The organism is Nonomuraea sp. MG754425 (assembly GCF_021699195.1).
In the GTDB taxonomy this organism is placed as follows: Bacteria; Actinomycetota; Actinomycetes; order Streptosporangiales; family Streptosporangiaceae; genus Nonomuraea.
Genome location: NZ_SSXE01000007.1, coordinates 54834 through 95709 on the forward strand (window position 1 = coordinate 54834; position 40876 = coordinate 95709).

43 protein-coding genes, 1 tRNA gene and 2 pseudogenes (1 of these 46 running past the window's edge) are annotated in these 40876 nt (G+C 67.3%); 31 read left to right on the forward strand and 15 right to left on the reverse strand.

Features of this window, described 5'->3' with window-relative positions; genetic code table 11:
* Positions 1-2392 carry the 5' portion of an FxSxx-COOH system tetratricopeptide repeat protein gene (fxsT, locus tag FAF44_RS04220; protein ID WP_308193278.1) on the reverse strand. Its footprint begins 131 nt before the window's first position, so 2392 of the gene's 2523 nt are visible here — the first part of the coding sequence; the start codon lies at positions 2390-2392; the stop codon falls past the left edge of the window.
* A gap of 147 nt (positions 2393-2539) precedes the next feature.
* Here fxsT and fxsA point away from each other — a divergent pair, with 147 nt between their 5' ends.
* The 5 genes from fxsA to FAF44_RS04245 all read left to right on the forward strand — a co-directional run bounded on the left by fxsA (position 2540) and on the right by FAF44_RS04245 (position 7851).
* The gene (gene fxsA, locus FAF44_RS04225; protein WP_237101654.1) at positions 2540-2704 is read left to right on the forward strand and encodes an FxSxx-COOH cyclophane-containing RiPP peptide; all 165 of its coding nucleotides are present in this window, start codon (positions 2540-2542) and stop codon (positions 2702-2704) included.
* A 269-nt stretch (positions 2705-2973) separates the two neighbouring features.
* Positions 2974-3678 carry an SIR2 family protein gene (locus FAF44_RS04230; RefSeq protein ID WP_237101655.1) on the forward strand — a complete coding sequence of 235 codons (705 nt, stop codon included), beginning with the start codon at positions 2974-2976 and terminating at the stop codon, positions 3676-3678.
* 10 nt (positions 3679-3688) lie between these two features.
* Positions 3689-5326 (forward strand): ATP-binding protein, encoded by a 1638-nt coding sequence (locus FAF44_RS04235; protein WP_237101656.1) that lies wholly within the window; start codon positions 3689-3691, stop codon positions 5324-5326.
* Positions 5327-5332: 6 nt separating this feature from the next.
* Positions 5333-6571, forward strand: a complete 1239-nt coding sequence (locus FAF44_RS04240; protein ID WP_237101657.1) for an FxsB family cyclophane-forming radical SAM/SPASM peptide maturase — start codon at positions 5333-5335, stop codon at positions 6569-6571.
* The gene (locus FAF44_RS04245; RefSeq protein WP_237101658.1) at positions 6568-7851 is read left to right on the forward strand and encodes an HEXXH motif domain-containing protein; all 1284 of its coding nucleotides are present in this window, start codon (positions 6568-6570) and stop codon (positions 7849-7851) included. Before FAF44_RS04240 ends, FAF44_RS04245 begins: the two co-directional genes overlap by 4 nt.
* Before the next feature lie 10 nt (positions 7852-7861).
* On the opposite strand, the gene FAF44_RS04250 is transcribed toward FAF44_RS04245, so the two are convergent.
* Entirely contained in the window at positions 7862-8521 is a 660-nt protein-coding gene (locus FAF44_RS04250) for an HNH endonuclease family protein (protein WP_237101659.1), read from the reverse strand.
* A gap of 130 nt (positions 8522-8651) precedes the next feature.
* On the opposite strand from FAF44_RS04250, the gene FAF44_RS04255 reads away from it, so the two are divergent.
* Positions 8652-9677: an ATP-binding cassette domain-containing protein gene (locus tag FAF44_RS04255; RefSeq protein WP_237101660.1), complete on the forward strand. Its 1026-nt coding sequence runs from the start codon at positions 8652-8654 to the stop codon at positions 9675-9677.
* Entirely contained in the window at positions 9674-10510 is an 837-nt protein-coding gene (locus tag FAF44_RS04260; protein ID WP_237101661.1) for an ABC transporter permease, read from the forward strand. Before FAF44_RS04255 ends, FAF44_RS04260 begins: the two co-directional genes overlap by 4 nt.
* 1677 nt (positions 10511-12187) lie before the next feature.
* On the opposite strand, the pseudogene FAF44_RS04265 reads toward FAF44_RS04260, so the two are convergent.
* Both FAF44_RS04265 and FAF44_RS04270 read right to left on the reverse strand, forming a co-directional pair.
* A pseudogene (locus FAF44_RS04265) lies at positions 12188-13651 on the reverse strand (BTAD domain-containing putative transcriptional regulator); the annotation flags it as partial.
* Positions 13652-13737: 86 nt separating this feature from the next.
* The gene (locus FAF44_RS04270; protein ID WP_237101662.1) at positions 13738-13986 is read right to left on the reverse strand and encodes a hypothetical protein; all 249 of its coding nucleotides are present in this window, start codon (positions 13984-13986) and stop codon (positions 13738-13740) included.
* 323 nt (positions 13987-14309) lie between these two features.
* On the opposite strand from FAF44_RS04270, the gene FAF44_RS04275 reads away from it, so the two are divergent.
* Positions 14310-14483: a hypothetical protein gene (locus FAF44_RS04275; RefSeq protein ID WP_237101663.1), complete on the forward strand. Its 174-nt coding sequence runs from the start codon at positions 14310-14312 to the stop codon at positions 14481-14483.
* A 29-nt stretch (positions 14484-14512) separates the two neighbouring features.
* On the opposite strand, the gene FAF44_RS04280 is transcribed toward FAF44_RS04275, so the two are convergent.
* On the reverse strand, positions 14513-15505 hold the full coding sequence (locus FAF44_RS04280; RefSeq protein ID WP_237101664.1) for an aldo/keto reductase: 993 nt from the start codon (positions 15503-15505) through the stop codon (positions 14513-14515).
* Positions 15506-15765: 260 nt separating this feature from the next.
* Between FAF44_RS04280 and FAF44_RS04285 the strand changes: the two genes are divergently transcribed.
* Entirely contained in the window at positions 15766-16188 is a 423-nt protein-coding gene (locus tag FAF44_RS04285) for a MerR family transcriptional regulator (RefSeq protein WP_237101665.1), read from the forward strand.
* A gap of 189 nt (positions 16189-16377) precedes the next feature.
* Here FAF44_RS04285 and FAF44_RS04290 read toward each other — a convergent pair whose 3' ends face one another.
* Positions 16378-16737 carry a septum formation family protein gene (locus tag FAF44_RS04290; RefSeq protein WP_237101666.1) on the reverse strand — a complete coding sequence of 120 codons (360 nt, stop codon included), beginning with the start codon at positions 16735-16737 and terminating at the stop codon, positions 16378-16380.
* Positions 16738-17190: 453 nt separating this feature from the next.
* Here FAF44_RS04290 and FAF44_RS04295 point away from each other — a divergent pair.
* Positions 17191-17616 (forward strand): annotated as a pseudogene (locus FAF44_RS04295) (ribonuclease III family protein); the annotation flags it as partial.
* Between the two features lie 620 nt (positions 17617-18236).
* Complete coding sequence (locus FAF44_RS04300; protein ID WP_237101667.1) at positions 18237-18821, forward strand: hypothetical protein; 585 nt, start codon at positions 18237-18239, stop codon at positions 18819-18821.
* Between the two features lie 66 nt (positions 18822-18887).
* On the opposite strand, the gene FAF44_RS54405 is transcribed toward FAF44_RS04300, so the two are convergent.
* From FAF44_RS54405 to FAF44_RS04310, 3 genes are all read right to left on the reverse strand, one after another.
* The gene (locus FAF44_RS54405) at positions 18888-19010 is read right to left on the reverse strand and encodes a hypothetical protein (protein ID WP_272894036.1); all 123 of its coding nucleotides are present in this window, start codon (positions 19008-19010) and stop codon (positions 18888-18890) included.
* Positions 19011-19342: 332 nt separating this feature from the next.
* Positions 19343-19618 carry a hypothetical protein gene (locus tag FAF44_RS04305; protein WP_237101668.1) on the reverse strand — a complete coding sequence of 92 codons (276 nt, stop codon included), beginning with the start codon at positions 19616-19618 and terminating at the stop codon, positions 19343-19345.
* A 51-nt stretch (positions 19619-19669) separates the two neighbouring features.
* Positions 19670-19897, reverse strand: a complete 228-nt coding sequence (locus tag FAF44_RS04310) for a hypothetical protein (RefSeq protein ID WP_237101669.1) — start codon at positions 19895-19897, stop codon at positions 19670-19672.
* Between the two features lie 151 nt (positions 19898-20048).
* On the opposite strand from FAF44_RS04310, the gene FAF44_RS04315 reads away from it, so the two are divergent.
* Entirely contained in the window at positions 20049-21164 is a 1116-nt protein-coding gene (locus tag FAF44_RS04315; RefSeq protein WP_237101670.1) for a hypothetical protein, read from the forward strand.
* A 313-nt stretch (positions 21165-21477) separates the two neighbouring features.
* Here the strand turns inward: FAF44_RS04315 and FAF44_RS04320 are convergent, their stop codons facing one another.
* Positions 21478-22089: a hypothetical protein gene (locus FAF44_RS04320; RefSeq protein ID WP_237101671.1), complete on the reverse strand. Its 612-nt coding sequence runs from the start codon at positions 22087-22089 to the stop codon at positions 21478-21480.
* A gap of 110 nt (positions 22090-22199) precedes the next feature.
* Here FAF44_RS04320 and FAF44_RS04325 point away from each other — a divergent pair, with 110 nt between their 5' ends.
* The 6 genes from FAF44_RS04325 to FAF44_RS04350 all read left to right on the forward strand — a co-directional run bounded on the left by FAF44_RS04325 (position 22200) and on the right by FAF44_RS04350 (position 29858).
* Positions 22200-22625, forward strand: a complete 426-nt coding sequence (locus FAF44_RS04325) for a tyrosine-type recombinase/integrase (RefSeq protein ID WP_237101672.1) — start codon at positions 22200-22202, stop codon at positions 22623-22625.
* Positions 22626-23035: 410 nt separating this feature from the next.
* Positions 23036-23440: a hypothetical protein gene (locus FAF44_RS04330; RefSeq protein WP_237101673.1), complete on the forward strand. Its 405-nt coding sequence runs from the start codon at positions 23036-23038 to the stop codon at positions 23438-23440.
* Positions 23441-23543: 103 nt separating this feature from the next.
* Positions 23544-23774 carry a hypothetical protein gene (locus FAF44_RS04335; RefSeq protein WP_237101674.1) on the forward strand — a complete coding sequence of 77 codons (231 nt, stop codon included), beginning with the start codon at positions 23544-23546 and terminating at the stop codon, positions 23772-23774.
* A 389-nt stretch (positions 23775-24163) separates the two neighbouring features.
* Positions 24164-24820: a hypothetical protein gene (locus FAF44_RS04340; protein WP_237101675.1), complete on the forward strand. Its 657-nt coding sequence runs from the start codon at positions 24164-24166 to the stop codon at positions 24818-24820.
* 1812 nt (positions 24821-26632) lie between these two features.
* Positions 26633-27760, forward strand: coding sequence for a reverse transcriptase domain-containing protein (locus tag FAF44_RS04345; protein ID WP_237101676.1), 1128 nt, complete (start codon positions 26633-26635; stop codon positions 27758-27760).
* Positions 27761-28403: 643 nt separating this feature from the next.
* Positions 28404-29858, forward strand: coding sequence for an ATP-dependent endonuclease (locus FAF44_RS04350; RefSeq protein WP_237101677.1), 1455 nt, complete (start codon positions 28404-28406; stop codon positions 29856-29858).
* A gap of 394 nt (positions 29859-30252) precedes the next feature.
* Here FAF44_RS04350 and FAF44_RS04355 read toward each other — a convergent pair whose 3' ends face one another.
* Positions 30253-30981: a helix-turn-helix domain-containing protein gene (locus FAF44_RS04355; RefSeq protein ID WP_237101678.1), complete on the reverse strand. Its 729-nt coding sequence runs from the start codon at positions 30979-30981 to the stop codon at positions 30253-30255.
* Between the two features lie 152 nt (positions 30982-31133).
* Here FAF44_RS04355 and FAF44_RS04360 point away from each other — a divergent pair, with 152 nt between their 5' ends.
* The 3 genes from FAF44_RS04360 to FAF44_RS04370 are packed head-to-tail and all read left to right on the forward strand — an operon-like array spanning position 31134 to position 32591.
* On the forward strand, positions 31134-31487 hold the full coding sequence (locus FAF44_RS04360) for a hypothetical protein (protein WP_237101679.1): 354 nt from the start codon (positions 31134-31136) through the stop codon (positions 31485-31487).
* A 4-nt stretch (positions 31488-31491) separates the two neighbouring features.
* A complete protein-coding gene (locus FAF44_RS04365; RefSeq protein WP_308193279.1) occupies positions 31492-31989 on the forward strand; it encodes a GntR family transcriptional regulator in 498 nt (165 codons plus the stop codon).
* A 35-nt stretch (positions 31990-32024) separates the two neighbouring features.
* Positions 32025-32591 carry an HD domain-containing protein gene (locus FAF44_RS04370; RefSeq protein ID WP_237101681.1) on the forward strand — a complete coding sequence of 189 codons (567 nt, stop codon included), beginning with the start codon at positions 32025-32027 and terminating at the stop codon, positions 32589-32591.
* Here the strand turns inward: FAF44_RS04370 and FAF44_RS04375 are convergent.
* The gene (locus FAF44_RS04375; RefSeq protein WP_237101682.1) at positions 32559-33035 is read right to left on the reverse strand and encodes an NUDIX hydrolase; all 477 of its coding nucleotides are present in this window, start codon (positions 33033-33035) and stop codon (positions 32559-32561) included. The genes FAF44_RS04370 and FAF44_RS04375 overlap by 33 nt on opposite strands.
* 3 nt (positions 33036-33038) lie before the next feature.
* Positions 33039-33779, reverse strand: a complete 741-nt coding sequence (locus FAF44_RS04380; protein ID WP_237101683.1) for a helix-turn-helix transcriptional regulator — start codon at positions 33777-33779, stop codon at positions 33039-33041.
* Positions 33780-33931: 152 nt separating this feature from the next.
* Here FAF44_RS04380 and FAF44_RS04385 point away from each other — a divergent pair, with 152 nt between their 5' ends.
* Positions 33932-34147: a hypothetical protein gene (locus tag FAF44_RS04385; RefSeq protein ID WP_237101684.1), complete on the forward strand. Its 216-nt coding sequence runs from the start codon at positions 33932-33934 to the stop codon at positions 34145-34147.
* Positions 34144-34335: a hypothetical protein gene (locus FAF44_RS04390; protein ID WP_237101685.1), complete on the forward strand. Its 192-nt coding sequence runs from the start codon at positions 34144-34146 to the stop codon at positions 34333-34335. The genes FAF44_RS04385 and FAF44_RS04390 overlap by 4 nt, the downstream gene beginning before the upstream one ends.
* On the opposite strand, the gene FAF44_RS04395 is transcribed toward FAF44_RS04390, so the two are convergent.
* Positions 34295-34660, reverse strand: coding sequence for a winged helix-turn-helix domain-containing protein (locus FAF44_RS04395; RefSeq protein ID WP_237101686.1), 366 nt, complete (start codon positions 34658-34660; stop codon positions 34295-34297). The genes FAF44_RS04390 and FAF44_RS04395 overlap by 41 nt on opposite strands.
* A 110-nt stretch (positions 34661-34770) precedes the next feature.
* On the opposite strand from FAF44_RS04395, the gene FAF44_RS04400 reads away from it, so the two are divergent.
* The 8 genes from FAF44_RS04400 to FAF44_RS04435 all read left to right on the forward strand — a co-directional run bounded on the left by FAF44_RS04400 (position 34771) and on the right by FAF44_RS04435 (position 40568).
* The gene (locus FAF44_RS04400; RefSeq protein ID WP_237101687.1) at positions 34771-35100 is read left to right on the forward strand and encodes a hypothetical protein; all 330 of its coding nucleotides are present in this window, start codon (positions 34771-34773) and stop codon (positions 35098-35100) included.
* Positions 35093-36412, forward strand: a complete 1320-nt coding sequence (locus FAF44_RS04405; protein WP_237101688.1) for an FtsK/SpoIIIE domain-containing protein — start codon at positions 35093-35095, stop codon at positions 36410-36412. Before FAF44_RS04400 ends, FAF44_RS04405 begins: the two co-directional genes overlap by 8 nt.
* A 19-nt stretch (positions 36413-36431) precedes the next feature.
* The gene (locus FAF44_RS04410; RefSeq protein WP_237101689.1) at positions 36432-37049 is read left to right on the forward strand and encodes a DUF2637 domain-containing protein; all 618 of its coding nucleotides are present in this window, start codon (positions 36432-36434) and stop codon (positions 37047-37049) included.
* 15 nt (positions 37050-37064) lie between these two features.
* Positions 37065-37394 (forward strand): hypothetical protein, encoded by a 330-nt coding sequence (locus FAF44_RS04415; protein WP_237101690.1) that lies wholly within the window; start codon positions 37065-37067, stop codon positions 37392-37394.
* Between the two features lie 15 nt (positions 37395-37409).
* Entirely contained in the window at positions 37410-37571 is a 162-nt protein-coding gene (locus FAF44_RS04420) for a hypothetical protein (RefSeq protein ID WP_237101691.1), read from the forward strand.
* 209 nt (positions 37572-37780) lie between these two features.
* Positions 37781-39172: a replication initiator gene (locus FAF44_RS04425; RefSeq protein WP_308193280.1), complete on the forward strand. Its 1392-nt coding sequence runs from the start codon at positions 37781-37783 to the stop codon at positions 39170-39172.
* Positions 39169-39354: a helix-turn-helix domain-containing protein gene (locus tag FAF44_RS04430; protein ID WP_237101692.1), complete on the forward strand. Its 186-nt coding sequence runs from the start codon at positions 39169-39171 to the stop codon at positions 39352-39354. Before FAF44_RS04425 ends, FAF44_RS04430 begins: the two co-directional genes overlap by 4 nt.
* The gene (locus FAF44_RS04435) at positions 39351-40568 is read left to right on the forward strand and encodes a site-specific integrase (protein ID WP_237101693.1); all 1218 of its coding nucleotides are present in this window, start codon (positions 39351-39353) and stop codon (positions 40566-40568) included. The genes FAF44_RS04430 and FAF44_RS04435 overlap by 4 nt, the downstream gene beginning before the upstream one ends.
* A 104-nt stretch (positions 40569-40672) precedes the next feature.
* Here FAF44_RS04435 and FAF44_RS04440 read toward each other — a convergent pair.
* Positions 40673-40745 (reverse strand) — tRNA-Arg (locus FAF44_RS04440).
* Positions 40746-40876 lie beyond the last annotated feature (131 nt).

Consider the following 40876-nt stretch of genomic DNA (forward strand, 5'->3'; position numbering starts at 1 on the left):
TCCGCTCGCCGAGCTTCGTCAGGTCGACCACCAGGTTCGCGGCCGCCGCGAGGGTCAGGGGGTGATCCTCGCCCAGCAGCAGGCGCAGGCGGGTCAGCGTGTCCTCGCCCAGCCGCCGGGCCTGCTCGTGCTCGCCCGTCTCGGCCAGGTCGCTGGCGAGGTTGATCGCGCAGGTGAGGGTGAAGTGGTGGTCGCGGGTCAGCCGGCGGTCGAGCCCTTCGAGTGCCCTGCCGTCGAGGGCGACCGCTTCCTCGGCCCGGCTGTTGACGCGTAGCAGCAGGGCGAGGTTGGTGTCGCAGCCGTACTTGAAGGGGTGGTCGGCGCCGTACATCGTCCGGAACTGGGGGGTCAGCTCTTCGATCAGCCGCAGCGCCTCGACCGTGTCGCCGGAGGCCCGTTGCGCGTTGGCCAGGCACAGGCCGGCGGCCAGGGTGTCGGGGTGGTGCATGCCGACGGTGCGCACCTGCTGCTCGTGGAGGCGCTGCGCCAGGTCCAGGGCCTCCTCGATCTTGGCGTCGCGGCGCTTGGCGATGGACAGGTCCTTGGCGACCCGCAGCGTCCAGGGGTGCTCGACGCCGAGTTGCTCGACGCCGAACTCGTAGGCGTCCTCGCCGATGTCGCACGCCTCGCGGTACTTGCCGCTCAGCCGCATGACGCGGGCCAGGCCGTTCCAGGACGACAGCACGTTCATGCTGCTGGCCCCCGAGCCGGGCCGCCGCTGCAGGCGGAAGGTCTCCGACTGCAGGGCGAGCGCCTTGGCGTAGTCGCCGGTCAGCAGGTGGTCGAGGGCCAGGTTGTTCATGGCGCGCAGGGTGCGGCGGTGCTCGGTGCCGAAGACGGCCTCGTGCCGGGTCACCGAGTCGAGGTCGTGGTGCAGCGCCGCCGAGAAGTCGCCGCTGAAGCGCAGGTCGGCGCCGTGGCTGTTGAGCAGCAGCAGCGTCTCCTCGTGGTTGTCGCCGAGCACCTCGCGCATCCGGGCCAGCAGGTGCTGGTTCAGTTCGAACGACTCGGTGAGCTTGCCCAACTCGCGGATGATGATGGCCAGGTGCCGCTGCGCGGACAGCACGTTCTGGTCTTCGCCGCCGCTCTGCCACTGGTCGATGCACCGCTCGACCAGCATCTGCGCCGACTCGAAGTCACCGGACGAGTAGAGGTAGCGGATCATGGTCAGGGTGAAGCGCCGGATGCGGGGGTCTTCGGCGCGGTAGACCCCGGACGGGGTGAGGTGACCCAGCAGGCCGCTGAACCGGGGCCACGCCGCGGTGTCGTCGGCCTCGTACGGAGCCGCCGCGGAGGCCAGCAGGAGGTGCGCCTCGTTGCGCATGACGACCCGCTCCTCCTGCGGGAGGTCGTCGCGCAGCAGGGCCTGGACCAGCCGGTGGACCTGCAGCGTGCGGCTCGCGGAGTCGATCCTGACCAGGGCGTAGCGGCCCAGCTCGCGCAGGATGCGGCTGGTCAGGATGGGGTCGGCGAGCGTCTCGGCCAGCCGCGACCCTTCGGCGAACTCGTTGGGCAGCCGGTCGAACAGGTCGCGCGGGATCGGCTCGGGCCCGAAGAACGCGCAGCAGCGCAGCAGCTCGACCGCGACCGGCATGCGCGTGGTGAGCTGCGAGACCGACAGCGCCCACGCGGCCGACATCGACAGCGGGTAGTCGGCCGGCTTGTTGGTGCCCAGCAGCCGGGTGGTCTGCTCGTCGAGCAGCCTGAGGTAGTCCTTGACCGAGATGGTGGTCTCGACCTGCAGCGCGCCCGCCTGCTCCAGGGCCAGCGGCAGGTCGCCGAGCGCCTCGGCCAGCTCGTTCGCCTCCTGCGTGGTGATGCCGTGCGGCACCCGCTTGGTGAGGAACTCGACGCTCTCCGAGCGCGGGAAGACGTCGACCGCCAGTGTGTCGACCACGCCCTGCCAACTGTGGTTGCGCGAGGTGATCAGCACGTGGCCCGGCCCGCGGGGGGCGATCGCGTTGATCTCGTCGACCTCGTCGGCGTTGTCGAAGATGAGCAGCCACTTGGTGTACGGCACCCCGCGGCGCAACGTGTCGAGCGCGGCCTCCGCGGCCTCCTCGACGCCCGCCGAGGTGATCGGCAGCCGCAGCTCCCTGGCCAGCCCGGCCAGCGACGACTTCACCAGCATGGGCTGGTCGGCGGGGATCCACCAGACGAGCTCGTACTCGGAGCGGTAGCGGTGGGCGTACTCGATGGCGAGCTGGGTCTTGCCGACGCCGCCCAGCCCGTGCAGCGCGTGCGGGACGACCGCTGTGACGTCGGACCTGAGCCCTTCGTGCAGATTTCTCAGCAGGTCGGTCCGGCCCGTGAAGTTCATGTTCCGCTGCGGAACCCGGCCCCAGACGACGGGCAGATGCCCAGAATCCGGCGAATAGTGCGAAATCGACACGATTACCGCCTCTGTATGACCCGGGTCTTTAATTGAGCTTAGACGTCCAGAGCACGCCGGTGAACCCACGGAGTGCCACTCTCGCCAGGTCTTCACAACCGTGCGAGGATGAGTCTCGCACAGTTGTCTCCCGGCCCGGAGTGAGTTATGGAGAGCGTTGACGGAGAATACGGCGGCGGCCTCATCGACGTGAGCGGCTGGAGCCTCGGCGACCTCGACGGGTTGCCCTCCTCGCCCTTGACGTCCGCCCTGCGCCGACTGGTCGAAGAGTCCGGTTCCGGGCCGGTCGCCGGTTTTCAATCCGCGCTTTGAATCGTGACCGCCAGGTCTTAACCTGAACCAGCACCATTGTGTTGCGGGCGGTTTAATTCTCAGGCACAAGATGTGTTGGTCGGGGATGGGCGCGTGTGAAGGATGCCGACTGGGACCGACTGGTCAGACAGTTGCGTCGGGGGGATTGCACGCCCCTTCTCGGCGCGGGCGCATGTTACGGACGGTTACCCGCCGGAAGGGAACTCAGCCAGAAATTCGCCGCCCTCTATCAGTATCCCTTCGCCGACGCGCACAACCTGCCGCGCGTCATGCAGTACGCGGTCACGGCGAACGGCGACCCGGTCGACCTGAAGCACCAGGTCTGCTCCTACCTCCAGGAGTACGTGCCGCCTCCCGGCGTCCACCCGCCGGCCATCGACCCCCACACGGTGCTGGCCCGCTTCCCGATCGAGACCTTCCTCACCACCAACTACGACGACTTCATGGCGACCGCGCTGCTCCAGGAGAAGGAGTGCCGCAAGGACCCGGTCGTCCAGTCGCCGACCTGGTGGGACATCGAGGTGGAAGAGCCCGCGCTCGGCCTGCCGACCTTCGAGGAGCCCCTCGTCTACCACCTGCACGGCCGCTGGGACGACCCCGGCTCGCTGGTGCTCACCGACGACGACTACCTGACGTACCTGGTGAACATGGTCGAGGCGCGCGCGGCCAACGACCAGCCGCCCCTGCCCAGCACCGTGATCAGGGCGATGACCTCCCATCCCCTGCTCTTCGTCGGCTACAGCCTCCAGGACTGGAACTTCCGCGTCCTGTTCCACGGGCTGCTCAAGGCGATGCCGCTGATCAGGCGGCGCCGGCACATCAGTGTGCAACTGTTGCCGGATCTCGACGAGTCGGTGGCCGACGCCGCGGAGCGGGCGCGCGACTATCTCGAGAGATACCTCAACGACTGGAGCATCACCATCTTCATCGGCACCACGCAGGAGTTCTTCGAGCAACTGCGCAGCAGGATGTGAGGACGGCCGCATGCCAGAGACGGATCCCGAGGTGCGCCCGTACGTGGGGTTGCGTCCCTACCGGCGCGAGGAGAGCGGGCTGTTCTACGGCCGCGACCGCGAGGCGCGGGAGGTCGCGACCCTCTGGCAGGCCACCGGCCTCGTCGTCGTCTACGGCGCCTCGGGCGTGGGGAAGACGTCCCTGCTGCACGCCGGGGTGCTGCCGCTGCTCGACCCCGAACGGGCCCACGTGCTGCCCGTCGCCCGCATCGGCCCGCATCTGGCCCCGTCCGACTTCGGCGGGAATCCCTATGTCGTGGCGCTGCTGTCGTCGTGGGCGGCCGAGCTCGATCCGCGCCGGCTCGCGTCGATGACGATCTCGGACTTCCTGGCCCTCCAGCCGGAGCGCACCGACCTGTACGGCGACCCCCTGCCGACGCTCGCGGCCATCGACCAGGCGGAGGAGATCTTCCACGGCTCGCCGCTGCTGGAGAGGGAGCGCAAGGAGTTCCTCGACCAACTCGCCAGGGCCGTACGCGAACACCCCGGCCTGCACATCCTGCTCTCGCTGCGCGAGGAGTACCTCTTCCTCGTCCTGCCCTACGAACGCCCGATCGGGCAGGGCTCGCGGACCCGCTTCCACCTGCGGGCCCTCACGCTCGGCAAGGCCGCCGAGGCCGTCAGGAAGCCGCTGCTGCACACGTACCGGACCATCACGCAGGAGGCGGCCGACCTGCTCATCGACGAGTTGCGCACCGTGAACTTCGTCAACGAGATCGGCGAGACCTCCACCATCCAGCTCGACACGGTCGAGCCCATCCAGCTCCAGGTGGTGTGCTCCGCGCTGTGGGAGTCCCTGCCGCCGGAGGTCACGGAGATCACCGAGGACCACGCCCGCCTGTACGCCCAGGTGGAGGAGTTCCTGTTCGAGTTCTACAAGCGGACCGTCACCGAGGTCGCCCGCGAGCACCACGTGCCGGTCAACGAGATCCGTTTCTGGATGCGCAACGTGTTCATCACCGAGCACGGCACCAGGAACGCCGTCTACGAAGGACTGCGGACCACCCAGGGCATGCCCAACGAGATCGTGCGCGCCCTGGAGGAGCGCCACCTCCTCCGCGCCGAGCAGCGGCTCGGCATCCGCTGGTACGAGCTGACCCACGACCGTCTCATCGGCCCCGTCGCCCGCTCCGACTCGCCCGAGTCGTCGCTGCGCGAGGCCCGCCTGGCGCTGGGGGAGGAGGACTGGGACAGCGCCCGCCGCCTGGCCGAGGCCGCCGTCCGGGTCGCCGACCCGGGCGAGAGCTGGGTACGCGCGGAGGCGGCGGAGATCTTCGCCGGCGTGGCCGCCGCCCGGGGCGACATCCACGCCGCGCGGCGGTACTGCGAGGAGGCGGCGGGCATCTTCGCCGAGCGGCAGCGCTTCGACGGGGTGGCCAGGGCGCTGACCACCGACGGGCTGCTGTGGCTGGCGCAGGGGGACCCGGCGCGGGCCGTCGAGCGCATCAGCGCGGCGCTCAACTGGGCCCCGAACGACCTGTCCGCGCAGGTCGCGCTGGCCCAGGCGCTGCTGCGGTCGAGCACCCCCCGGGCGGCCGACGCGGTGCTCGACGGGCTGCCGTCAGATCTCGCCCAGCAAACGTTGAAAAAGCTTCGCGACCCGACGTGACTGATTATGCTCGACGGCCATGACACCAGACGCGCGGGCCGGCGGACCTTGTCCGAGTGGCCGCTGACACTCGACCTGGCCGCGCTGGCCGAAGGCGGCTGGCGGCCGACCCCCTTCAGGCAGTTCGTCCTGAAGATTCACAGTAGGTGTGACCTCGCCTGCACCTACTGCTACATGTACGAGATGGCCGACCAGAGCTGGCGCTCCCGGCCGTTGCGCATGGCGTCCGACGTGGTCGAGGCGGTGGCGGCGCGGATCGCCGAGCACGTCCGGGGGCACGGCCTCACGTCGGTCGAGGTCATCCTGCACGGCGGCGAGCCGCTGCTCGTGGCCCCCGAGGAGATCGGCCGGCTGGTCGGCACCGTCCGCGCCGCGGTGGACGCCCAGGTCGGCGTGACCGTGCAGACCAACGCGCTCCGGCTGGACCGGACGTACCTGGGCCTGTTCGACCGGCTCGACATCGGCGTCGGGGTCAGCCTCGACGGCGGGCAGCAGGACCACGACCGCAGCCGCAGGACCGCCGACGGGCGCGGCAGCCACCACAAGGTGGCGGCCGGCCTGCGCCTGCTCACCGAGCCGCCCTTCGACCGGCTCTTCCGCGGCCTGCTCTGCACCGTCGATCTGCGCAACGACCCGCTGGAGACCTACCAGGCGCTGCTCGCCTTCGGCCCGCCCACCATCGACTTCCTGCTGCCGCACGGCACCTGGTCGCAACCGCCGCCGGGGCTGGGCCGCGACGACGGCGCCGCGCCGTACGCCGACTGGCTGATCGAGATCTTCGACCGCTGGTACGCCGCGCCGGCCCGGCCCGCCGGGGTGCGCCTGTTCGACGAGATCATCTACCTGCTCGTCGGCGGGCGCTCGGCCAGCGAGCAGATCGGCCTGTCACCCACCGCCATGGTGGTCGTCGAGACCGACGGGGAGATCGAGCAGTCCGACATCCTGAAGTCCACGTACGCGGGCGCGCCCAGCACCGGGCTGCACGTCTTCCGCGACTCCTTCGACGACGTGCTCCGGCTGCCGTCCATCGCCGCCCGCCAGATCGGCTGGGAGGCGCTGTCGGCCACATGCCGGGCGTGCCGGGTCTCCCAGGTGTGCGGCGGCGGCCATTATGCTCATCGCTATCGGCCCGGCAGCGGATTTCTCAACCCGTCGGTCTACTGCGCCGATCTGCTGCGACTCATCACGCATGTCGCACGCACGATCCGGCGTGACATCACCGCACTGCGGAAGGACATCCGATGAACCTCGCAGAGCACCGCATCCCGGCCGCGGCCTTCGACGAGCTGGCCTCGGGCGGCGGCGGGACGGCCACGGTCGAGCGGCTCAGGGCCGGACAGCGCAGCAGGCACCTCCTCCTGTTGCGCGGGGTCCTCGACACCACCCGCGACGCCGGCCATCCCCGCTGGCCCGAGGTACGCCGGGCCTACGACCTGCTCGCCAGCGTCCAGCTCTCGCACCCGGACGCGGTCAACGCCGTGCTGCACCACCCCGCAGTCGGGGCGTGGGCCCGGCACACGATCCAGACCCTGGAGGCTCCCGAGCAGATGTCCGCCCTGGCCGCCGCCGCGGCCATCCGCGCGGGGGTCGTCTGCGAGCTCGACGTCGCCGTGGCGGACGGCGTGCTCAACCTGCCCTCACTCGGCCGGCTCAGCATCGGCCACGGCGTGACCACGGCGACCGTGCACTGCTCGGCCGACGGCGCGGAGGTCTCGGCCGGCGACAGGTTCCTGCAGATCAGCGACGAAGAGCCGGCCTGGCGGCCGTTGCACCACCTGTCCGCGCAGACCGGCGGCGAGCGCATCGAGGTGCTCGTCGACGACGTGGACCCGCACCGCATGCCGGGCTCGGCCGTGCGCGACCCGCTGACCCCGCAGGAGGCCGCCCTGTGGCAGGACCTCCTCGACGACGGCTGGGATCTGCTGGTCCGCAACCACCTCCCCATGGCCAGGCAGGTGTCGGCGACGATCACCGTCTTCACCCCGCTCGCGCCCCCGCCCGACGGCATGTCGAGCGCCACGTCCCGCGAGACGTTCGGCTGCGTGGCCATGTCCACGCCTCCCGACGCCCACGCGCTGGCGGTCACGCTGGCGCACGAGACCCAGCACGCCAAGCTGTCGGCGCTGCTCGACATCGTCGCGCTGACCAGGCCCGACGACGGCTCCCGCTACTACGCGCCGTGGCGTCCCGACCCGCGGCCCGCCGCCGGGCTGCTGCAGGGCACGTACGCCTACGTCGGGGTCACGGACTTCTGGGAACGCCAGCGGCACCACGAGAGCGGCGAGCCGGCGATCCGGGCGAACGCGGAGTTCTCCCGCTGGCGTTCGGCGGCCCGCCTGGTCGCCGGCACGCTGCTCGGCAGCGGGGCGCTGACCCCGGCAGGGGAGAGCTTCGTGCGCGGGATGGCGCGCCGGCTGGACGAGTGGGGCCGCGAGCCGGTGCCGGCCGCGTCGGCGGCGCTGGCGGAGGGGGCCGCCGATCGGCATCGTTCGCTGTGGCGGGAACGCAACACGCGGGACCTGTGAGGGCTCGCGGTCAGCAGGTGCGCAGCATGTTGAGCAGGGCCACCTTCTCCTTGGGGGTCACGAAGAGCCGGTAGTGGTGCTTCACCCCGATCCACGTGGTGGCGTACCGGCACCAGTAGGCGCGGCGCTGCGGACGCCAGCTCTGCGGGCCCCGGCCGCCCTTGGCGATGTTGGCCGAGTGGCTGACGGTCAGCAGCTCGCCACGCCGCAGGTCGCCCGCGAAAGCGCGCCGCTTGGCCGGGCTCCACCGCTTGGCGCCCGAACGCCAGGCGTAGGCCAGCGGCACCACGTGGTCGATGTCCACCAGCCGCTCGCTCCTGAGCACCTTGCCGTCGTACGGGCTGTGCCAGACCCCCCTGACCGGATGACAGGCCGCGTTCCGGCGCACCCGGCGGCCGTCGCGGGCCAGGACCAGCTCCCGCGTGCTGCACCTGCCCTTGCGGTCGGGCCAGTGGGGCCGGAACCTGTCGCGGCTGTAGCCCCGTATCGATAAGGCCCTGGCCACCTTGAGCTGCGCCAGCATGCGGCGGGCGAGCGCCGCGGAGCCGGCCTCCGAGCGGGCCGCGGCGGGTGGTGCGGCCAGGACGACGGCGACGGGGACGGCGACCAGCGCCAGCACGGCCACGTGAGCCGCCCGCCTCAGGAAGATCTTGGTTTGCCCCATGCCCATCGACATCCCCACCTCACAGCGCGCTATTCAGGCCGGTGCACCCGCGACCCGCTCGTTCGAGCGGACGCCATGACGGCCGGTGAAACCTGTCCGAGGGCGTCGTGAAACCGGCGCCGCCGACAGTGAGAGCATGAGCATCGCAGAACTCGGACGTACCGGGGGCCGCCCGGCGCTCGACGACGACGCCGAACCGGCCGTACGCGCGTACGGTCTGGTGAAGACGTTCGGCGAGCACCGCGCCGTCGACGGGATCGACCTGCACGTACGCCGAGGTGAGATCTTCGGCGTCCTCGGCCCGAACGGCGCGGGCAAGACCACCACACTGAAGATGCTGGCCACCCTGCTGAAGATCGACGCCGGCCGGGCCGAGATCTTCGGCGTCGACGTGGCCGGCAACCCGCACGTCATCCGCCAGCTCGTCGGCGTCACCGGACAGTACGCCTCGGTGGACGAGAACCTGACCGCCCGCGAGAACCTCTGGCTCTTCGGCCGGCTGCAGGGCATCGCCGGCGCGCGGGCCCGGCACATCGCCACCGAACTGCTCGGCCAGTTCGGCCTGGAGGCCGCCGCGGACAAGCCGATCGCGCAGTTCTCCGGCGGCATGCGCCGGCGTCTCGACCTGGCGGCCAGCCTGATCACCAGACCGCCGCTGATCTTCCTCGACGAGCCGACCACCGGGCTCGACCCGCGCACCCGCGGCCAGATGTGGGACACCATCCGCGGCCTGGTCGCCGACGGCTGCACGGTGCTGCTGACCACGCAGTACCTGGACGAGGCCGACCAGCTCGCCGACCGCGTCGCGGTCATCGACCACGGACGCAAGGTCGCCGAGGGCACCCCCGACGAGCTGAAGACCGCGGTCGGCGACTCGACCCTCCAACTGCTGCTCGCCGACCCGGACGAGGTACCCGCCGCCGTGGAGATCGTGCGGCGCGTCCTCGGCTCGGAGCCGGTGCTCAGCCCGGAGCACGGCCGGCTCAACGTCGCGCTCGACCAGGCCGACCTGGCCGCGGACGTGCTGATCGCGCTGCGCACCGCCGGGGTGTCGATCTCCTCGGTGAGCGTCGCCAAACCCAGCCTGGACGAGGTGTTCCTCGCCCTCACCGGCCACGAGACGGACGGCGGAAACCGCAACGACACGGAGGAGAGCCGATGAGCACCGCGATCGCACCCGCCCGCGAGGCGGTGCGCGCCGCCGAACGCGCGGCGAACGCCCGGCGGCGGGTCTCCATGGGGGAGACGTTCGGCCAGACCCTGACGATGGCGTGGCGGGCGCTGAAGAAGATGCGGCGCAACCCGGAGCAGTTCTTCGACGTGGCGTTGCAGCCCATCCTGTTCACCGCGATGTTCGCCTTCATCTTCGGCGGCGCCATCGCCGGCGACGTGCAGAGCTACCTCCCGCTGATGATCCCCGGCATCCTCGCCCAGACCGTGCTGACGACGTGCATGGCCACGGGCACGCAGCTTCGCGAGGACATGGAGAAGGGCGTCTTCGACCGGTTCAAGTCGCTGCCGATCGCCCGCATCGCGCCGCTGGCCGGCCCGATGGTGGCCGACCTGCTGCGCTACACGATCGCGGCCACGCTGACCTTCGGCATGGGCCTGGTGATGGGCTACCGGCCGGGCGGCGGGGTGCTCGGCGTGCTCGCCGCGATCCTGCTGGCGATCATCACGGGATGGTCGCTGGCGTGGGTGTTCACCTGGGTCGGCACGATCGCCCGCAGCGCCCAGGCCGTCCAGGGCATCTCCATGATGATCCTGTTCCCGCTGACGTTCCTGTCGAACGCGTTCGTGCCCGTCGAGACCCTGCCCGGCTGGCTGGCCACGTTCGTCCAGGTCAACCCGGTCTCACACCTGGTCACGGCCACCCGCGACCTCGCCAACAGCGCCCTGGTCAGCGGGGAGGTGGCCTGGACGCTCCTGGCGTGCCTGATCGTCATCGTGATCTTCGCGCCGCTGTCGGTGCGCAGCTACAAGCGGCACATGTGAGCCGCGCCCCGAGACCCGCTCGACGAGCCTTCGCGCCTCGTCGAGCAGGTCGGGGCCGCGCCGATCGCCGTACTCGGCGCGGACGGCGGCGAGCGCACCGGGCGCGGCCCGCTCCGCGTGCGGCACGATCCGCTCGAAGGACATGCCGGGCGTGTGGCTGTTGTACGCGAACCGCTCGGCCAGCACGAGCAGCCTGACCGCGTCGCCCGGGGCCGTGCTCTCCCGCAGCAGCCCCCAGACGCCGAACGCGAAGAGCATCGTGCCGCACAGCGGATAGTCGAGGAAGTTGTCCTCGGTCAGCAGGTCGTAGCCCTGGGCGATGGCCAGCAACTCCTGCCCGTAGGCGAGGTCCTCGGGCAGCGCATGGTACGCGTACGCCGTCAGGGCGACCGACACCGCGGCGAGCGACCACGGCGTGGCCTCCTCGCCCGAGATCCCGGGCAGCCGCAGATCGAGCGCCCGCCGCACCGCCCGGCGGTACTCCGCCAGCGCGGCGGCCGTCTCCCCCCGGGCCAGGGCGATCTCCGCCGCGCACAACGAGGCGAGCGCCACCCCGCCGAGCACAGTCTCGTTGTCGTTGATCCGGTTGATCTCGGCCAGCTCCGCCTCCGCGGTGCCGAGGTCGCCGTCGGCCAGCGCGGAGGCCAGCAGCACGGCGCGGAGCTGCGTCTCGTCGTCGATGGCGCCGAGCCGCCGCAGCACCGGGATGGCGGTGCGCGCGTGCCCGACCGCCCGCTGCCGGTCGCCGCTCTGCATGACCAGGTGGGCCAGCATGGCGTGCAGGATCGCGGCGAGCCACGGGCCCTCGTCCTCGCGGAGCATCGACAGGGCGCGCTCGGCGGCCTCGATCGCGCCGGCCACGTCCCCCGCGTTCTCCAGGACCTGGGCGCTGGTCTGCGTCGCCGCCAGGGCCAGGTCACGATCGTCGCTGCGGCACAGCTCCGCCAGCCGCCGGCGCACCACGGCCCCGTCGTCCGCCACGCAGGCGAGCAGCACCGTGGCCGTCGCCGCGAACCGCGGCTTCGTCTCGTCCCCCGGGGGCAGCAGGCGCAGGAGGTGACGCAGCGGCTGGACGCTGCTCTCGGTGATGACCATGCTGTTCATGAGCACCAGCACCATGACGGTCCTGGTCACCTCGACCAGCCCCGGCGGCGGCACCCAGCCGGTGACCACCTGCGTGATCGCCACCTGGTGGACGAGGAGCCGGGAGTGGTCGCCGCGGATCGACCACAGCGCGCCGACCCCGGCCAGCAACTGGACCGTCGTGACGGGATCGGCCTCGCCCAGCGCCTGCCGGAGCAGGTCGGCGAGGTTGCCCTCCTCGGCGTGCAACGCGTCGGCCGCCGCGAACTGCCCACGGCCGAACAACTCGGCGGCGTACTCAAGGGAGTACGCCGCCGCCCAGGCCCGCTGGGCGGCCCTGGCGGCGTCCTCCTCGCCGGCCTCCCGCAGCCGCATCCGGCCGAACTCCCTGACCGTCTCCAGCATCCGGTAGCGCAGGCCGTACGCCGTCTCGCGGACGTTCAGCAACGACTGCTCGGCCAGCGCGTTCACCACGTGCAGCGCGTCCGGCCCGAGCACCTGCTCGGCCGCGGCCAGCGTGAAACCGTCGCCGAACAGCGACAACCAGCGCAGTGCCCGCCGCTGCGGCTCGTCCAGCAGGTTCCACGACCAGTCGATGACCGCGAGCAGCGTCTGGTGGCGGTCGGGGGCCGTACGATTGCCGCCGCGCAGCAGCGCGAACCGGTCCGCCAGCCGCCGCGCGATCTCCTCCACCGACATCGCCCGCACCTTGGCCGCGGCCAGCTCGATCGCCAGCGGCAGCCCGTCGAGACGGGTGACGACCTCCCTGGCCGCCGCCTCGTCGATCCGCACACCCGGGCGGGCGGCCGTCGCGCGCTGGCGGAACAACTCGACCGCGTCGCCCGAGGGCAGCTCGCCGAGCGGGTAGACCCGTTCGGCGGGGATCGCCAAGGGGGCCCGCGAGGTGATGAGCACCCGCAGGTCGCGGGTCGTCACCGTCAGGAACGCCACCAGGTCCGCCACCGCGTCGATCACGTGCTCGCAGTTGTCCAGGATCAGCAGCGCCGGGGCCTGGTCGAGGTGCTGGGAGATCCGGGCGCGTACGTCGGAGCGCTGCTCGGCGGTCAGCACGCGACGGCCGCTGACCGAGTCCCGGATGCCGAGCGCCGAGCCCACCTCGCCCACCACGCCCTCCGGCGACGACACGCCGACGAGCTCGACGAAGTGCGCGATCGGCTGCGCGGCCCTCCTGCCGACGACGTGGGCCAGCCGCGTCTTGCCCAGCCCGCCGGCCCCGACGACGGACACCACCCGGTTGGTCTGCACCAGGGCGTGCACGGCGCGGATGTCGTCGTCGCGGCCCAGCAGGGACGAGCCGTCGTACAGGATGCCCGCCCGTACCGGCCGGTCCGCGACGAGCAGTTCGGCGTACACGCGGGCGAGGTCGGGGCCCGGGTCCGTGCCGAGCCGGTTCGCCAGGTCCGCGCGGTAGTACTCGTAGCGCTGCAGCGCGGCGGCGGCGCCGCGTACGGCGGCCTCGCTGCGCAGCAGGCAGGCGAGCAGTTCCTCGTCCGGTGGCCATTCGGCCGCGGCCGCCTCCAGCAGCGGCAGCGCGCCCTCGTGAGCGCCGCCGCGGCCCAGCGCGATCGCCGCCAGCCGGCGCGCCTCGGTCAACCACCTCGCCGCGACGCCCCTCAGCTCGGCCAGCGCGCCCGTCGCGCCGTCCGGACCGCCGCCCGCCAGGCCCATGGCCTGGTCGGCACGGCGGTGCGCGAGCGCCACGTCGTCCGCGCCCAGCGCGGCCCGCGCCTGCTCCACCAGCGTGCCGACCAGCAGCGCGTCCACCTGGCCGGCGGGCAGGCCGAGCCGGTAGCCGCGCGGGATCCGCACCACGGCATCGGCGCTGGTCGCCGCCCTGGTCCGGGAGACCACGACCTGCAGCGCCTTCGTCGGGTTGGCCGGGGCCTCGTCCGGCCACAGCTCCTCGACCAGGCGCTCGTCGCTGACCCCCGAGCGGCCGTGCAGGGCGAGTACGGCCAGCAGGGTCTGCGCGCGGTCGCCGACCACGCGTGCGCCTTGCCAGCGGACGCCGTCGAGCAGGACCAGAGCAGGGGACACATCCCCAGCTTACGGACGCGGCGGGCGCGAGACGCGCGACCGGTCCGGTTCGGCTCGGCTCGGCCGGTTCGGCGGGCAGGCGCTCGTCAGGTGGGTGGTGACGAGCCGCGCTCGCCCTGCTCGGACGCCGGCCCGCGCCGCTCGTCGATGAGCCGGCGGAGCCGGGCGGCGGCCTCCTCGGCGAACCGGTGGGCGTCGTCCGCCCACGCGTGGCGTCGTTCGGCGTCCTCGCGGCGCTGCCGGACGCTCAGCCGGGCCGAGGCCGCGAAGCGGCCCCGGGCGCTGGCGGCCGTCTCGTCCGGATCGGGCGGGGCGTCGTCGTTGCCGGCACTCATACCCCAATAGCGCCCCGACACGGGGCGTCCGGTCAACCGTTCTTCCGTACGGACGGCGAGGCCGTCCCGGCTCGTGGCTCGCCTCCCGCCGGCGGAACCGCGGCATACCGGGGAGATACCGCCCCGCTTGTCGGCTCCACCGGCAGCGACCATCTCCGTAGGAGCCTCCCTTGCGCCGCCTCGCACTCGTGACCGTCCTCGTCTCTCTGGCTGGTCCCCGGCGTCTCGGCGGCTGAGACCCCGGGCGTGTTCGGCACGTCGGGCAACCTCATCCGGGAGGAGACGGCCCGCGCCGACGCTCCCGCCCGTACCGGAGCGACTACGTGGACGCCGGCGTGGACGACATCGCGGTCACCGGCCCGCAGTTGACCGACGGCGGTGTCGAGGACGCTGCCGCCTGGACGTCCGGGCTGGTCCGCAAGGGCGGCCCGGTCTACCGGCAGGACTACGGCGCGGACCTCACCTCCCGCATCGCCGGGCTGTACGCCACAGGCTGACCCCGGAAGAGCTTCGCGCCGCTCCGTCGTCAGTACGTGGCGTCGAGCTTCGCGCGCTGCTCCACCGTCAGCTCCAGCTCCACCGCAGCCAGGCTCTCCTCCAACTGCTCGACCGAGGAGGCGCCGACCAGCGGGATCATCGGGATCTCGCCGCCGATGAGCCAGGCGAGCACCACCTGGTTCACGGTCGCCCCGGCCTCCTTCGCCACCTCCTGGAGCGCCGCCCGCCGCCGGGGCGTGCCCGGGTGCTCGAACGAGGAGTCCAGCGGCTTGTCGTCGCGTACGTACGCGCCGCCCAGCAGCGGCGAGTAGGCGACCAGCGCGAGTTCGGGCTCGGCCCTGAGGTAGCTGAGCAGGTCCCCGCCGACCACGCCGAGGTTGCCGTCCGCGGAGCGCAGCGACGGCAGATCGGCGCGCGGACGCAGGTAGGAGTGGTGATACTGGAGGACCTCGTACCCGGGCAGCCCGGCCGCGGACGCCACGTTCCTGGCCCGTTCGAGCCGCCACGCCCAATGGTTGCTGGCCCCGAGAAGCCCCACGGAGCCCTCCTGGACCAGCGTCCCGAACGCCTCGACCGTCTCCTCCAGCGGCACCCCGGACCCTTCGACGTAGACGTGCGCGTACAGCAGGTCCAGCTTGTCCACGCCGAGCCGTTCCCTGCTCCGCTCGGAGGACTCCCGGATCACCCGGGCGGACAGCCCCTCGAGATCGTGGCTGAGGCTCCTGGCCGGCGTGTTGGGCCGCCCTCCGAGCTTGGTGGCGATGACGACCTCGTCCGTGACGCCACGGCTACGCCGCCAGCGGCCGAGCAGCGCCTCGCTCTCACCTCCCTGCGTGCCGTTGACCCAGTAGGCGTAGTTGTTGGCGGTGTCGATGAAGGTGCCGCCGGCCTCGACGTAGCGGTCGAGGATGGCGTACGACGTCGCCTCGTCGGTGACGCTCCCGAACAACATCGCGCCCAGGCTCAGCGCGCTCACCTCGCGACGGGTCTTCGGATCGCCGCCGATCGTGCGGTACCTCACGTCAGATCACCCCCGCCCAGCCCCGTGCCGAACGCCACGATGCCCGGACGACGAACGTCCCGCCCGGCATCGATGCGACCGAGAACGCGATGACGCATGACCAGCTCCTCACTCTCACGAAACGCCGCGACATTCCCTCAGCGCGGTCGAACGCCGTCAGCGCATCCGGACGGGACGAGCACACCGGGTGCGTCGGGATCGGCGTGCGTCGGAGCCTACGAGTTAGAGCCGACTCTAGATCAACCCCCTAACCTTGACCCATGTCGGAACCGAACCAGGGCCTCAGCATCGGCCAGGTCGCCGAACTGACCGGCCTGAGCGTCCACGCCCTGCGCTTCTACGAGCGCGAAGGCATCCTGCTCACCTCCGTACGACGGGGCGCGGGAGGCCGCCGCGTCTACGGCGCCGGCGACGTGGAGTGGCTCCACCTCTGCGTCAGCCTGCGCGCCTCCGGCATGCCCCTGCCCGCCATCCGCCAGTACGCCGACCTCGTCAGGCGCGGCGCGGGCAACGAGGAACACCTCCTGACTCTCCTGCGCCAACAGCAGGACCGGGTCACCGCGCAGATCGCCCAGCTCACCGGGACACTGGGCCTGATCACCCACAAGATCAGCTCCTACACCCGCGAACTGGCCCAAGGCGCCACCGGCCCGATCACCTGCACCCCTCCACCCCGCACCTGACCAGCCCCGACCCGGTTCTGCGGGCCCCGGTTGGCGGCGAGGTGGCGTTGATCGGGTGGGCTTTTCCGTGATGTAGCGTCTCGGCTGATCACCACGGAAAGGAACCGATCGAGATGCCCCTATCCGAGGTCAATTGACCTTCGCCGAGATGCAGCCGCGCCCACGAACCTCTCGACCTGGTGTGCGCTTTTACAGGATGACGCGGCCGACGAGCTTCTGACCGTCCAACGCAATGGCCAGGCAATACGCCGTTCTGTACCTCGGCCAGTCCTCCTCCGCCGGAGGGAGGGCGACGACGTCGACCTCTTCCCTCCTCGAGGGCACATACCGCATCCTGGGCTCGCACCCTTCCTGACCCAGTTGGATCAACGCGACAGCCCCAGGCCACGGGCCATCTGGAACGACGTACGTGGTGGCGAACTCGGCCGCGTGCGGCACCGTACAGGGCACCACCGTGATCATGAAATCCGTGGGCATGGGTTCGATGCAGTCGCCGGGCCGCAACTCGCTGGCGTGATACAGCTCATGGACCGCCGCCTCATCGGACACGGGGGCAGGCGGAGGCGGGGCCACGGAGGGATTCGGCGTCTGGACGGAACCGGCAGGGGCCGCGGTGCAGCCGAGGAGCGTGCCCATCAGGCACAGGACCGCGAGTGATGGACGGATCACGAGTTCGGATGATGACAGCCGAAGATCACACTCCAATTGCGATGTGGTGGACACCAAGCACGATCTTCCTGCGTCTTCGCGTCTTGGCCGGCAGACTGATGCCTCCTGCGACGATCAGTTCACCGCGGATGGCCACCTGCGCTCTGACGAGGGTGTTGCGCCGACGGCCGGCGTTGCGATCTCATGGCGGACGATGCCCGATTCTGTCAGTAGGCGGGTACCTCACTGCCCGGTTCCGCTCCAACGCCCATCACGACGTCGGGGCGTGCTCCGAGGGCCGCTGACCGCTCGGGGAAGGGAAGACCAGTGACCGCAAGTCCTGAGCCTTTGGCCATCGAGGTCGCCCGAGTTGAGATTGTGCGGGTCCTGTCGGTCAGTCTCGATCCCGACCTTCTCGAGCAGGCGCTGACGCACCGCTCCTACGCGTACGAGAGCGGCGGCCTGCCCACCAACGAACGCCTGGAGTTCCTGGGCGATTCGGTGCTGGGCCTGGTGGTCACCGACGACCTCTACCGCAACCACCCCGACCTGCCCGAGGGGCAGTTGGCCAAGCTGCGGGCCGCGGTGGTCAACACGCGTGCGCTGTCCGACGTGGCCCGCAGCCTGGGCTTGGGCCGACTCCTGCGGCTCGGCAGGGGCGAGGAGGCCACCGGCGGGCGCGACAAGTCGTCGATCCTGGCCGACGCGCTGGAGGCCCTGATCGGCGCGATCTATCTCGACCAAGGACTCGACGAGGCCTTTCGAGTGGTGCACCGGCTGCTGGACGACCGAATGCCGAGGCCGCCTCGTCCAGGGGGAGAACCCGCGGAGGTGTTGCGGATGCCGGCTGCGCTGCGCGAAGCCGTTCACGATCACGCGAAATACGGGACGACCGCGACGCCTGAACTACTTCCGGTCACCATCTACCTTGCGGACGAGACCTCCCACGAAGCGGTGCAGCAGGCAGTGTTCGAACTCTTGGAGGCCTTCAGCCTCGAAGAGACAGGAAACATCGAGCCCGTACATGGCTCCTGGATGAAGCGGCTGCTGCTCCGGAGCAGAACCGTCGCCACATCAGAGACGGCCAAAGAAATCGGCATCGAGGTACGCAGAGCGGTAGAACTGCACGGCATCCACCTCGCGCAGGCAGAGGTCGATGAGAAGAAGGCGGCAGCAGCGAGCTCACTCATCCAGGCATTGGCCGACCAACCCAAGGCCGCCATCATGATCGGGTCCCTGCTGCTCTTGAAAGCCGGAGACGCTCTCACAGTCCGTGAACTGACCCAACGCGAACTCGCTCACCTGGAACGCAACCCTGCGCTGCTCCAGGACCCAGCCACACTACTGGCGGCACTCCAACGCATGCCGCTCGATACTTTCCCACCCCTTGAGGGAACTCCTTGACCGCGCTGCAGCGCCACCGTCGGCGCTTCGCCGCCGCTGAACATCGCGGCTCCCCCGAAGCGGAGCATGCGATGGGAGCCCACGCCACGCTATGCGGCATCCCAGCAAACCAGATCGTGGTCTACCGGCACCACTTCAGGACCAGCGGTACCCGAGCCTGCCCGTGCTGCAGCGAACGAGCCACGGCAGCGCCCACCGTTCCCTGCGGGCAAGAGCGCCTGCATGACAAGGTCCTGACCGCCGTACCCAGCCCGTTGCGGACCCGGCTCCTCAACGCACTGCGGAACGGCGCCCCGATCGCCATCTGGATCAACGGGCCGGCGGACGGAGTCGCCGTTCATGCACACCTCGACCACATCACCGACGGCGCCGAAGCCGTGAAGGACCTGCTCGCCACCCATGACCCCATCGGCATCGCACGAGTCACCCAGCCCTCCGGCGAATTCATCGTCCTGCTGCCGCCGCACACGGACCCGGTCATCGCCTGGGCCAACCGGCCCGTCATATGGTGGCGTACCTTGGTGCGCGGAGTGACATCGGTTGCCAGCGCAATCAGTCGCGGCTCGCCTCGGCCACGCTGACCCATCGATCAAGCTCAGGGTCTACGCTCACGTGATCCATGCGGCTGAGGTGGCCATCCCCGGCCCTCAGCCGTTGTGCTCGTCGCGGATCACGTAGCGGGTGTGGGACCCGTTCATCCATTCCCTGTCGAACTCCCTGCCCGTCACCCTGCCGACCAGCGTCAGGGCAGACGTGAGGCAGGTCGCCATCGGCGGACTGTATGCGCTGTGAGCCAGGGCCATGAAGTCCTGCCAGCTCTCGGGGATGCCCTCCTCTCCGTAGCCCTCCCGCCCTCTCTCGAGCCGGGCCTCCTCCCACGCGCTCGTCGAGCGCCCGGCCGGCCGCGGACAGGTGCCAGGTCAGATCGTCCGGATGGACGGTGGCACGAGCCGCGCGCAGGATTCCGCGTTTCCCCAGGCCGATCGCTATCTGACCCGTTCCGTAATCCATGGTGATCCCGGATGAGTCGCGGGAATCAAAGTGTGTATCGGTGACCTCGTCAAGCCAGATCCGTAACTCGGCGAGGTCGTCGGCGGGCCGTTCAGAGGCATACCCGGCGGCTGACGGCCACGGCCAGGGTGCCCGTCAGCCGGGTGCCGATCCGTTCCAGCACCAGCGAGCGAACCTCGGCGGTAGCCAGGTCGTAGTCGACGCCGATTCCGAGGGCGACCTCCGTCGTCAGCGCCACCGTAGGCGGCCTGACGACGCCCCGGTAATCACGGTGGTGATGGTCGGTCTCCGCCGGCGCCGACAGCAACGGCTCCAAGTCGTACCCGGCGATCGCCGACTGCTCCACCATCCACGTCCGTCGTGCCACGCCGAGAGCGGCCATCCACTCCAAGGCGGCACGTGCCCGCCGGTCACGGCCTCACGACGTACGAGCGCCGAGTGCGCGGAACAGGGGAAAGGTGTTGTTGTCCCAGATGTCGGAGACCGTGTGAATGGTTCGGCGATCGTAGGTCCGGGCATCCGCCGAAGCCTCCGCCATCTGCACAAGCGAACGGTCCAGCAACGCACCTAACGCGCTCGCCGCGATCGTGTGCCCGGTCGTCCCCACACAGATCATCATGTATCGGGCAAGGCCGGAAATGTCCACAGGCGTATATCGTCGGCCTCAGCACCTGTTCAGAAGGGGCGCCGGCAATATGACACACGGTATGGGACGGCCAAGGCATTCCTTGCCGTCCGCTGTGCCGTACTGGCATCATGGCTAACATGATCAAGAGAATCGAGTCCTCCCCCCGCCGGTGAGCGCGGCGATCGAGCCTGGACCGCTCGGACCCCAGATCAGCTTGTTCGACTACGCGATGCATCTGCACCGACAAGATCCGGACTCGCCCCTGCCACGCGACGGGGAGCCGTACCCCGACGACGAACTCCACCGTCAACAGGCCCAGCCACACCCGCCTGAAGATCAGCGGCTCAAAGGCGCAGACGTCGCCCGCATCCTGGATTCACACTTCGCCAAGCCTGAGGCCCCGCCAAGCACACTCGCCGACGCATTCCATGATGTCTACGTCCCCATCCATCACAACGTGCATATCGCCGCCGCGGCGCTGCGAGCGGACCGGCATCGGGTTCAGCGAACCGGGCAGTGGCTGGTGCGGCACAGCACCGACCGATGCGCGGCCACCGTCGGGCTGGCGCTACTCGCCGCCGACTGGGCGGAGGAGGACATCCCGCTGATCCAGACCATCGGTCTGCTGTCGAACAGCTTCGGCCCATTGGCTGCTCATGCTCTCCGACGCCGCCGCGGCGGCTCAGAGGCGCTGCAGTGGCTTGCCGAGCGAGTCACCGGCTGGGGACGGGTCTATGTCATCGAGGAACTCTGTCGTACGGGAGGTCGCACAGCACGTACGTGGCTACTGCGTCACGCCTGCGACGGCGATTACCTCAACGGCTACTTCGCCGGCAAGGTTGCCACCTCAGCCCACCTGCATGAAGCGATCACCAGGGCTGACGACGACGACTTGGTCGACCACACCGGCCGCTTACTGGCGATCATGGCTGATTGCTCCGGCATGGGCATGACCCTGGAGCACTACCCGCCCGCACCCACCGTCCTGCAAGCGCATGCCAATCACCTGAGAGGCCAGACACCGACCCTGAGCAGGTACATCAACGCGGCAGTCATCGCTGACCACCTGGCGCAGAAGCCACCGGAACAAGTCGGCTGCACCCTCGAACATCGAGACCGTGTCCTGCGGCACTACCTCGCGGTCCTCAACCGAGAGGACTGGAGCGAAACGGCTCGGGCCGAGCTCGCCTCGGACAGCTGGTTCGCCAGCAATCTGGCAGCACGCCTGCATCTCCAAGCGTTCACAAACGCTGAAACTGACGCTGGGACAGAGCCGGCCGAGTAGGTGACCACCCAACGCCCGCATGCTCCCAGCCTGATCACGTCCGGCCACTTCGGACAGCGAAACATGATCGAAGACGCGAGAAGCCCTGATCACCGAAATGATGACCAGGGCTTCGGCTGTGCGCTGCCGAGAGGACTCGATCCCCCCAGCCTACTGATCCGTAGGAAGGGCAGGCAGCAGGTCACGTCCACGGACGTGGACGTGACCGTCCGCCAGTGACCAAGACTGACCTCTGTTGACCGCCCTTAATGGCACGCTAATGGCACGGCGATCACGTGTGTGGTCACGGGGTCTGTTCTGCCGGATCTCTGTTCTACGGTGTGCGGTCACCGTATTTTTCGATGATCGAGCTGAGAGAGCGTGAGGCTGACGGCATCTCCTGCCCCAGTGCATCCGGTGAGGCGACGCCAGTGTGTACGGATCGTATCCATTCGTCGTCGACCACAGCCTGGCATAGCGCTTCGGCGGTGATGAGCGTGGCGAGACCATAACTGTTTTCCCAGGTCTCCCGACCTGCTGGGCTGGCAGCGACCCATTGCTCGACGCTGGCGAGATCAGGAACTGGATACCAGTCCCAATCCAGCATGTCGAACTTGACCACCAGGCCGCATTCCGTCCGATAAGAGACCAAGGCTGGGGCTTCATCGATCCATACAGCGCTCAGGCAGGGGCCGTACTGCGCCAGAATGGGAAGAGCACCCTCGGTGACAGAATCGACGCGGTAGTCCATGATGACGGTGCCATTGCCGAGGCGCCCGATGAACATGTCGACGTCGTCTGCGTTGAAGCGGGCCGGCTGAGTGCTCTCGGGTGAGATGCCATACGCAGCCAGGACGTCGTCAATCTTGGTGGCGGAACACCACGTCAAGTCGACGACCAGCTGGGTTTGCAGGCGAAACCACTTGCGGTAGGTTGAGTCGATCACGGACGTGTCCTCTCAGTTGACACCGCCATGGGCCACGCTCAATGATCTTTGCGCATCCGCGTGCCGTCCGCCGCCGAACCGCGATCAGCTACGTTGCTCGGTGAGCCGGGGTGAGGAACGAACCCTGGATCGTCGATCGCCCCCAAGCACGTACGGCGTCCAGCCACGCAGTGGCGATCGTAGGGCTGCGTCTGTGCGGCGGCGCGGCGCGCCACCGCTTGACGGATCACGGGCTGATCTTCCCTACGGTTTTCGGCAACCCCTCGGACCCGGACACGTTCTCCCACCTGTTCTCCGAGCTCGCCAAGAAGGCGAAGCTCGGGCACTGGCATCCCCACGAGCTGCGGCACTCCGGCGCGTCGCTGATGCTCGCGCAAGGCACGCCGCTCCACGTCGTCTCTGAGGTCCTCGGGCACGCCAGCATCTCCATCACCAAGGACGTCTATGGTCACCTGCTGGAGGGTGACAAGCGTGCGGCGACGGAAGCGATTTCCGGTGCTCTCCTGGGAAACTCCGGCCGGTGGCTCCCAAGGTAGCTCCCGAAGAGGCGGAAGAGACCGATTGAAGATCGAAAAGCGAAAGGCCCCTGACGGCGTAATGCCTGTTCAAGGGCCTTTCGTGTGGAGCGCGGCCGACAGGAGTCGAACCCGTAACCTTCTGATCCGTAGCAAGGTCGAAGGCGTCCACGCCTGTACAGAAGCGGCCGAAGGCCCTGGTCAAGGTGCGTCGGGCGAACGGAAAGCCCACAGTCGTCCAGGGCAGTCCAAGGTCGTTGTTAGCAGATGCGTTAGCAAGATCGCGGCATGAACAGCGGTATTCCCAGAACGTGATAGCGCATGACGGCGCCACGGGCACGTGATCCACTAGTCAGATGGGAAGCGTGGTAACCAGTCTCGTAGCAATCCTGGGGACACTCTTGGGAGCCATCGCTACGTATGTCTTCCAGATGCGGACCGCCAAACAGGCACGCCAGTCCGCGCGAGAAGAACGACTGTGGCAGGAACGTCTGGCCGCATACAGCGCCTTCGCAGGCGCGCTTACGGATTTTCGCAAGAGCCAGAACGACCGATGGCACAGGGAGCAGGAGGACTCCCAGAGCGCTGCGTACGCTACGGCACGCGATGATTCCTACCGGCAGCGTGCCAACGCGACGGCTGCTCTCTTCAGGCTGCGGCTGGTCACGACGAACCAGGAACTTGATGGCTTGGCATCGTTGGCGTTGAGGCTGACCGAGGAAATCCACGAAGCTACAAACGAACAGGATCGAACTGACCGAGGTCGAAAGGCCCGCCGAGCCCTTCTTGACTTTGCTCAGGCAGCGGCAGGTGATGTCCAGAAGCTCGATGTGTAGCGATCTCGAACTGTCGACAGAATCCGTCACCAATCTTGACAGTCCACCTCGACGCGGGCTTCTGGGGTTGCTGCGGATGACGCGGCTTCCTACGTTGAGGCTCATGAAGTCGACCATCGTGGAGATCCTCGCCCCCCAACCTTCGAGTTGGTACAAGAACCAAACCAGTACGGCTGCCAGAGGCGGTTGTAGCCAGCACGGAACTCCTCCCTGTCATGACGCGATCGTCGCCAGCGTGATTCTCGCTGACGCCGGCAGCGAAAACATTCAGTGGGCTGTCTGCCAGCGAGGCCTTGAAGAACTCCAGAGCGGTCAGACCGGAGAGCACATCTGATCCGTAGGAAACGGCATGTGGCTCATCCGTGGCCTCCTGCCCTGCTGAAACGACGGATATGGGTTGATGACATGTGATCGTGTGAGGCGGTGTTGCTGTACGCGCTGCTGTACAGCACTCCTCCACGAACTGCGGGGACGTCGGGCGTGGTCCCCGATTGGCGGTGATTGAAACGAGATCTCTAGACGAGACGATCCGGGGTGCCCTCCCAGTACGGGGAGGATCGAGAAAGGACAGCCCGGATGAGGCGATGGACCGCCACGATGACCGTCGCGATAGCCGTGTCCGTCGCTGTGACTGGACCCGGCACAGCCACTCATGCTCAGGCGGCTTCTGCCAGCCCGGCCGACATGCTCAGGCGTCAGCTAGTCGAGAACCGTGGTGTGACCATGTCACAGATCACCACGTGGAGGGAGGCAGGGGGAGGAGCGAGTTACCGGAAGAAGATCCGCGCCGAGCTCGGCAAGGGCACGGTAACGGCCACCGACATCAGGGAAATCGCCGGTCCCGGCGTTCCTCAACCTGCGCCACGGTATCTCACGTTCAAGGGTCGGACGTACTGTCAGGGCTGGATCTGCCCCGTTCCTGAAGGGAAGAGCTGGGTCCTCCTCTCCGAGAACGAGAAGACCCGTCCCTTCCTACAGTCCGGCGGGATCGACCTCGCCCATCCGGGCGCACTGAAGGCGGTACTGGCCACGACTGAGTCCAAACATCGTGGAGGCGCCTACGACAACACCCGCACCACCGTCTACCAGGGAACAAGCACCTTCGGCGACCTCTACAAGGTGTCACCCGCTTTCCGCGACCAACACGATGGGACGCCCACCGGGAAGTACGCGAAGACAGAGCTCTCATGGCAGCTCTGGCTCGGAGAGGACCAACTGGTACGCAGGGTCCGGACCTCCTGGCCCGAACAGCTCGGCAAGCGCTCGATTTCCAACGTCGTGGACGCCCGCCTGACTGGCTGGGGTGCCAAGGCCGATATCGCAGCCCCCTCCGCAGACGAGACCGCGGGACCGGACGATTGGAGGAATTCTCCATCCTAAACCTCCCCACCGAGCGGTGAGCGGTCTTCACCTCTAACTGGCACCCCTGACTTCCTGCTTGCAAACGGGAGCCAGCCATAACCCCGATCGATCGTTCCCCTGGTCAAGCGGCAGGTGATGGCTGCCGGTGTGTGGATGTATACGTCGGCGTTGCTGTACGTCGCTGCTGTACAGCAAGCGGCGAACGCCCAGCCAGCTCATTCGATGGCGGAGAGATCCGAACCGCACAGCCCGCCATGCTAAAGGAGTAGAAGCTCTACGGCAGAGACGAGTAATGTGGGCCACATCCCCCAGTTCAGCACACTAACTCCACTCTCCACCTCTCCTTCGCTCACCTGGGGCATAGTTCTTTTGTCAACAACTCCATATCCTCGCTACGCTTCCATTAAGAGTTTCTAACCGGCTGCCTTCAGGGGGCGACCCGTGGTCCCGGTCATCGACACTGTTGAGTATCGAGAGTGGTTGGCCAATTTTCCTACACAGTACCATCCAGCTGCGGAACTGTTGGTAAGTGCGCTGCACTATCTGGACGAGACCACGTTCAGATCGAATCTAACTGAACAGATTCTCCGTGACTTTTCTGGCGCATTGATCACACCGCCGGCTCTAGTCGTTCCGATGAGGACAGGCCCGGAAATGGGTTATCGCGGGCCCGAACGCCCAGTCATCTTTGAGAACGTCCTGCCTCGCAATGCACTACCGGTGCCGAATACAGGAAGCGAGGCCCTATGCGCCAACATCATAAGAAATTTGGGAAAAGGGCAGGCGGGAGAGCTGGGAATCATTCCTCTGCCACGCACCTTGGATGATCTCAGAATAAGAAAGGTCAGTTCGGTCGTTCTGATCGGCGACTACGCAGGTAGCGGCAGCCAGGCGATTGAGGCAGCCAAAATCTGGACGCGGAACTCCTCAATCCGCAGCTGGCGCTCCTACAAGTTGATCAAAATTCATGTCATCGTCCATTCGGCATCTGTCACCGCGAGGAAAGCGTTGGATCGAGAGCCAAGCATCGACCGCCTATCCACAGTGGGGGTCGCCCCAGACTTCGACAGTGCCGGCTGGTCGGAAGAGCAACGAAGGGACGTCGAGGACTTCTGCGCAAGGTTCGCCCGGCGTCACCACGACAACGGTCTGGGGTGGAAGGGATCGGCGGGCCTGTTCGTTATGCAACACAAGGCGCCCAATAACCTGCCAATGGTCCTCTGGCAGACGAAGGGCCCAAGCCGCCGCGACAACGGCTGGTACTCACTCCTTCCCGATGGACGCGTTCCAGAACACGTCGGCAATGCACTCACTACGCAGAACCAGCAGAGGAGGGAACGGAGCCTGAGTAGCAGCCCGGGGCGCGAGCACGCAATCGGTCACGCTCTCTGGCCCGTATTGGATGCCGTCCAGCAGGGCGCACGCACCCCGGATCGAGTCTCGGCTCTCGTAAACATCCCCCTAGCGCACTCGACACGCGTGCTCGCAGAGTTGGTCGATGGCGGGTACCTCGATGCCCGGGGCTACTTGACAGACCGAGGCAGGAGACTCCTGCGATCCGATGTCCGACCAATAGGCCGATATCGGTTGAGTGGTTCAGACGATCCCTACTATCCTCAGAGGTTGAGGAGGGCCGGTGACATCTAGTGCGTCCGATACCTCGCGTATCGACGCGGAATGGTGGTTGTTCCGACGACCACCCGGCATTCGATGTGATCGGGTGCTGCGGACGATCCTGCTACCGCCTGAGGGGTGTCCTCGCGCTTCCTCCTACGGGGCCTGGCGCGAGAGGACACCCTTGGGCTTCAGGCGGAAGGACATCAAAGGTAGATGATCACCGACTCACCTCACCTTTATGTCCGCAACGGTCTTGCCGCGGGGCTGCCTATCGAATTACTGGACCTTTTCGTCCGGCGAGCTCAGGCGACGGAACAACAAGGGATCCGCGCAGTTCTCACACTTAAGCATCTAGCGCACCAGACCGGAGCTGATCACAGGTATTTGCGAGATATTGTTGGAAGGGAAATCGACCCGTACACGGAATTTGAGCTGCGCGGAAAACGTCGAATCTCCTCGCCAAGGGCACCGCTTCTCGCTGTGCAGAAATGGATGCTCACGCATATTCTCAACCATGTCCCTTGCCATCCATCGAGCTTTGCCTACGAGCGCCAAAAGTCGGTCGCGCAATGCGCGCGGCGGCATCTGGGAGCGAATTGGCTGGTGAAGTTGGACATGCACGACTTCTTCGCTAGCATCGACGAACGCCAAATATTCCACGTGTTCAGTGAACTCGGCTTTGGGCGCCTTGTCTCCTTCGAACTGGCCAGACTCTGTACTCGACCCGGAATCGGAGCTCGGCACAGCGTCGCGGCGGAAAAGGCCGCGTCCTCTGCAGATTACACCGTGATCGACAAGTACCAGACCGCTGTTGGCCTAGGATTTCTTCCTCAAGGCAGCCCGACCAGCGGAGCTCTAGCCAACCTTGTGATGCGGGATGCCGATATGCAGATTGCCGAGGCAGTCGCGGGCACTGGAATCGTATATACGAGATACGCCGATGATATCGCCTTTTCTACGTCTAGAAAATTCTCTCGCCGAGAAGCGTCAGAGCTAATTCGGATGACCGACCATATACTAGGGCGCAGTGGCTTCTTGCGTCACAACAAAAAGACACAGGTGATTCCACCTGGCGCTCGGAAAATTGTGCTCGGCCTGCTGGTAGACGGCGACCGCCTCAGAATTCCTGTCGATGCCCGGAATCGTATTATCAACGATATTTGGGGCGCCGAGCGATTCGGCCTGCCAGCGCATGCGCGGCATCGCGGTTTTTCTTCCACGATCTCCTTTGGAGAGCGCCTTGCGGGCATGCTGGCGTACTGCCACGATGTGGATCCGAAATGGACCGCGCCTCTGTGGCGGAGATGGGCGAAGATTCTTAGCGACTATGAGATCCGCTGAGATAGGAGCATCCGGAGGCTGGTCGTGCCGGATAGTGTTTTGATGAATAGCTTTCCCGGCTGGCCTGATTACTGAGAGATGTAGCGTGGGCACAACCCATCTCCAGCAACTCCCTCCCGTCCTGACGCCGTCCGACGTTCCCGAACTAATCCCGAAGGCCTGACCAGGATGAGAAACCGGTCGGCAATGAGGACGAGCTAGAGCATGCCTGTGGTTGGGGGCTGGCGCCGCTGCTCAGCCATGTGACGCCGTACGGGACGATCAGGCTGCGTGAGGCGGCGTTGCTGTACCTCCCTGCTGTACAGCAGACCAGAACAACCCGTGTATCCGGTGGCAAGCCGACCCGGAGCGCAGGGCCGTCAGGCCCGAGCACCGGAAGCGGCGCGGCAGCCCGGGTGTCCACCCTTGGGCCGGACACCCAACCTGTTCACCTACTCCGAGCTTGTTCAGACAGGGATAGATCGCAGCCACGAGAACTTCCGGCAATTAGATCGTAGAGGAGACATGCGGAAGTACCTGGCGAAGCACCCTATTGGTCCCCTAGGATTTGAGATCTGCTCAATCTGAAAGCAGACACGGCCTGCCCTCACCGAGGAGGAATATGCCTGGCTTGTCGCATTCAAAGCTAAAGCTATGGAATTCCATGAAGGATTTCAAGCCTACGACGCAACTAACCAGCATGAAATTTGCGGACGATGCAGCCTTCGCTGGGCAAAGTATACAGGTTGAACCGTTCACGGTACTATGCGGAGCCCATGGCTCAGGGAAATCCACTCTCCTTCATTACATCGCAGAGTGCTTGCAAAGAGAAAGCACTCACCCCGACAACCCGCCCTTCGTTGGAGGTCGCAGTTGGAGACGTGACCAGGCTGGCTACCTAGGTGGCCACATAGAATTCACGATCCGAGATGATGAGGGGCACCATATTCTACAACAGAACCTAGGCCTGGTGGATGCCACTAAGTCCCAGATGGTAATTTCTCACCGCAGATTTAAAGGATGCTATCCATTCCTCTTCACCCCGTTCGATTCCATGCTCTTTCCGGAATTCTTCGATCATCATAACTTTAAACAGGGTAATGTCGAGCAAGCGGGAGCAGAGATCCTTCAGACTCGAAAGGATTTGGATGCCCTTCGAGAGATACTTGGCGTGCCATATGACGAAGTGGTTTATGTTCCTTCTCATATAGAAGACGGCGCACCAATATTTCCCTATGTGAGAGCTCGGGTAGGTGATGCATGGCTCGACTCTTCCTCGATGAGTTACGGGGAACTGGTCGTCCATAAGTTGCGTTGGGAGGTTCGGCACCCCTCCGAAAGGACCGTGATCCTCCTCGACGAGCCCGAAGCAAATATCGCGCCCCGAGGTCACGCGGCTCTTCTGGATGAGCTAGCTCGCTTGGCGAGGGCTGCCAATGTACAAGTGATTATGACCACTCATTCGCCCGCTTTTATTAATCGGGTTCCACAGGACTGGATCAGGATCTGCGTCCGTAGAGGGAAGAGTGCATCCCTGCTTACCCCAAGCCGCCCTTCGGATTTACGTGATGCTCTTGGCGTGGAGAGTCCACTCAAATATTTCATCGTAGTTGAAGATTTTGTAGCTGAAGCAATATTGAGGATGATTCTTGTCGCCCACAGATTCCCAGCTCTGAGTGAAACTGAAATCCTGAAGGCCGGTTCCTGGCGTGACGCTATAACTACCGTTACTGGGCTCTCTACGTCGCGCCGAGTCCGGTCCGCCGCCGTACTGGACGGAGATCAGAGGGATGACAGAGCCGCGCGAACGCCATCCACTGGAATCGTTTTCCTTCCGGGAAACGCCCCGCCCGAGAAGGTTGTACTGGAATATGCGGCTCAATATCCCGAGGAACTTGCAATGCGGCTGCATTGCTCCGAAGCTTCGATCAACATCTACCTTGCCGAGCTCGCCGGCCTGGAGCATCATCAGTGGCTGGACTTACTGTCTAATCGCACGGGACAGGACAGGCAGCATTGTCTACGCTCCGCATTTAGTATTTGGCATTCCAGTCCGGCCAATATGCGCGAGGCGGAAGAGTTGGCCCAAAGCATCGAGACACTCCTGCTTAGCGAATGATCCGAGGTATGCATCATCCACAGGGACCAAGGATCGGCGGCGTGCGAGGGATCAGGTTCTACCCAGCCACCCCATTGGGCTCAACCGGAGCAAGAGGAGCCCTTCGGGGGCAAAGAGCCTCGCAAAACTATAATCAGACCACCGCAGGCTACGGCTTTGCGCCGACATGTTGCGTATCCCGTGATGTGTCTCGACCGGTCAAGGTCGTTTCCTGTGGTGGTTGGGGCGCGCGGGGCGTGCTGGCCGCGACCGGCCGGAGAGCCGCAGCGCGGCCAGCGATCGCCCCGACGCGCGCCGACCGCCGCAGGCGGGCGGCCTTGATGACGTGGAGAGAAGTTGCTTTCTGGTCGGACCACATCGGACCATGGCTGCTGGGACCATGGCTGTGTCTGAGTTACTTGCTGTGGGGTCGTGCGGTGGTCCAGGTGCGGTTGAAGCTGCTGAGGTAGGTGGCGGCTGGTCCTTGCTCGTCGCTGTGGGTGAGGTGCATGACGGGGGCGTTGGCTGCTGGGGTGCCGTAGGCGTGGGTGTTGACGAGGAGTTGGTCGTCGGCGCGGTAGATGGAGTTGTAGAGCACGGTGTGGTGGAGCCGGATTTCGACGTCTGGGGCGTCGAGTAGGGGTCGGCACAGGGTGAGGGCGTTCTTGACTCTGGCTGCCATCACCTCGGCTCCGATTCCTTCGTCGGTTCCGCGGGTGGCGACTTCCGGCCCCTCAGGGTCACCCAGGAGAATGCGGACCTTGACGCCGGCCGTGGCTCGTTCGGTGAGGATGCGGAGGACTGCTGCGTCTTCGGCGAGGAACAGGGCGCTGTAGGCGAGGATGCCGATTTCCTGGCGGGCTGCGCTGAAGAGGTTGCGCCAGGTCGGCTGTGGGACGGCCCAGCGGTGTGGGTAGATCCCCTGGACGCCGTCGGCGAGTACCCGGTGCCGTGGGGTGGTTTCCGGCCAGAGGTCGCCCTCGTCGACCTGGAGGAGGTCGGCGATGGCGTAGCGGTGGCGAGGGTAGGGGATGCGGCCGTTGAGCCATCTGCTGACGGTCTTGGGGTCGACGGTCAGGGCGGCGGCGACGTCCGTGGTGCTGAGCCGGGCGGCGGCCAGTGCGTAGCGGAGGTTGTTGTTCATGTGAGCGGGGTGCTCCTCTCGCAGAACGGCCCTTCCTGCGACGTTAACATCAGACGTCCCTAGACGTCCCCGAGTTGCGGTGTTCTCGCCCCTGGCTTCGGGGCGAATCTCGACGCACACGAGAAACCGCACGAACGTCAGGGAGGACGAGGATGCAGCTGAGCCGGACCGTCAAGGAGCAGCAGCAGGCCTACGCGAAGCGGCTGCTGCTCGTGCTGGGCAAGCAACTCGCGGCGCGGGACATCACACCTGTGCTCGTCGACACCGAGGATGGGCGGCCGGCCCTGGAGGTGGCCGACATCCGGCACAGGACGAGGCGGGTGTTCGCACATCTGCCCTTCTGCTGGTTCTACTGGGGTGATCAGCACGACGAACGGGTGTCATGCCTGCAGATGGGTGACGCCGTGGATCGGATCGAGCGGGCCGTACGCGAAGGATGGCCTGAGGGCGAACAGGGCGACCTCCGCATCAACCTGGGCAAGATGCTCGACGCCTACGGCAGTTGACCTTGTGGCCGCGGAGGGGTGGCTGACCGGCGGTCAGGTCTATGACCAGATCGCCGATCGGCTTCGGGTGCGAATCCGCTCGGAGGAGTTTTCGCCGGGGAGTGTGCTGCCGTCCGAGGCGGAGCTGTGTCAGGTCTTCGGGGTGGCGCGTAACACGGTACGGCGGGGGCTGGCGATCCTGGAAGACGAGGGATTGCTGGTCACCGTCCCGTCCAGGGGGCGCGTGGTGTTCGGAGGGACGACCATGCCCCCGTACCGCTACCAGGTGATCGCGGCGCGGCTGCGGGAGCGGATCGTGCGCGGCGACCTCGCGCCTGGTGCCGGGTTGCCGAGTGAGGTCGAGTTGCGACGGCAGTTTCGGGTGTCGCGTAACACCGTGCGTCAGGCGCTGTCCGTGCTGGAGCGCGAGGGGCTCGTCGTGGCGGAGCAGGGCCGGGGGCGCTTCGTCCGGCGGGACCTGGGCGAGGGAGGACGTCCCAGGACGTCTGGCCTCGCCCCCTAGATTCGTATATGCCCCAGATGTCTATCGTGAGGGCCGTGGGACATATCGAATGGGCATACGGCCTGGCCAAAGACCTGCTGGAGACGACCCTGCCGCGTCGCTGGGCGCACACCCAGGGGGTCGCCGGCCAGGCCGAAACCCTCGCTCCGATCCTCGGCGCGGACGCTGACACGCTGGTGGCCGCCTGTCTGCTGCATGACATCGGGTACGCCCCGGACCTGGTCGACACCGGCATGCACCAGCTCGACGGTGCCCGCTACCTGCGTGACGTGGCCGGAGCTGACGAACAGTTCTGCCGCCTGGTGGCCTACCACTCGTGCGCGGACAACGAGGCCCGGCAACGTGAACTGCTGGAGGTGCTGGTCAAGGAGTTCGACCAGGAGCGGCCGGAGCTGGCCAGGGCGCTGACGTACTGCGACATGACCACCGGCCCGGACGGCCGGCTCCTGGCCGTGCGCGACCGGCTGGCGGAGATCCACTCTCGGTACGGCCCCGAGCACGTGGTGAGCCGGTCGATCAGTGACGCGACGCCGTGCATCGTATCGTCGGTGCGGGCGGTGGAGGCGGCGCTATCCGATGTGCGGGAGCCCGACGCCGGATAGGTAGTGCTCGATGCGCATCCGCATCGACCGGTCCATCGGCAGCGACGTGATCTTGTCCGGGGCCACCCAGTGCACCTCTCGGGACTCGTCGCTCGGCGTCGGCCGGCCGCTCAGAGGGCGAGCTGTGAGGACGATGGAGAACTCCTGGCGGGCCTCGCCGTTGGAGGTGTAGAGGATCACGTGCCGGGGGTCGCTGTAGGTGCCGACCAGGCCGGTGATCTCGCAGGTGATCCCGGTCTCTTCGAGAGTCTCGCGGACGGCGGCCGCGGGGATGGACTCGCCCAGGTCGATCGCGCCGCCGGGCACGGCCCAGTTGTCGTTGTCACTGCGGCGGATCATCAGGACGTCCCCAGCCGGGTTGGTGACGATGACGTTGACGGACGGCACCAGGCTGTTCGCTGCCGGGGCGTCGGGGTCGTCGTAGTAGTCGATCCGCTTGGCCATGGCTCAAGACCCTATCGGCCGGGCGTCGTCCCAGACGCGTTCGAAGCTGGTGGCGTAGGTGGTGACCATGTCGCCGCCGACCACCTTGCGGAGGTGGAGGACGGGCGCGTTGCCTGCGGGGACTCCGTACACGTGGGTGTTGACGAGGTACTGATCGTCAGCGCGGTAGATCGAGTTGTACAGCACCGACGAATGCAGGCGGAACTCGACGTTGACTCGTTCGATCAGCGGCCGGTAGAGAACGAGTACATTGCGGATCTTGAAGGCCATGCCGTCGTCGATGCCCTCGTCCTTGCCGCGCTGGGCCACCTCGGCACAGTCCGGGTCGCCGAGCAGGATGCGCACACGCACGCCCGCATCGGCCTTCTCGCTGAACATGCGCAGCATCCCGGCGTCGTCGGCGAGAAAGAGTCCGCTGTAGACCAGCACCCCGATCTCCTCGGACGCCCCAGAGAACAGTCGTCCCCACACGTCCCGAGGAACGGCCCACCGATGCGGGTAGACGGTGACGATCTCGCTTTCGGACGCTGAGGCGACCTGGTCGCGAGTCAGCGCCTCCGGCCAGAGGTAGGTCTCTTCTGTTTCGAGGTACGAAGCCACCGCAAATCGGTGCTTTCGGTACGGCGCCCGGCCCTTGGTAACCCATCGTTCGACCGTTTTGGGGTCGACCGCAATGGCCTCCGCCAACTGGGCGATGGTCACGCCGCGCTGCAACAGGGCCGCTCGCAACCTCTCGTTCGCCATGTCACCTGCTCAAGAGGACGTCCGGGGACCCGTCCATCGTAGGCGGGACGTCTTGAACATGTCCCGTCGTGTAGTGATCTCGTCCTAACGCTGCGTCGCATTCTCGGTTGCACAACGCCACAACGGCAGCAACCGAAGGAGGAGATGCACTCATGAACAACGAGATCACCATCCCGGGCGAGTCCCCCGCGTGCGACTGCGGCAACGCCCTGACCGAGGGCCAGACCCAGTGCTCCAAGTGCCTGGCGCGGAACCGGTGGGCGCGCAAGGAGCGGGCCCGGAACCGGCGTAACCGCCGGCGGACCGAGAGCAAGCGTCCCCCGCGCGGTCCCCGCGCCGCGATCGCGATGGGGGTGAGCTGGACGTGAGCTGGCTTCCGCTGATCATCGCTGTCCTGCTCAGCGCCACTCTGCTGGTCGGCTTCGTCATGGTCCTGGTCGGCATCCGCCGACAGGACAAGGCACTGAGCCTGCGCCGGCACCCCGGCGGGGCTTCGGCCGCGCTGGCGCGGAAGGTTACCGGCTGCTACGTCCGGGGCGGTGTGACGTGGACGTAGCCAACTGCTCCTCGACCTTCGCGAGGCGTACCGACAGGTCCCGCACGGCGGCGCGCAGCTCGATCAGGTCGGCTGGCTCGTCGCCGGCGGGGCGCTCCTCCGCATCCCGGACGAACACGCCCTTGCCCTGCTGGCCGACCACGAGGCCCTCGTTGCGCAGGATGCCGACGGCCATCTTCACCACGCTCAGCGAGGCGTCGTACCGGTCGGCGAGTTGCGCGGTGGACGGCAGTGGGGTTCCGGGCGCGAGGGAGCCGCCGTTGATCTGCGCGCGGAGATCGTCGGCGATCTGGAGGTAGCCGGGGCGCCCGGTGTTCTTGACCATCGCCGTCCATCACACCACGAAACATCGACCAAGCCAACCGAGAGGACGTTGACAACCAAGCCAACTAGGTTAACTATGTTGGTGAACGACGAAAGAGGAGGTCACAGCCCATGCGTTCCGTCCCGATCCCTGTGGATGTCAGCAAGCTCGCCATCACCTGCGTGAAGGCCCCGCGCCCGCGGGTGCTCAACCGCGACACCGGCGAGATCAAGACCGACAAGAACGGCAACACCGTCTTCGAGGTCACCGTCTCCGTCGAGGACGAGTTCGGCCGGATCGAACTCGTCAAGATCGGCATCACCGGCGAACCGCCCATCAGCGTGGGCGACCAGGTCAACGCCGTCGGCCTGCTCGGTTACGTCTGGGAGATCGCCGGCCGGTGGGGCATCGCCTACCGCGCCTCGGCGCTGCTCCCCGCGCGGGAATCCGCCGATGCGTGACGCGCTGGTAGTGCTCGCAGCCCTGGCCGCTGTCGCGGCCGGGCTGTGGGCCTGGCGCCGGTGGCACCCCGGCTCGTTCTGGCTGGTGGTCGGCTTCCCGCTGGTCGCCCTGTCGGTACGCGCCTCGTGGCGGCGGGTCGCCCTCGGCTGCGGACTGACCAAGAAGCGGCAGCGCTTCTGGTTCACCACCGTCCCCGGCCTGGTCGCTTCGACCGGCGTCGTCCGCGTCCGGCGCAAGTGGCAACGCATCGCCGTGGACACCAAGCCGTTCCTGTGGCCACCGCTGCCGACTCGGCACGGCTGGCGCGTCACCCTGCACACCTTGGAAGGCCAGACGCCTGGCGACTATGCCGATGCCGCCGAACGCCTCGCCCATTCCTGGGGCGTGCACGCCATCCGCGTCTCTTCGCCCGGTCCCGGCCGGGTCGTTCTCATGGCGACCATGCGCGACCCGCTGGTCAAGGTCGATGAGCTGCCGCCCTCGCCTGAGCTGCTCAAGGTGACCGTGGGGCGGCTGGAGACCGGCAAGCCGTGGATCATCGACTTCCGCATCGTGCCGCACTGGATCAACGCGGGCGCCACCCAATCCGGCAAGTCCAACCTGGCCAACGCGCTCATCGTGGGCCTCTCGCCGCAGCCGGTGGCGCTGGTCGGCTTCGACCTCAAGGGCGGGGTCGAGTTCACGCCGTACGCGCCCCGGCTGTCGGCACTGGCCACCTCCCGCGCCGAGTCGGTGACCCTGCTGTGTGACCTGGTCGGGCTGATGATCGACCGGATGGGGCTGTGCCGTCAGGCGGGTGCCCGCAACATCTGGCAGCTCCCGCCCGGCGTCCGCCCGGTCCCGGTCGTGGTCCTGGTGGACGAGCTGGCCGAGCTGTACCTGATGGCCGACAAGTCCGAGAAGGACGAAGTCGCCAAGACCTCGACCGCGCTGCTTCGGGTGGCGCAGCTCGGGCGGGCGTTCGGCATCTACCTGTTCTGCTGCGGCCAACGGATCGGCTCCGACCTCGGCCCCGGTGTCACCGCGCTCCGGGCTCAGTGCTCGGGACGGATCTGCCACAGGGTCAACGACCCGGAGACCGCGAACATGACCCTCGGTGACCTCGACCCGGCCGCGCTCGTCTCAGCCCGCGCCATCGCCGCCGAGACACCCGGCGTCGCCATCGTCGCCTCACAGGACGGCCAGTGGTACCGCGCCCGCTCCTTCTACGTCACCGAGCAGACCGCCGAACACGCCGCCCGTACGCACGCCCACCTCGCCCCGTCGTGGGACGAGGTCACCGCCCACCTGCCCGAACCCATCACCGCCTGAGAACCCGAAGGGAGGAACGATGCGACGCTTCGCCTGCTGGCTGCTCGACACCGGACCCGTTCTCGTCCTGGCCGCCATCGCGGGTGCCGGATCGTTCACCCACATCCGCGACACCGCCACCGAGCACGGACAGACCGGCTGGATGTCCTGGGCCGTCGCCGTCTGCATCGATCTGACCTGCGTCATGGCCGCCCGCGAACGCCAACGCGACAAGAAGGCCGGCACCAGCCGACGGGGTCCGCTCTCGTGGCCCGTCCTCGTCCTGACCGGGGGAGTCGTCCTGTCCCTGGCCGCCAATCTCGCCCAAGCCGGCCCGACCGTCTGGGGCTGGATCACCGCCGCTACCCCGGCCGGCGCCTTCCTCATCGCCGTCTCGATGCTGGAACGCCGCGCCACCCGTCCTGAACCGTCCGTCATCCCGGCGCCCTCGTCCCCGGCCCCGGAACCCGTCCTACAACACGCCCAGGACGAGCCGGAAGGCGATCTCGCGCCCGCGCTCATCCACTACGCCCGCCGAGTCGCCGACGAACACCACACCCGGCACGGCAAGCCCATCACCGCCGATGCCCTACGCGCCCACCTGGGCGTGTCCAACCAACTCGCGTCCGACCTGCTGCGCACCCTGCGCACCGCCTGAAAGGAGAACCGACCGATGACCCACGACCCTCGCACCGCTCTCATCAACGGCCTGCGCGACCTTGCCGCCTTCCTGGAAGCCCACCCTGACGTGCCCGTCACCACGAGCGTGACCGTCAACCACTTCCCCCGCCACCACACCGACGCCGAAAAGCGCGCCGACATCGACCAGATCGCCGCCCGCGTCGGCTCCACCATCGACCAGGCCGACATCCCGTACGGCCACTACTCCACCTCGCGCTTCTTCGGCCCCGTCGAATACCGCGCCGTCGCCATCCTGGCCGCCGCCCGCGCCCGCCACGACGCCGAAGCCACCTACCGCGGCTGCGTCCAACCCGACGCCTGATCAGGAGAACCACTCATGCGCATCCGCATCGACGGCACCCGAGCCGAAATCGTCGACGCCCTGCTCCGCCTACGCCTGCACTTCACCGTCTGCGCCGTCTCCCGCGTCTACCCCGATCGGGCCAAACCCCATCACTGGCGCGTCTACCTCACCACTCGCCCACGAGAAAGGAACTGACCCATGCCGGTGATCCACTACCGCTGCTGCACCTGCAACGGCACCGGTCTCGACTCCGACAGCGCCCGCTGCCTCGACTGCGACGGCACCGGCATCGACAACCACGGCGCATGACGCGCAGCGCCCCCGACCTGGCCGCACATCCGCCAAGACGACTGCCAGGTCGGAGGCCATCCCTTCACCCGAACGAGCGAAAGGAGGTCTCCATCTTGCCCACAACCCACGCCACCGCGCACGCAAAAGCGGGCATGATCGCCCGACTCAACCACCCCGACTACGACCGGTGGGCCAGCCAGATCCGCGCTACCGGCGGCTGCCGCCAACCGATCCACCTGCGCGGCAAGGTCGACCACTACGACCCCGCCACCGGCCGGCTCCTGCACCGCTACACCACCCGCACCGAGCCCGACGGCATCCTGCGCGTTCCGTGCAAGACCCGCCGCGCCTCCCGCTGCCCCGCCTGCGCCGAGACCTACCGAGGTGACACCTATCAGCTCATCCGCGCGGGCCTCGCCGGCGGCAAAGGCGTCCCCGAGAGCGTCACCACCCACCCGACCCTGTTCGTCACCCTCACCGCCCCGTCGTTCGGCCCGGTCCACACCCGCCGCGAACACAACGGAAAGGTCCAGCCCTGCCACGCCCGCCGCAACGCCACCACCTGCCCGCACGGCCGCGTCATGTCCTGCACTGCCCGCCACAGCAAAGACGACCCGCGCCTCGGCGAACCACTCTGCCCCGACTGCTACGACTACACCGGCTCCGTCCTGTTCAACGCCCTGGCCCCGCTCCTGTGGAAACGCTTCGCCGACTCCGTACGCCGCCACCTCGCCAAACTCGGCGGCCTACTCCTCAAAGAACTCCGCCACCACCTCACCCTCTCCTTCGCCAAAGTCGCCGAATACCAGCGCCGCGGCGTCGTCCACTTCCACGCCGTCATCCGCCTCGACGGCCCCGGCGGCCCCGAAGCACCACCACCGCCCTGGGCCACCACCGACACCCTGACCCACGCCATCCAACACGCCGCCAAGGCCGTCTCCGCCAAAGCTCCCGCCTACGCCGACCAGCCCGAACGGCCCCTGCACTGGGGCGACCAACTCGACATCCGCCCCATCACCCTGAACGGCGACCTCACCGACCAAGCCGTCGCCGGCTACATCGCCAAGTACGCCACCAAAGCCGCCGAATGCGTCGGCACCCTCGACCGCCGCATCAACCCACTCGACACCCTCGACGCCTACAACCTGCGCGACCACGCCCGCCGCCTCATCACCACCTGCATGCACCTCGGCACCCAACCGGACCTGGCCGAACTCCGCCTCGCCGACTGGGCCCACATGCTCGGCTTCCGCGGCCACTTCTCCACCCGCTCCCGCCGCTACTCCACCACCCTCGGAGAACTCCGAGCAGCCAGAGAGCACTTCGTTCACACCGAAGAGGTCACTCACGGACGCTTGCCTCTCTTCGACGAAGACGCCGTCCTCGTGATCAGCGAATGGCAGTACGTGGGCAAGGGTCACTCCGCCGGAGACGCCCTCCTCGCCGCCGCGCTCACAGGAATGCCGCTGACGACCGGCCAGCACACCGCAGGGAGCCGCCCATGACCCGGCTCCTCCTCACCGTCCCTGAGGCCGCGGAAGCCCTGGCCATCTCCCGCAGCAAGCTCTACCAACTGCTCGCCACCGGAGCTGTCGACTCCATCCGCATCGACGGCTCCCGCCGTATCCCCGTCTCCGCTCTCACCGACTACATCACCCACCTGACCAGGAAGGAGATCGCCGTATGACCCAGACCCTCGTCGGTACACCGGACGAGCAACCGCGCAAGAAGAAGGCGCCCAAACTGCGCGACGGCGTCATGAAGCGCGGCACCACCTGGTCATACGTGATCAGAGTCCGTGACCCCGAAACGGAGGAGAGCAAGCCGAAATGGGTCGGCGGCTTCGCCACAGAGGATGACGCCAAGGCCGCCCGGGACGAGGCGCGGGTCAAGGCCCGGCGTGGCGAGTACGTCGACCGCAACACGATCACCGTCCGCGAGTACCTCGACGAGTGGATCGAGGCCCACGCGGTCGAGATCAAGCCCAAGACGCTCGCGGATTACCGGCACATCATCGACCGGTACATCAAGCCCAATATCGGCAACCTGCGCCTACAGGCTGTCCGGGCCTCCACGGTCACCAAGCTGTATCGGGATCTGCGGGCCGGCGGCGGCAAGAATGGACGGCCGCTCTCCTCGCGCACGGTCGACTACGTCCACGCCGTGCTCCGGAAGGCATTCCGCGATGCCGTGAACGTCGATGAGATCCTGTCGTCCAGCCCGGTCGAGAAGGCCAAGCGCCCCCGTCGGGAGATCAGCGAGCCTGGCACCGTCTGGACCACGGACCAGCTAAAGATGTTCCTCCTCGCTGCTCGCGAGCATCGCCTCTGGCCCTTCTTCCACGTCGCGGCCTACACCGGTGCCCGCCGAGGCGAACTACTGCACCTTCGCTGGACCGACGTCGATCTCGATGCCAAGCAGATCACCATCCGCGGCTCGGCCTCGTTCATCGACGGGAAGCGGGTCGAAGGCACCACCAAGAGCGGCCGTAAGCGCGTCGTGAGCCTCGATGAGCGGACGGTCCTGGTCTTCCGTGGACAGCGCTCACAGCAGGCCGCAGACAAGCTCCAACTCGGCCCTGAGTGGCGCGGTACGGGCGATCATGTGTTCACGACTGGATGGGGCGAACCCGTTCACCCAGACACGCTCAGCTCGCTCTTCCCGATCCTGGTCAAGCGCTACAACCAGGCGAACCCTCGCACGCCGCTGCCGCACGCTCGGCTCCACGATCTTCGCCACATCCACGCCACGACCCTGCTCTTGGCAGGCGTCCCAGTTCACGTGGTCGCGGCCCGTCTCGGCCATGCCGACCCCTCGATCACCCTCCGGGTCTACGCCCACGTGATCCGCGCCGCCGAAGCATCGGCCGCCGACACCTTCGCCGAAGCGATCGGAGAGTGAAGGAGGACCCGTGTTAGCAAAGGTGTTAGCAAGATCTCGAGATTGTCCTGACAAACACAAAGGCCCGCTCCAGGGAATCCCTGGTGGCGGGCCTTTCTAGTGAGCGCGGCCGACAGGAGTCGAACCCGTAACCTTCTGATCCGTAGTCAGATGCTCTATCCATTGAGCTACGGCCGCTTGCTGCGTAAGCAAGCATAGCGGGTTTTGGGGTGTGCCTCGAACCAGAAACGGCAATCATGGGCGCGCCGGTTCGGTGGGTGGTGGGTTATGGGCGGTTTTGGGGGCGGTGACCTGGGGTTGGGCAGGGT

Bases quoted from the DNA above. Each gene is read 5' to 3' on its own strand.
- FAF44_RS04400 (WP_237101687.1), top strand. From the start codon at position 34,771: ATGCGTTCCGTCCCGATCCCTGTGGATGTCAGCAAGCTCGCCATCACC.
- FAF44_RS04350 (WP_237101677.1), top strand. From the start codon at position 28,404: ATGAAGGATTTCAAGCCTACGACGCAACTAACCAGCATGAAATTTGCG.
- FAF44_RS04250 (WP_237101659.1), bottom strand. From the start codon at position 8,521: ATGGGCATGGGGCAAACCAAGATCTTCCTGAGGCGGGCGGCTCACGTG.
- FAF44_RS04345 (WP_237101676.1), top strand. From the start codon at position 26,633: ATGATCACCGACTCACCTCACCTTTATGTCCGCAACGGTCTTGCCGCG.
- FAF44_RS04235 (WP_237101656.1), top strand. From the start codon at position 3,689: ATGCCAGAGACGGATCCCGAGGTGCGCCCGTACGTGGGGTTGCGTCCC.
- FAF44_RS04270 (WP_237101662.1), bottom strand. From the start codon at position 13,986: ATGAGTGCCGGCAACGACGACGCCCCGCCCGATCCGGACGAGACGGCC.
- FAF44_RS04260 (WP_237101661.1), top strand. From the start codon at position 9,674: ATGAGCACCGCGATCGCACCCGCCCGCGAGGCGGTGCGCGCCGCCGAA.
- FAF44_RS04355 (WP_237101678.1), bottom strand. From the start codon at position 30,981: ATGAACAACAACCTCCGCTACGCACTGGCCGCCGCCCGGCTCAGCACC.
- FAF44_RS04360 (WP_237101679.1), top strand. From the start codon at position 31,134: ATGCAGCTGAGCCGGACCGTCAAGGAGCAGCAGCAGGCCTACGCGAAG.
- FAF44_RS04255 (WP_237101660.1), top strand. From the start codon at position 8,652: ATGAGCATCGCAGAACTCGGACGTACCGGGGGCCGCCCGGCGCTCGAC.
- FAF44_RS04420 (WP_237101691.1), top strand. From the start codon at position 37,410: ATGCGCATCCGCATCGACGGCACCCGAGCCGAAATCGTCGACGCCCTG.
- FAF44_RS04375 (WP_237101682.1), bottom strand. From the start codon at position 33,035: ATGGCCAAGCGGATCGACTACTACGACGACCCCGACGCCCCGGCAGCG.
- FAF44_RS04230 (WP_237101655.1), top strand. From the start codon at position 2,974: ATGCAGTACGCGGTCACGGCGAACGGCGACCCGGTCGACCTGAAGCAC.
- FAF44_RS04340 (WP_237101675.1), top strand. From the start codon at position 24,164: ATGTCACAGATCACCACGTGGAGGGAGGCAGGGGGAGGAGCGAGTTAC.
- FAF44_RS04240 (WP_237101657.1), top strand. From the start codon at position 5,333: ATGCTCGACGGCCATGACACCAGACGCGCGGGCCGGCGGACCTTGTCC.
- FAF44_RS04435 (WP_237101693.1), top strand. From the start codon at position 39,351: ATGACCCAGACCCTCGTCGGTACACCGGACGAGCAACCGCGCAAGAAG.
- FAF44_RS04335 (WP_237101674.1), top strand. From the start codon at position 23,544: ATGAAGTCGACCATCGTGGAGATCCTCGCCCCCCAACCTTCGAGTTGG.
- FAF44_RS04385 (WP_237101684.1), top strand. From the start codon at position 33,932: ATGAACAACGAGATCACCATCCCGGGCGAGTCCCCCGCGTGCGACTGC.
- FAF44_RS04245 (WP_237101658.1), top strand. From the start codon at position 6,568: ATGAACCTCGCAGAGCACCGCATCCCGGCCGCGGCCTTCGACGAGCTG.
- FAF44_RS04285 (WP_237101665.1), top strand. From the start codon at position 15,766: ATGTCGGAACCGAACCAGGGCCTCAGCATCGGCCAGGTCGCCGAACTG.
- FAF44_RS04405 (WP_237101688.1), top strand. From the start codon at position 35,093: ATGCGTGACGCGCTGGTAGTGCTCGCAGCCCTGGCCGCTGTCGCGGCC.
- FAF44_RS04415 (WP_237101690.1), top strand. From the start codon at position 37,065: ATGACCCACGACCCTCGCACCGCTCTCATCAACGGCCTGCGCGACCTT.
- FAF44_RS04380 (WP_237101683.1), bottom strand. From the start codon at position 33,779: ATGGCGAACGAGAGGTTGCGAGCGGCCCTGTTGCAGCGCGGCGTGACC.
- FAF44_RS04430 (WP_237101692.1), top strand. From the start codon at position 39,169: ATGACCCGGCTCCTCCTCACCGTCCCTGAGGCCGCGGAAGCCCTGGCC.
- FAF44_RS04395 (WP_237101686.1), bottom strand. From the start codon at position 34,660: ATGGTCAAGAACACCGGGCGCCCCGGCTACCTCCAGATCGCCGACGAT.
- FAF44_RS54405 (WP_272894036.1), bottom strand. From the start codon at position 19,010: ATGGCGACCTGCCTCACGTCTGCCCTGACGCTGGTCGGCAGGGTGACG.
- FAF44_RS04330 (WP_237101673.1), top strand. From the start codon at position 23,036: ATGCGGACCGCCAAACAGGCACGCCAGTCCGCGCGAGAAGAACGACTG.
- FAF44_RS04410 (WP_237101689.1), top strand. From the start codon at position 36,432: ATGCGACGCTTCGCCTGCTGGCTGCTCGACACCGGACCCGTTCTCGTC.
- fxsA (WP_237101654.1), top strand. From the start codon at position 2,540: ATGGAGAGCGTTGACGGAGAATACGGCGGCGGCCTCATCGACGTGAGC.